Source organism: Paraeggerthella sp., from assembly GCF_048427265.1.
GTDB classification, from domain to species: Bacteria; Actinomycetota; Coriobacteriia; order Coriobacteriales; family Eggerthellaceae; genus Paraeggerthella; species Paraeggerthella hominis.
In genome coordinates this window covers 1-49,949 of sequence record NZ_DBFOSR010000051.1, presented here as the reverse complement: position 1 = coordinate 49,949, position 49,949 = coordinate 1, and the positions used below count along the sequence as shown (strand labels likewise).

At 61.3% G+C, this 49,949-nt stretch carries 37 protein-coding genes; 10 read left to right on the top strand and 27 right to left on the bottom strand.

Features of this window, described 5'->3' with window-relative positions; translation table 11 throughout:
- The 9 genes from ACMNI9_RS05035 to ACMNI9_RS04995 form a co-directional block, all read right to left on the bottom strand.
- On the bottom strand, positions 1 to 581 hold a 581-nt coding region (locus tag ACMNI9_RS05035), incomplete at its 3' end, for a hypothetical protein (protein WP_418831098.1).
- Between the two features lie 309 nt (positions 582 to 890).
- A complete protein-coding gene (locus ACMNI9_RS05030) occupies positions 891 to 2,153 on the bottom strand; it encodes a 4Fe-4S binding protein (RefSeq protein WP_216528740.1) in 1,263 nt (420 codons plus the stop codon).
- Between the two features lie 4 nt (positions 2,154 to 2,157).
- Positions 2,158 to 3,201: a 4Fe-4S binding protein gene (locus ACMNI9_RS05025; protein WP_418831096.1), complete on the bottom strand. Its 1,044-nt coding sequence runs from the start codon at positions 3,199 to 3,201 to the stop codon at positions 2,158 to 2,160.
- Between the two features lie 4 nt (positions 3,202 to 3,205).
- Positions 3,206 to 3,847, bottom strand: a complete 642-nt coding sequence (locus ACMNI9_RS05020; protein ID WP_418831095.1) for a 4Fe-4S dicluster domain-containing protein — start codon at positions 3,845 to 3,847, stop codon at positions 3,206 to 3,208.
- Positions 3,847 to 4,557: a TorD/DmsD family molecular chaperone gene (locus tag ACMNI9_RS05015; RefSeq protein WP_114566206.1), complete on the bottom strand. Its 711-nt coding sequence runs from the start codon at positions 4,555 to 4,557 to the stop codon at positions 3,847 to 3,849. The genes ACMNI9_RS05020 and ACMNI9_RS05015 overlap by 1 nt, the downstream gene beginning before the upstream one ends.
- 14 nt (positions 4,558 to 4,571) lie before the next feature.
- Positions 4,572 to 5,333: a hypothetical protein gene (locus ACMNI9_RS05010; RefSeq protein ID WP_418831093.1), complete on the bottom strand. Its 762-nt coding sequence runs from the start codon at positions 5,331 to 5,333 to the stop codon at positions 4,572 to 4,574.
- A 42-nt stretch (positions 5,334 to 5,375) separates the two neighbouring features.
- Positions 5,376 to 7,163 (bottom strand): hypothetical protein, encoded by a 1,788-nt coding sequence (locus ACMNI9_RS05005; RefSeq protein WP_418831091.1) that lies wholly within the window; start codon positions 7,161 to 7,163, stop codon positions 5,376 to 5,378.
- A 122-nt stretch (positions 7,164 to 7,285) separates the two neighbouring features.
- Positions 7,286 to 7,819, bottom strand: a complete 534-nt coding sequence (locus ACMNI9_RS05000; RefSeq protein ID WP_114566203.1) for a LysR family transcriptional regulator — start codon at positions 7,817 to 7,819, stop codon at positions 7,286 to 7,288.
- 6 nt (positions 7,820 to 7,825) lie between these two features.
- Positions 7,826 to 9,289: a response regulator transcription factor gene (locus ACMNI9_RS04995; protein WP_418831089.1), complete on the bottom strand. Its 1,464-nt coding sequence runs from the start codon at positions 9,287 to 9,289 to the stop codon at positions 7,826 to 7,828.
- Between the two features lie 376 nt (positions 9,290 to 9,665).
- On the opposite strand from ACMNI9_RS04995, the gene ACMNI9_RS04990 reads away from it, so the two are divergent.
- The 4 genes from ACMNI9_RS04990 (at position 9,666) to ACMNI9_RS04975 (ending at position 18,111) form a co-directional block, all read left to right on the top strand.
- Positions 9,666 to 12,719 carry a molybdopterin-containing oxidoreductase family protein gene (locus ACMNI9_RS04990; RefSeq protein ID WP_114566201.1) on the top strand — a complete coding sequence of 1,018 codons (3,054 nt, stop codon included), beginning with the start codon at positions 9,666 to 9,668 and terminating at the stop codon, positions 12,717 to 12,719.
- Positions 12,720 to 12,722: 3 nt separating this feature from the next.
- Positions 12,723 to 13,355 (top strand): 4Fe-4S dicluster domain-containing protein, encoded by a 633-nt coding sequence (locus ACMNI9_RS04985; RefSeq protein ID WP_216528734.1) that lies wholly within the window; start codon positions 12,723 to 12,725, stop codon positions 13,353 to 13,355.
- The gene (locus ACMNI9_RS04980; protein WP_114566199.1) at positions 13,355 to 14,224 is read left to right on the top strand and encodes a dimethyl sulfoxide reductase anchor subunit family protein; all 870 of its coding nucleotides are present in this window, start codon (positions 13,355 to 13,357) and stop codon (positions 14,222 to 14,224) included. The genes ACMNI9_RS04985 and ACMNI9_RS04980 overlap by 1 nt, the downstream gene beginning before the upstream one ends.
- Before the next feature lie 401 nt (positions 14,225 to 14,625).
- Positions 14,626 to 18,111 (top strand): EAL domain-containing protein, encoded by a 3,486-nt coding sequence (locus tag ACMNI9_RS04975; protein ID WP_418831086.1) that lies wholly within the window; start codon positions 14,626 to 14,628, stop codon positions 18,109 to 18,111.
- Here ACMNI9_RS04975 and ACMNI9_RS04970 read toward each other — a convergent pair.
- The 5 genes from ACMNI9_RS04970 to ACMNI9_RS04950 all read right to left on the bottom strand — a co-directional run bounded on the left by ACMNI9_RS04970 (position 18,108) and on the right by ACMNI9_RS04950 (position 23,563).
- Entirely contained in the window at positions 18,108 to 18,977 is an 870-nt protein-coding gene (locus tag ACMNI9_RS04970) for a dimethyl sulfoxide reductase anchor subunit family protein (RefSeq protein ID WP_418831084.1), read from the bottom strand. The genes ACMNI9_RS04975 and ACMNI9_RS04970 overlap by 4 nt on opposite strands.
- A gap of 15 nt (positions 18,978 to 18,992) precedes the next feature.
- On the bottom strand, positions 18,993 to 19,637 hold the full coding sequence (dmsD, locus tag ACMNI9_RS04965; protein WP_114566196.1) for a Tat proofreading chaperone DmsD: 645 nt from the start codon (positions 19,635 to 19,637) through the stop codon (positions 18,993 to 18,995).
- Between the two features lie 45 nt (positions 19,638 to 19,682).
- A complete protein-coding gene (locus tag ACMNI9_RS04960; RefSeq protein ID WP_216528731.1) occupies positions 19,683 to 20,300 on the bottom strand; it encodes a 4Fe-4S dicluster domain-containing protein in 618 nt (205 codons plus the stop codon).
- A 171-nt stretch (positions 20,301 to 20,471) separates the two neighbouring features.
- Positions 20,472 to 21,086, bottom strand: a complete 615-nt coding sequence (locus ACMNI9_RS04955; protein ID WP_114566194.1) for a 4Fe-4S dicluster domain-containing protein — start codon at positions 21,084 to 21,086, stop codon at positions 20,472 to 20,474.
- A gap of 29 nt (positions 21,087 to 21,115) precedes the next feature.
- On the bottom strand, positions 21,116 to 23,563 hold the full coding sequence (locus tag ACMNI9_RS04950) for a DMSO/selenate family reductase complex A subunit (RefSeq protein WP_114566193.1): 2,448 nt from the start codon (positions 23,561 to 23,563) through the stop codon (positions 21,116 to 21,118).
- A gap of 1,041 nt (positions 23,564 to 24,604) precedes the next feature.
- Between ACMNI9_RS04950 and ACMNI9_RS04945 the strand changes: the two genes are divergently transcribed.
- The gene (locus tag ACMNI9_RS04945; RefSeq protein ID WP_418831104.1) at positions 24,605 to 26,128 is read left to right on the top strand and encodes a helix-turn-helix transcriptional regulator; all 1,524 of its coding nucleotides are present in this window, start codon (positions 24,605 to 24,607) and stop codon (positions 26,126 to 26,128) included.
- Between the two features lie 176 nt (positions 26,129 to 26,304).
- Here the strand turns inward: ACMNI9_RS04945 and nrfD (ACMNI9_RS04940) are convergent, their stop codons facing one another.
- From nrfD (ACMNI9_RS04940) to ACMNI9_RS04925, 4 genes are all read right to left on the bottom strand, one after another.
- Positions 26,305 to 27,171, bottom strand: coding sequence for an NrfD/PsrC family molybdoenzyme membrane anchor subunit (gene nrfD / locus ACMNI9_RS04940; RefSeq protein ID WP_418831081.1), 867 nt, complete (start codon positions 27,169 to 27,171; stop codon positions 26,305 to 26,307).
- A 7-nt stretch (positions 27,172 to 27,178) separates the two neighbouring features.
- Positions 27,179 to 27,715: a 4Fe-4S dicluster domain-containing protein gene (locus tag ACMNI9_RS04935; protein WP_123191033.1), complete on the bottom strand. Its 537-nt coding sequence runs from the start codon at positions 27,713 to 27,715 to the stop codon at positions 27,179 to 27,181.
- Position 27,716: 1 nt separating this feature from the next.
- Positions 27,717 to 29,912, bottom strand: a complete 2,196-nt coding sequence (locus ACMNI9_RS04930; RefSeq protein ID WP_418831079.1) for a molybdopterin-containing oxidoreductase family protein — start codon at positions 29,910 to 29,912, stop codon at positions 27,717 to 27,719.
- Positions 29,913 to 30,060: 148 nt separating this feature from the next.
- Positions 30,061 to 30,759 (bottom strand): molecular chaperone TorD family protein, encoded by a 699-nt coding sequence (locus tag ACMNI9_RS04925; protein WP_418831077.1) that lies wholly within the window; start codon positions 30,757 to 30,759, stop codon positions 30,061 to 30,063.
- Between the two features lie 203 nt (positions 30,760 to 30,962).
- Between ACMNI9_RS04925 and ACMNI9_RS04920 the strand changes: the two genes are divergently transcribed.
- Entirely contained in the window at positions 30,963 to 32,480 is a 1,518-nt protein-coding gene (locus ACMNI9_RS04920; protein ID WP_418831102.1) for a LuxR C-terminal-related transcriptional regulator, read from the top strand.
- Between the two features lie 151 nt (positions 32,481 to 32,631).
- Here ACMNI9_RS04920 and nrfD (ACMNI9_RS04915) read toward each other — a convergent pair whose 3' ends face one another.
- The 4 genes from nrfD (ACMNI9_RS04915) to ACMNI9_RS04900 form a co-directional block, all read right to left on the bottom strand.
- Positions 32,632 to 33,498: an NrfD/PsrC family molybdoenzyme membrane anchor subunit gene (gene nrfD, locus ACMNI9_RS04915; protein WP_418831076.1), complete on the bottom strand. Its 867-nt coding sequence runs from the start codon at positions 33,496 to 33,498 to the stop codon at positions 32,632 to 32,634.
- 6 nt (positions 33,499 to 33,504) lie between these two features.
- Positions 33,505 to 34,038, bottom strand: a complete 534-nt coding sequence (locus ACMNI9_RS04910) for a 4Fe-4S dicluster domain-containing protein (RefSeq protein WP_216528723.1) — start codon at positions 34,036 to 34,038, stop codon at positions 33,505 to 33,507.
- Position 34,039: 1 nt separating this feature from the next.
- Entirely contained in the window at positions 34,040 to 36,229 is a 2,190-nt protein-coding gene (locus ACMNI9_RS04905; protein ID WP_418831074.1) for a molybdopterin-containing oxidoreductase family protein, read from the bottom strand.
- Positions 36,230 to 36,304: 75 nt separating this feature from the next.
- A complete protein-coding gene (locus ACMNI9_RS04900; protein ID WP_231088230.1) occupies positions 36,305 to 36,934 on the bottom strand; it encodes a molecular chaperone TorD family protein in 630 nt (209 codons plus the stop codon).
- Between the two features lie 220 nt (positions 36,935 to 37,154).
- On the opposite strand from ACMNI9_RS04900, the gene ACMNI9_RS04895 reads away from it, so the two are divergent.
- Positions 37,155 to 38,786 (top strand): helix-turn-helix domain-containing protein, encoded by a 1,632-nt coding sequence (locus ACMNI9_RS04895; protein ID WP_216528721.1) that lies wholly within the window; start codon positions 37,155 to 37,157, stop codon positions 38,784 to 38,786.
- Positions 38,787 to 38,815: 29 nt separating this feature from the next.
- The gene (locus ACMNI9_RS04890) at positions 38,816 to 39,508 is read left to right on the top strand and encodes an aspartate/glutamate racemase family protein (RefSeq protein ID WP_216528720.1); all 693 of its coding nucleotides are present in this window, start codon (positions 38,816 to 38,818) and stop codon (positions 39,506 to 39,508) included.
- A 32-nt stretch (positions 39,509 to 39,540) separates the two neighbouring features.
- Here the strand turns inward: ACMNI9_RS04890 and ACMNI9_RS04885 are convergent, their stop codons facing one another.
- From ACMNI9_RS04885 to ACMNI9_RS04875, 3 genes are all read right to left on the bottom strand, one after another.
- Positions 39,541 to 40,191 carry a SanA/YdcF family protein gene (locus ACMNI9_RS04885; RefSeq protein WP_114566183.1) on the bottom strand — a complete coding sequence of 217 codons (651 nt, stop codon included), beginning with the start codon at positions 40,189 to 40,191 and terminating at the stop codon, positions 39,541 to 39,543.
- 160 nt (positions 40,192 to 40,351) lie between these two features.
- Positions 40,352 to 41,407, bottom strand: a complete 1,056-nt coding sequence (locus ACMNI9_RS04880) for an NADH:flavin oxidoreductase (protein ID WP_418831073.1) — start codon at positions 41,405 to 41,407, stop codon at positions 40,352 to 40,354.
- Between the two features lie 35 nt (positions 41,408 to 41,442).
- Positions 41,443 to 42,846 (bottom strand): response regulator transcription factor, encoded by a 1,404-nt coding sequence (locus ACMNI9_RS04875; RefSeq protein ID WP_114566181.1) that lies wholly within the window; start codon positions 42,844 to 42,846, stop codon positions 41,443 to 41,445.
- Positions 42,847 to 43,084: 238 nt separating this feature from the next.
- Between ACMNI9_RS04875 and ACMNI9_RS04870 the strand changes: the two genes are divergently transcribed.
- Entirely contained in the window at positions 43,085 to 44,899 is a 1,815-nt protein-coding gene (locus ACMNI9_RS04870) for a flavocytochrome c (protein WP_114566291.1), read from the top strand.
- A gap of 79 nt (positions 44,900 to 44,978) precedes the next feature.
- Here ACMNI9_RS04870 and leuS read toward each other — a convergent pair whose 3' ends face one another.
- The gene (gene leuS / locus ACMNI9_RS04865) at positions 44,979 to 47,552 is read right to left on the bottom strand and encodes a leucine--tRNA ligase (RefSeq protein WP_418831100.1); all 2,574 of its coding nucleotides are present in this window, start codon (positions 47,550 to 47,552) and stop codon (positions 44,979 to 44,981) included.
- 434 nt (positions 47,553 to 47,986) lie between these two features.
- Between leuS and ACMNI9_RS04860 the strand changes: the two genes are divergently transcribed.
- Positions 47,987 to 49,240, top strand: coding sequence for a Fic family protein (locus tag ACMNI9_RS04860; protein ID WP_418831071.1), 1,254 nt, complete (start codon positions 47,987 to 47,989; stop codon positions 49,238 to 49,240).
- A 140-nt stretch (positions 49,241 to 49,380) separates the two neighbouring features.
- Here the strand turns inward: ACMNI9_RS04860 and ACMNI9_RS04855 are convergent.
- On the bottom strand, positions 49,381 to 49,949 hold a 569-nt coding region (locus ACMNI9_RS04855; RefSeq protein ID WP_418831070.1), incomplete at its 5' end, for a YaaA family protein.

Below are 49,949 nucleotides of genomic sequence, written 5' to 3'. Positions count from 1 at the left end.
TGCTCCTGACGATGCGGGCAGTTGCGCTGGCAAAACTCGTTGACCATCACCTCCACCCGGGCGGCATCCTCGATAGCCGCAAGAAAAGCCGCGTCTTTGTGGCGATTGTAGTTGAGCACCACGTAGTCGTAACGATCGAGCATGCGGTTCACCGCACTCGCATCCTCGATCGCGCGCGTGGTGGACAGCACCAGCTTCATTCCGAAGTTCGCGCGAATGTAATCGCCCACGACATCCGCGTACACGATAGCCTCGGCTCCATGCCGCGCGCCGACCTCAAGAATCTCGTTGAAGTACGCATCGCCCAAGTGCTCGCTGCCGGCAAGCATGTTTGTGAACGTGATCCGCGGCTTCACGCCGCGCTCCTCCAACAGAGAGAACGCCTCGTCCATCTGTGCCTTCGACGCACGTTCGCGCACGTAAGCGCGACCGCCGTTCATGATGCAGTTGGGAAAGCATCCGTACACGCTGTCGATGGCAACGCCGTCCTGGAACCAATCGGGGCGCTGCTCAAGCAACCTGATGAAGAACAGGTTAAGCCCCAGCCCCACCGTGAAATCAGGCAGCGTGTACTTGATCATGTCGAATCCTCAATCTCTTCCAGAAAACGTGTCGAATCACCCACCCCACAGCGACAACCCGGCTCCCACGAGCAGACACCAGAACCAGGTAGGCGCAGCAAGTCAGCGAGGGGGTTCCATCAGCCATCGGACCAGCAAAACAGGTTGGCCCAGTAAGTCAGCGAGGGCCGTTGGGACGCCCAAGGTTGCGCCGTTTCGCGGCCGAGCGTGCTTTTGCACGTGAGGGTAAGCGAAAAAGGGGCAAGATTGGGTATCCCAACGTCCCGCAGCGTCGAGCAGTTCCGACGGCCGCCAGACCGCCGGAACCTCTTAGAACATGCACATCTCCAAATCCTCGCCGATCATGAAGTGCACCTTATCGTACATCGACGCGGGTCGGTTCGGCGTCCACGAAGGACGCTTCATCGCGTAGCACACGGCCTCTTTGCCCATGAACTGCCTGATGGGAACAAGGCCGCTCACCTTGATGGCCTGCTCGGGGCAGATACGCTCGCACAGGCGGCACTGCATGCAGGCGCTCGGACGATGGATGATGCCGAACGCGTCGCCTTCGTCCATCTTCACGATGGCCCCGGTCGGGCAGAACACGGCGCACATGCGGCATGCGCTGCACGCCTCCTCGTCGATCGAAACGGCCCCGATCACGCGCGTCTCCACCTGGTCGGCCACCGGTTCGCCGATGTGCTTCAGGTAGTTGTACAGGCGCAAGCGCCTTGTGGGAACGAAATGAGACAGCGTGCCGTCCTTGTTCACCTTTCGGTAGGCAACGGGCACCGGTTTCGCATCCTCCCCCAAAACCGCAGCAACCTCCTGCTGCACGGCTGCGCCCGCCGCTCGTGCCGACCCGTCCTTCGCCGTGCGCAGGAAATCGCGCCGCGACACGCCTCCCGTATCGCGAGACACGCCCCCCTGGACGCAGCACACGCGCTCCGGCACCTGATCAACCAGGTCAACAGGCATGTTCGACCCAAACGCCTCCAGCATGTTGCACGCGCTATCAACCACCTGGCGAACCAGCGCGCCGCCGGGCGCATGCGCGCACGACGCGCAATCACCGCACACGAGCGTGGCGTCGAGCGCCTTGTAAGCAGCTATCCCCACCAGCGCCGACTCATCCACGCGGCCCAAGCACGGCAACGCCACCACGCACGCCGCGTCGTACGCCGGCTCTTCGTGACCGCGCGCGCCGAACGGCTTGCGCGTCTTCTGCGCAGCCGCCGCAACTTGAGCCTCGAAAGCGGCCAGCGCGGTTTCGCACGCGATGACCGGATGCCCCTTCGTAGCCACGATCGACCCTTTGATCAAGGAGGTCAATTCGTCATCGGTGGGGTTGCGAATCTCGATGGCGCAGGTCGGGCACGCAGTAGCGCACGTCCCGCAGCCTATGCACCGATCGGGTTCCACCTTCAGTTGGTTGTCGCGATACGCTATCGCGCCCGACGTGCAAGCCTCCACGCACCGCAGGCACGACGCGTTTCTGTTGCGCACCGAAATGCACCGCTCTTCGTGCACGGCCAGCGCATCGCTTTCGATAGCGCCCAGCATCGCCAGCAAACCGTCGATCAAGGACATGGCGCTACCTCCCTTCCGCCTCGGACGAGGCCGCCTTGTCAGCAGGCCCATCCGCCTGAACAGGCTCGGCTTCCCCAGCGATCATCGACGCCTTCGCCGCCTTCTTCGAAAATAGGGGAAACGTGATGGCATGCTCGGGGCAAACGTCGGCGCACGCCCGACACTTGCTGCAATCGTTGAGCGTCGTCTCCCCCGCCGCAACGTCGTGCAGGTTAATGCCCTCGGGGCATGCTTTCTTGCACAGGTTGCACGCCTTCCCCTGCGACTCGCGCAGACACGTTTCCGCGTTCACCTGGGGCCGAAACGTTCGATTCAACCCGCTGAACAGGGAAAGCAGCGCTCCTAGGGGGCAGAAGCGCTGGCACCATTTCGGCAGCAGCAGTATCTCGATGAGGATGATGGCGGGAAACGCGAGCACCGTCCACGTGACGTCGCCAAACGCGAACAGGCGCATGACCAGCAGCACCGTCGCAAACGTCAGGCCGATGGGGCAGATCAGGCAGAACACGGGGAACCCGAAGATCAGCGTCGACCCCAGCGCGGCCGCCAGAATGCCGTGACGGCTATCGATCTTGATGCCCTTGCTCTTGCCGCACGGAGACGCGCAGGTTGCGCATCCGCCCAAAGCCTTGCGCTCGGACGCCGTCAAGGGGGCGGGCTCGGCAGAGGCCCTCGCCTCTCCGGCATCCGACGCCTCTGCGTCCAGGTGGGCCGCACCTTCGGCCGCGCGCCTGCCGGAAGCCTTCTTGCCCTTCTTTCGGCGCAAGCCGGACATGAAGTGGACCGGGCACACCCACGAGCAGAACACCTTTCCCAGAACAACGCAGACCACAAGCACGGCCGCCACGCTCACAACGGCCATCGGGATGGCCGTCCGCTCCGCGATCATAGCCAAAAGCGCGCCCAGCGGGCACAAAAGCGTAATGGACTCGAACCCGATGCCGCACAGGTTGCCGATGCTGCCCGCCGTGAAATACCCCACGGCAACAACGGCGACCATGGCCAACATGATCAGGAAGCGAAGCCGGTACGTGTTGAACTTCTTCATAGCCCTACGCCTCCACTTCATCGACCGGCTTGATGACGATGGCGCGATCGGTCGCGCCCACGCCGATGGAGCCCGCGCTCAACGAAATGCACGCCAGCTCGCACGCGCCGCATCCGCTGCAGGCGTCCATATCCACCACGGGAACGCCGTCGTAGCCCAGCTCGATCGCCTCGTACTGGCACACGTCCACGCATTCGTGGCACCCCATTCCGCGCTGTGCCAAGCACCAATCGCGCACGAGCACCGCTTTGCCGATGATGGCCTTCGACGGGTCGGGGCTCGAAAGCGCATGGGTGGGGCACACGGCCACGCACTTCGGACCGCCCGGCTCGTTTTCGCAGAAGTCGCACCAACCCGCTTTGAAATCCATGCGCGGCGTACGGGCGTTCAAGATGCCGTCTTCCAGATGAGCAGGGGCTATGGCATGCTTCGGGCATATCTCGCGGCACCGCTCGCAATGCAAGCAGCCTCGAACAAGCTGCTCCTCGTCCTGGCCCCCCGGAGGGCGCAGCAGCGTCTTGCTGGGAAGGTACTTCACTCCGCCCAAGCCGATGACAGCGCATGCCCCCACCGCTCCCAAAGCGAACGTGCGGCGCGACACTGCAGGACCGGCGCCGGATTCAACCTCTTCGTCATGAGCGGCCATTACGCAACCTCGCCCTCGACAGCAGCGACCGCTTCCTCCCTCTCGGCCAGAACAGCGTCAAGGAACTCCAGGTCGTTCTGCAAGAAGCCCAGCGTCAGCTTGCCCAACCCGCGATAGAAGTCGGTCTTGGGGAATTTCTCCATGTCCTTCGCCATCATGGGGTACCACGCCAGCAGGTGATCTTCCAGGAAGTTGCGCTGCGACAAAAGCAGCTTGAAGCACGCGTCCTCGTCGTCGGCCTCGCATGCCGCAACGGCGCGCTCTATAAGAATCTGCTCGAATTCCAGCTCCAGCGCAATGTGGTCCTCGCCCTCTTTCCAGCTTTCCTGCTTGTCCAGGCCGGCGGCATGGTACAGCACCAGCACCTCGTCGCGCGCATCCTGCATCATGAGGCGCTTCGGGCTGGTGTACACCGACTCGAACGGATACGCAGCGGAGAACCCGTCGTTGCCCGACCCGATGAACGCATGCACGTAGTCGACGGCCAGCTCGGTGAGAACCGGGCCGTCGGCGCGGCTCAAGTATCCGCATATCAGACGGTACCCCTCGTCTACCAGGTCGTTTCCGGTATTTGCCGGAAAGCGCATCGCCAGCAGCGTATCGTAGAGCTCCTGGTCGACCTCAACGCGAAACAAACGCGAGAGAAACTGGTACGTTGCCATGCGGCCGCGCAGAACGTCGACGAAACTGATTTCCTGATCCTGAGACATGATGCTCCCCCGTTCTAGTTTGCGAAGATATCGGATGCGAACACGCGCGCGCCCAAGTCGGTAACCACCCAGGCATCGCGCCAGACCAAAGCGCCAGCGGTTTCGAGCTTGCCCAAAAAGTACGTGCAGAAACGGCGCGGCTCCTCGCACAGCGGGTTCACGTCGACGACCGCGTTCAGCTCCTTGGTGCTACCACCGCCCTCGACCGAACACATCTCAAGAATGGTGCGGTACAGCGGCAGATACTGCGGCTCCTCGTTCAACATGTCCACGACCACGCGCTCTCCCACATGGTCGGCAACCGCCTGCAGCCCCGCCTCCGTCGCAACGAAGCGAGCCAAGGGAGCAGGCGTCACCACCAGGTAGTCCGCCTCCGGATCCTGCTCAACCGGCGGCTCATCGGTCGACGCCTCGTCCTCAAGCCGCTCCAGCGCGCCGTCGCGCTCCAGCAGCCGCACCACCTGCGCGGCGTCGTACACGCTCGCGCGCTGCGGATGCTCGACGTCGAGCACTTCCACCACCTCGTCGAGCGTCTTCGGCTCGACGCACAGCTCCACCGCGCGCAGCAGGCGGAACTGCTGCCCCGGAATGCCCGCCAGCAGCTTCTCGATGCGCTCCTGGGGCGTCAAGGGAACCACCTCGGGCATCACGCTTTTGTCGGCATCGGGGATGGGGGGCATGTAGTCGGTTTCCTGGCCCTCGCCCTCCTCCACCAGCTCGAGATCGGCTAGGGGATCGAAATCGTCGTCGATGACGAACACGTCCATATCGCTCATATCATGTTCCTTTCAATTGAATGGTGCGAAGAAGTCGTCCTGCTAAGATGCCAGGCCGGAAACGAACTCGGAGGGAACCAGCGTCGCGTAGCGCACGTCGTCCTTCACGAACACGCGCCCGGTTTGCATGTTCAACGACGCAGTGTTCTCCAAGAGGTCGCGCTTGAACCATGTGCATACAGTCTGGTCCTGAGCCGTAGCGGCAACGTCCTCGAACAGCGCGCGCTCGCGCTCCAGGGCAGCACGGCGATGGTCGATGGTGAATTTGTCGTCCACCGCGTCAAGCGCCGGAAGGAACCCGCCCACCAAGCCGGTCACGAACGTCGCGCGCGAGAAGCGCCCATGGCAGCGTCGGTACGGCGCAACCACCACGCCGGCCCCGTCGCCCGATCGCACCGGGCCGCCGAACGCGCTCGCGGCAAGTCCGTCAATGTCAGCATGGTTGGGGTCGTCGCCCAACAGCGCCTGCTGCGCAGGCGTAAGCAACATGCCAGCGCTCTCGAACAGCGTGACGGCCTGGTCGCGCGTCAAACCGGATCGACAAGCATCCTGCAGGGCGGCAAGCTCGTCCAACGGAGCGTCCAGCTTCCCGAACACCTCGGAAGCGCGCTCGGCATCGGGCACGCGACGCAAATCCGCAATAGCCTGCGGCACCGTCGTCTCATGGTTGCGCGCATACGCCATAAGCTCCAAAAACGCATCGGAACGAAGCAGCCAGTCGCCGAATCCCAGCCATGACCGCAACGCCGGCAGGTCGTTCGGATTGGCGTGCAAGCGCAGGAAGGCGGCAAGCTTCATGTGAGAAAACGCGCCCGGCGTGCGAGGGTCCCCTTTGATCTTCGCAGGTCCTGCGTCCACGCAGACGGCCACGCCGCGCCGCTCGAGCGCCGATGCAATCTGGGACGCCCACGTTTTGTTGGGAACGGCCACCAGCACGTCGCTCGGGTCCATGCCCTCTTCCAAACGCTGCGCAACGGCATCGGTCACGAACGCGAATTCGTCCACCGGACTGTCCAGCACCGCGCACGTGCGCACCGGCTGGGCGGCTTCGCCCACGCGCACGCATACGGCATCGCGGCGTTCGGCGAACGTTCGGAACCCCTCCCCATGCGGATACGCTTCGTCGGCGTTGCATACGGGCGCGGTCGTTCCGGCAACCACCATCCCATCGGTGGCAAGGTGCTCGATCAGCCGCTGGGACGCTTTGCTCAGCGTGCCGTAGTCGTCCACGAGCACCATCAGGCTTTCGCGCTCGACGCCCGCCTCCACCATGCCGCGGTACGCCAAGGCCGACGCCTCGAACGGCAACATGGCGCGACGCACTTCCATGTTCTCAGACAGCATGGCGAACAAATGCTGCTCTTCGTAGTTGATCAGCCAATCGTCCTGCTCGTTGGCGTACTCGCTCAAGCCTTTGTAGAAGAACTTGAGCATTTCGCGCAGGCGACGAGGCTTGAGGCCGCTCACCTTCATGTCCTCCATGAGCACGTCAAGTTCGTTGGCGTCCAAAATGCGCGGATCGCGATTCGTTGCCGCGCGCACCCCGTCTAACGCCGCCACGCGAAGCGCAACGCGTTCCATCGTGGAAACGGCGGCGGCGTCCAAAGCCGGGTACGCGGGCAAGCGATCAAGGTAGCGGCGCTCGGCCACGGTATCTGCGCACACGACGAGCACGCGCGCGCCGGCGGCAGCCCGCTGGTTCGCTTTCGCCAAAAGCGCATCGGTAAGATCGACGGATGAAGGACGCTCGATGCGCGCGCAGGCGCCGTCGTCCAAATCCAAAAGAAATCGCATCACGTCTTCGACTGATGCAACAGTATCAGCACTCATTGTCAGGCCTCCATCTTCTTGCAGTTCCAAAGATGAAGCCCTCTGCCTTGAAGCCCCCCAGCTTCGTATCAAGTGCTCAGCTACCGTCCCAGTATGCCCAACCGCTTCGGTCGGGTCTACGATCATTCCGAAATGGAATGGATAAGATCAAGGGCTTCCTGCTTGCCCTCCGCGCCGAGCTTCCGGTACGCGCCGCCCAGAACCTCGGCCACGTCGTCGCGCCCGATGCCCAGCTCCTCCTGGATGCCGTCGAACCCGCGTTCCTCCAGGTAAAGAACGAGCGCCCCCGCTTCCCGATCGGTCAAGCCGAACTTCTCGGCCGCTCGACGGCACTTGCAACGCAGCTCGGTGTTGCGTCGAACGTCCCAAACCACGCCCATATTGGAAACGACTCCCGAAGGCACGGCCTGCAAAAGCGCTCGGGTTTGCGCAAGCACGCGTTCTAGCTTCACGGCCTGGGCGTACAGAACCCTTCCCGCCTCGGTCAACCGTACGCCGCTGCGTTCGCGCACGAACAAATCAACCCCATACTCGCGCTCGAGCACGGCGATGTGCTTGCTCAACGTCGACTGGGTAAGGTGCAACTCGCCCGCAGCAGCCGTGAAACTGCCCAGCCGCGCAACGCATACGTATTCGTGAAGGTAAGTCGTTTCCATCGCGCGCTAAACCGCCCCGTCCTCAAGCGAGCCGTGCGCCAAATCGATCAGCTCTTGGCGGTTGTTCACGCCGGTCTTCTGATAGATGTGCCTGATGTGCGTGCTGACCGTTCCCGCCGATATGAACAGCGTCTCCTGAATGCGCGATATGGTTCGCCCTTCCAGCAAAAGCGGCAAGACGTCGGTTTCGCGCGGCGAAAGCCTGAAGCGATCGGCGATAACGTCGCAAGGATCAACCTGGCTTTCCCGGCTTTCCTCGGCGTCCTCCGAAACAGGCGCGACCATGCTGACCTCGCCAATGCCTATTTTGATCAGGTCGGTTTCCGTGAACAGGAACAGATGCGCAATGAACAGGATCGACACGGCCACCAACGTCACCACGGTAAGATCGAACAGGGGGATGCCGGTAGCCTCCAGGGAATGAGCGAGCAAGGATCCCATGGTTTCGCCGCCGTACAGGGCAACGAATCCCAGCCCGATCGCTCGTGCGGCCCCAATCTTGAAACTGGTTGCCACGTCGATGCATACCACGCACAGCACCATGACGTAGCAATGGTATCCGCCGAATATGAGCGCGCTCGAATACGTGTTGTTGTCCGCCAGAAACGGCGTGGACAAGCAGCCCAGGCACAGCATGAGCATGGAAAGCCGGTACGAGAAGAAGATGCTGTCGCGGTGCAGAAACACCGCGATCAGGCACACCGCCAGTGCGCCGATGAACCCGGCAAGAAACAGGTACGCTCCGAAAATATCCTGCACTTCATAGGTTTTGCACCCCGAGACCACGTCGAAAAAACCCGCCAGCGCACCGATAAGGGCCGCCCCCGCAAGCGACTTCACGAACAGCGCAATCGTATTCCGAGACAAAGGCTCTTCGGTTTCCTTAACAAGCTGGACGTCGCTTTGCGAACACGATCGAAGCAGCCACGCCGATCCAATGGGAACCGCCGCCACGGCCACGATGGCGGGAAGCGGCGGAGTGGTAATAAGAATGAAGCCCGCAATGAACGCCATGCACAGCGACATGGCAAGTTCTACCAGGGCAAGACGTCCGCCCAAGCTGGACAGATGCTCAATCCAGCACAGGAACAAAACGGCGGACCCCGTGCCGGTCATGATGGCGCTGATGCCCAGAACAAGCATACCCGTCGGCGTGTTCGGATCGGAGAACGGCGTGAGCGCGCTGCCCAAGCACATCATCACGGCCGACCCCGCCACAACGGACCGGTTCTGGCATATCCGCTCGCGCCGCACGATCACGACCACGAACAGCATGGTGACCACCATGGTCACCAGCGATACAAGCAAACTCGCATACAAGGAACCACGCACGTCCGACGAAAACCCGTACGGCACAATGCTGTAGAACATCATGATCATCCAAAGCCACAGCAAGGCCAGGCCCGCTACGCGTTTCAGGGAAAGATGCTTTCCCAACGTGGAATCCCATGCAGTACGAAGCTGTTCCATGCTCCCCCCACCCCTCGAGCCAATGAGAAACGCCTCTTGCGCCAGCCCCTCTGCCGGCGCGTTCGATTATACGAAAAAGCGGCGGGCGCGTTCGTGGGCGCATTTATCCTAGTTTCGAGATATTTTAGAGACCAAGCAGTAAAACACCAGGTCAAATGCACCTGTTCTTTTTCATGATTGCAAAATCATAAGAATTTATGATGCGCTGATCCCGCCCTCGCAAGCTTTAAGCGATGCTCGCAACCCCCTCGCATCCGTAAGGTCATGACCGCGGAAACGAGGGACTCTGCACCGTCGGGCCACGGTCCACGGCAGCCCCCTTCCCTCTCATCCGCAGACGAGGAGAAGACGAGAAGCAAGGAGAAGGAGGAGGAGTATGGATACACTGACCATGTCTCGACGCACGTTCGTCAAGACCGCAGCCATCACGGGCGCAACCGTCGCCGCGTTCGGCGCGTCGACGCGTACGGCGTTGGCAGACCAGACGTACAGCGAAGTTTCCGGCAACGACACCGTCGCCGTGAAGACGTGCTGCCGCGGCTGCGGCAAAATGGAATGCGGCGTTAAGGTCATCGTCCAGAACGGCCGCGCCATCCGCATCGAGGGCGACGAGGGCGCGTATCAATCGATGGGCAACTGCTGCACGAAATCGCAGTCGTCCATCCAGGCCGCGTACCACCCCGACCGTCTGCACTACCCCATGAAGCGCACCAACCCCAAGGGCGAAGAGCCCGGCTGGCAGCGCATCACATGGGACGAGGCGATGGAAACCATCATCAGCAACTTCATGGAGATCAAGGGCAAGTACGGCGGAGAGTCGATCGCCTGCCAGGTAGGCACCTCGCGCATCTGGTGCATGCACTCGGAGTCCATTCTGAAGAACATGCTGGAAACGCCGAACAACATCGAGGCGTGGCAGATCTGCAAGGGCCCGCGCCACTTCGCCACCACCATGGTGTCGCAGTTCGCCATGTCCTGGATGGAAACCATCACCCGACCGAAGGTATACGTACAGTGGGGCGGCGCTTCGGAGCTGTCCAACTACGACGACTCCTGCCGCACCACGGTCGACGTCGCGTCGCGCGCCGATATCCACATCAGCTGCGACCCCCGCATGGCCAACATGGGCAAGGAAGCCGACTATTGGCAGCACCTGCGTCCCGGCACCGACGGCGCACTGGCGCTGGCCTGGACCAACGTCATTATCGAGAAGAAGCTCTACGACGATCTGTACGTCAAGAAGTGGACGAACGCGCCGTTCCTCGTATGCGAGGACATCGAGCCGTCCGGCTTCCCCACCGTCCGCACCGACGGTTCGTACTGGGACGTGAAGACGCACCTGCTCAAGGAAAGCGACGTCAAAGAGGGCGGCAGCCCCTATAAGTTCCTCGTGTACGACAACAACTGGGAGAAGCTTGCCGCCGAGGGCGTCAAGCACGAGTACGGCCCCTTCACCTGGTTCAACGCCGACCAGGAAGGCGTCATCGACGAGACGGGCGGCTTCTGGGAAGGCGAGAACTACGACTCCGAGAAGGCGCGCCAGGGCCGCGAGGCCGCGCAGGACAACCTGCTGCCCGGCCAGACCCAGGGCTGGCTGCCCGACCCCATGCCGTTCGACCCCGCCATCGACCCCGCTCTTGAGGGCGAGTTCGAAATCGAGCTCAAAGACGGCAAGAAGCACAAGGTCAAGCCGGTTTGGGAGCACTACAAGGCTCGCGCCGCCGAGTTCAAGCCCGAGGTTGCCGCGGAAATCACCGGCATCCCCGCTTCCGAGATCGAAGCCGCCGCTACGGCGTACGGCACGCGCCTCGACCCGTCCACCGGCTACGGCAACGGCGGCATCCAGTACATGCTGGCCGTCGAGCACGGTTGCAACGCCATCCAGAACTGCCGCGCCTTCGACAACCTGGTGGGTATCACCGGCAACATGGACACCCCGGGCGGCAACCGCGGCCCGACAATCGTCCCCATCGACGGCGACCTGCAGGGCTTCAGCGCCTGGGCTCCGGGCGCATCCACCCCGCCGGCGGAAGTCAACCAGAAGCAGATCGGCATCGAGAAGTTCCCGCTGATCAGCTGGTGGCAGTACTGGTGCGACAGCCACTCGCTGTGGACCGCCGTGCTCACGGGCGATCCGTACCCGGTGCGCGCGCTGTGGAACGAGTCCGGCAACTTCATGAGCCAATCCAACAGCACCACCGCTTGGGAAGCTCTGCTGTCCTTGGACTTCTTCGTGGACCTCAACCTGTGGCATACGCCGCAAAACGACACCGCCGACATCATCTTGCCGGTTGCGCACTGGATCGAGCTCAACTCGCCCCGCGCAAGCCAGGGTTCCGCCGGCGCCATGGGCGCTACCGTCAAGTGCGTGCAGCCGCCCGCGGAAGCCAAGTACGACCCCGAGATCGTCATGGATCTGGCGCGCCGCATGAAGTGGAAGTGGACCGACGAGCCGGGCAACGAGTGGCCCGACATCCAGTGGCAGCTCGACGACTCCATCAAGCTCCTGACCGACGACGAGCTGACCTACACCACGTGGCATGTTGAAAACGGCGTTCCCACCTACGAGCGCCACGGCGTTCCGATGGCGGAAGTCAAGCCCAAGTACAAGACGTGGGACGAGTACGTGGCGGCCTTCCAGGAGCACGGCTGGTGGCAGGCCAAGGACATCGAGCCGCGCAACTGGGGCACGTACCGCCGCTACCAGACCGGCGCGATGCGCGCACGCGACCGCGTGTGGGCCCGCCTGGACTACACGGCCGGCAAGGGCATCGGCGACTGGAAGCCCGGCTGGTTCACCCCCACGATGAAGCAGGAGATCTGGTCCACCGTCATGGAATCCCACCATCCCGATCGCAAGGACTGGTGGCTGCCCAGCTGGGTCGAGCCGCCCCATGGCCCGAAGGACGGCGACCGCATCAAGGAGTACCCGCTGACCGCTACCACCGGTCGCCGCATTCCGGTGTACTTCCACTCCGAGCATCGCCAGCTTCCCTGGTGCCGCGAGCTGTGGCCGGTCCCCCGCGTGGAGATCAATCCCAAGACGGCTGCGGAATACGGCATCGAGCAGGGCGACTGGGTGTGGATCGAAACCGAGTGGGGCAAGATACGCGAAGTGGCCGACCTGTACTACGGTGTGGACGAGGACGTTATCAACCTCGAGCACACCTGGTGGTACCCCGAGGTGCAAGACGCTGGCCACGGATTCCAGTTCTCGCAGGTCAACCAGCTGATCGACCACGACGCCCAGGACCCGCACTCCGGTACGTCCAACCTGCGCGCCTACCAGGTGAAGATCTACAAGGCAACGCCTGAGAACTCGCCGTTCAACAACCCGGTGCCGTGCGACAGCAACGGCACGCCCATCATCCATACCTCCGACGACCCCCGTCTGAAGGAATGGCTGCCCGTCTACGAAGGGAGGGAGTAAGACATGACGAAGGCTATCATCACCGACCTCAACCGTTGCGTGGGCTGCCTGGCCTGCTCGGTTGCATGCAAGGCCGTGAACAACGTGCCCATCGGCAACTACTGGAACAAAGTCGTCCGCGTGGGGCCGAACCCCATCCCGGGCGGATCGGGCCAGTTCCCCGATGTGTACATGTACTTCCTGCCCATCGGCTGCCAGCACTGCCAGAACCCCGAGTGCGTGAAGGTGTGCCCGACCGAAGCCTCGCATGTGGCCGAGGACGGCTCCATCCAGATCGATAAGGAAAAGTGCATCGGCTGCCAGTTCTGCGTCATGGCCTGCCCGTACGGCGTTCGCTACCTCAACGAAGAGGAAAAGGTCGTCGAGAAGTGCACGCTGTGCGAGCAGAAGCTTCTGCAGGGCGAGCTGCCCCAGTGCGTCAGCCAGTGCGGCGGCAACGCTCGCTGGGTGGGCGACACGGAAGAGGGCCTGGATTCCTACATGGGATCGTTCGACTCGGCCGACAAGCAGCGCAAGATGACCGAATTCCTGGAGCCGTTCGAGGAGTCCGATATCTACCACCTGCCCAACGTGGGCAACGACCCGGCGTTCTCGTTCATCTTGCGCGACCATCATTGGGAAGGAGGTGATGAGTAATGGAAACTCAGTGGCCTTTGGTTATCTTCACGCTGTTCGTTTGCCTGACGTGCGGCCTTCTGGCCAGCATGTCCATCCTGGCCATCAAGGGCCAGGGTCGCAACCTGCAGATGCCGGCGCTCGTCACGTCGTTCGCATCCCTGGTGATCGGCGGCATCGGCGCCTTCCTACACCTGGAGCATTGGGAGCGCATCTTCAACGGCTTCGGCCACATCACGTCCGGCATCACCCAGGAGCTTATCGGGTGCGTGGCGCTGGGCATCGTGATCGTGATCTGGTTCGCGATGCTGCGCGGTGACAAGGCTCTGCCCAAGTGGCTGGCCATCGTCACGCTGGTCGTGGCCGTCGGCATGGTGTTCGCAACCGCCCACTCCTACCTGATGCCGGCTCGTCCCGCATGGGGCATGGCGCTCATCGCCTTCTACCTGGGCAACGCCTGCCTGCTCGGCCCGGTGGCCCTGTGGTTCATCTCCGTTCTGAAAAAGGACGAAGCCGTCGAGAAAACGGCCATCCAGCTGACGTTCTTCGGCGCCATCGCCCAGCTGGTGGGCGACCTGATCTACGTGGCCGCCTGCGCCACGGCGACCATCGCCTCCTACGGCCACTACGCCGACCCGACGCAGATGACCACCGCGCCGGTGCATGTGGACAGCCTGCTGGCGGTCATGACCACCGGCGACGGAGCGATGATGTTCTGGCTGGCCCTCGTATGCGCCGTGCTTGCCCTTGCGTGCGCCCTCGTTGCCAAGAAGAAGGTCGGCGCGTCCAAGACGCTCATGATCGTGGCAGCCATCGTAGCCGTGGCAACGTCGCTCCTGTTCAGGGTTTTGATCTACCAGTTGGGATACTCGGTGTTCCTGCTGTACTAGCGCTTCATCCCGGCGCCTTCGGGCGCCGGACGCCCGATCTTCCCGGCATCAAGCTGCAAGCACCGGGAAGATCGGCGGAAGCGGGGCCCCTCCCTCCCCCAACGCCCCGTTTCCGCCGATCTATCGTCGCGTTGACAAGGCTCTCCTCCCTCCCTTCCGAATCAACGCGACAGATCAACAGCCGGCCCCTGGTTTTGCGTTTCCCCCTTTCTCCCTCCGCGTTGGAAAGCCAAGGGCCGGCATCTTCAACGAACGAGCCTCGAAAGGAAGCGAACGACGCCGACCGCTTCCCGCTTATTCGGATCTCTCCCTTGAGAATGCCCGTTTTTTGTCGCTGCTGGCCTTGACCATTACGCAAAGGCTCTACAATGGAGCAACCAGCAGAATCAAAGGGAGACCACATGCCGCGCACTCGCCTCCACAACAACGCGTCGACCGGACATGTATACGTCATAGACCACGAATACCGTATCGTGCACCTCGACCAAGCAGCCCGAAGGGTGTTTCCCAACGGGCGCATCGGCGCGCGATGCTACGAAAGCTTCCGAAGCCAATCGGAACCGTGCAAGGACTGCCCCTGGCAGCCAGGCGCGAACGAGCGCGTTACGCAAGCCGCCGTGTTCAGCGATCGACTGCAGCAGTGGTACGAAACCACCTGCCTGGAACTGGATTGGTTCAAGCACGGCCCCTGCGTCTTGTTCTCCAGCCGCCCGATTAGCACCGGAGGAGAAAACCTGTTCACGGCACTCAAAGAGCCCCTTTCCTACGACGAGCTGTTCGAGATCAACCTCACCGAGCAAACGTACAAAACGCTTTGCAACGAACCCGGCAAATTCAAAACGCTGCCGCCTGAAGGCTCGTTCGGCGGCACTCCGAAAAAAACGTTCGAAGGATTCGTGCACCCCGACGACATGCAGCGGTTTTTGGAATTCTGGAACCTCGAAACAATGCCCGAGCGCCTGGACAAGGCCGGCGGAACGCTGCAAGGGGAGTTCCGCAAAAGCTTGCAATCAGGCGACTGGGCCTGGACCTCGCAAAGCGTCGTTCCCGTAAAGCGAGGCCCCGACAGCGAAATCGTGGTCATGTGCTTCGTCTGCGACATCGACGCAAACGTGAAGCTGCGGGAAGACAGCCTGGAGAATGCCCATCTCGTCACCTTGAGGGAGCGAGATCAGCTAACCGGCCTGTACAACGCGGGCACGCTGTACAGAAAGGCCGAAGAGCTGCTGGAAAGCACGCCTGGCATCGTGTATGAAGCCGTCTACGTGGACATCGAGCACTTCAAGCTGTACAACGAATGGCATGGACACGAAGCCGGCAACGACATGCTGCGCGCCATAGCCGACCACGTATCGGATATCGCGGGCGCCAAGGGCGGAATCGCCGGGCATCTTGGCGGGGACGACTTCGTCCTGATCCTTCCACGCGGCCTGGTCACGCAGGAAAGCGTTGAGAAGCGGCTGAGAATGCCCCCGTTCGACTCCGAAGACGCCATCGGCTTCCAACCTGCCCTGGGCATCTGCGAGATCGATTATCCACGAACGCCCGTCATCACCGCCTGCGACCACGCCATGACGGCGATGAACAACGCCAAAGGATCGTACACCAAACGCGTATCGCGCTATCGGCCGTTCATGACCGAAGCGCTGGAGAGCGAAACGAAAATCCTGCTGGAAGTCAAGCGGGCTCTGGAAAACTGCGAGTTCGTTCCCTATTGGCAGCCGCAATGCAGCACCCGCACGGGGCGCATCGTTGGGCTGGAGGCGCTCGCGCGGTGGAAGCACCCCGAACGAGGGATCGTCGCGCCCGGCGAATTCGTCCCGGTGCTCGAACGAAACGGGTTCGTGACGTCGCTCGACCTGTACGTATGGGAAGCCGTGTGCCGCCAGCTGCGCGACTGGATCAACCGCGGCATAGACCCGCTGCCCGTCAGCGTGAACGTATCGCGCGTAGACATCCACACCATCGACGTGCCGGAAGCCATCGAAGACCTGACCAGGCGCTACGGGATTGACAGATCGCTTCTGGGAATCGAGATAACCGAAGGCGCGTACGCTGAAGACGAAAAGATAACCGACATGGTCAATCGGTTGAGGAACTTAGGATACGTCATCTTCATGGACGACTTCGGCAGCGGGTACTCGTCGCTCAACATGCTCAAGGACATCAACGTCGACGTGCTGAAAATCGACATGGGGTTCCTCTCCCAAGAAAGAAACGCTCGTCGGGGCGAAAGCATCTTGGAAGCCATCGTATCCATGGCCCGGCTTGTTGACCTTCGCGTTGTCGCCGAAGGAGCCGAAACGGAGCAGCAGGTCGATTTTCTGCAGGACATCGGCTGCGAATACGCCCAGGGCTACCATTTCCACAAGCCCATGTGCACAACGGATCTCGAAGCGCTTTTGAGCGACGAAGACGCCATCGATCGCCACGGCATTCTCGATGCCGCAATGCCCGCCATAGATATGCAGGCCCTCATGCGAGACAACGGCATCAGCCGCACCATGCTGAACAACCTCATTGGAGGCATGGCCGTGTACGCCGTGTACGACGACCACTACGAGCTGCTGCAAGTGAACAACGCCTACTATCATGTAACCGGATGCAACCCGGCCGCCCTCAAGGAGCGCCAGACTGTCATCTGGAAGCAGATTCACCCTGATGACCTGGGCATGGTGATGAGCGTCTTCGACGAGGCGGAACGCCACCCCGTCACCGGGGCGCAAGGCGTAGCCCGCCGCTACCGCATCAACGGCGATCTCATGTGGATGAAGGCACGCGTGTTTTTCCTGAGCCATCAAGAGGAGCGCCGCCTGTTCTACGCTTCGGTGGAAGACGTGACCAAGCAGCGCATGCACGCCATGGCCTCGCTCGGATCCGTAACGCAGCTTGGCCACGCATTCGAGCTGCTGGGCGCTCCGGCGATGAACCATTGGTACATCAACCTTTCGCGCAAGGCGTTCCTGAACGAGCAGGACCGAGCGCTCCTGAACGAAAAACTTGGCGTGCGCTTCGAAGACTGGAGCATGTACGACGTGGATGACGTTTTGAAAAGCGCCATCCGAACGAACCACGACAAAGAAGCAGTGCGCACGTTCCTGGACCAAAGCCGCATGCTCGACGATTTCTCGCAAGGCATAAGCTCGCGCAAGCTGGAATACCGTCAAGCGAAGCTCGAGTTCTCGCCGTTTTACGAAGACGGGGAAAGCGCCGACGAAGACCTGATCGACGACACCGCGTTTTGGGCCGAGCTCAATTACCACCTGATCCGCTTCGACGAAACCGGCGACGTGTACGTCTACCTGTACGCAATCGACGTGGACCAGCGCAAACGCCGCGAACTGAAACTTGAAAGCCAGGTTGATCACGACGCTCTTACCGGCCTGCCCAACCGCCAAACGGGCATGACGCGCATCCATAACCTGATTGAAAAAACGGTTGAGAAAAAAGCCGTGGGAGCCTTCGCCATCATCGATCTGGACAACTTCAAGTCGATCAACAACCGTTACGGATACCTATGCGGAGACACCGCGCTCTCGCACATGAGCCGCCACCTCCGCACGGCCCTTTGCAAGGAATCCCTTATCTGTCGCTGGGATGGAGACGAGTTCGTGGCGTACTGCGAGGGCATTTCAAAGGAAGAGGCTTCCGAGCGCATGCGGGCGTTGTGCGAAAGAACCTGGGAAACGGAAGCCGAACCCGGCCAGGTCATTGGCCTTTCGGTGTGCGCAGGCGTCTCCCTTGTTCCCGATCACGCAACCAGCTTCGAGCAGGCCTACGAAAAAGCCGATGTGGCGCTACGGCGGGCAAAGGAAGCGGGGAAGGGCCGCTTCTTCGTGCACGATCCCAACCAGCAGCAAGCGCACGGCCACGACCACCTTCCCTAGATGCCCATTCCCACGGTCATGTGCATCATGTAGAACGCAAAGCGCATGACGAAAATGCCAACCAGGGCAGACCCCGCCGCGGCAAGCGCGCCGGGCATGCTCAAGCGCGAACAGCCCCACAGGGCGAACGCGTCCAAGCCTACAGCCAGCGCGCCCGCAGCGGCGAACACGCCGACCATCGCCCCGAACCCCGGAACCAGGTCGGCCGCCGTGGTAAACGAGTTGCCGATAAGGGGAAGCTCGGCCCCCTGCAAAACAAAGCCTCCCACATTGAGCGCAAGAGCGGCTGCGGCTGCGGCAACCAAAACTCGGCCCCAACGACCGCGCACGCCCCCATATCCCGCCGCGCACAGGCCCGCAATCGCAAGAACAGGGCCTCCGACCAGGGAATTCAATATCAAGTTAAGCGGAACGTAAACCGTGTGCCACGACGCGATGGTTTCGGCCGCGTACGCAAAAGCAACCGCAATCACAAATCCAACGCCAGCGATCATCGCCGCCATCAGCCACAGACGCTGCAACAAGGGACGCGGATGCTCGGCAAAGCAATACAGCCAGTACAAACCGGCAAGCGCCAAGAACAGCACCGCGCAGAACACCTCAGTGGAAAGCGGACTGCGCCCGACGCCTAAAAACACGTAGAGCGCGTTCGCAGGATTTCCCAGATGCGTGGCCGAAGCCACCAAGCCCACCATGGATACGACCAACGGAGCAGCAAGAAACACGTTGAGGCGCTGGCGCATGGCCGCATCGGTTCCGCGCGCCAGCACGGGTACGGCCATGCAGAGGTACGCGACAACGCCCGATGGCGCAAGCGTCGTGAACAGCACCAGCGTGATCTCGCTGAAAGCGGTGTCGAATCCCATGATCACAAGCGTCCTCTAGCGGTAGAACCGCGGATAGACAACCTCGAGCCCCAGCTCGTCTTGAATCCCCTCAAGCGACGCCTTCGTCAGGCGGGCAAGGCCCTCGTAAAACGGCTGCTCGGCTGCTTCGGCCAGCTGACCGAGAAAATGAGAAGACCAGGTAAGCAGGTGCAAGCGCATAAAATCGTCGAGCGCTTCCGGCTTCTCGCGGGCAATCCAGGCCATAAGCGCAAGCATCAGGCCGATATGATCCTCGGGCGTTTTATCGTCCACCAGGCGCTCGATACCCTGCTCGCGCATCCAGGCGCGCAGCTCAAGCGTGCTCTTGCCGAACACCACGCACTCGCGATCCGTGTACACCGAGCCCCACGGGGGAGCCGGCTTCACGGCGGGGCCGATGAACAGGCGACGATACTCCCAGACCAAAGCCTCATCGTCGATGCCATTCGCAAGCCCTTGCGCAATCAAGCCCAGGTCGCGACGCGCCTCTTCCTCATCCGCAAAGGGCCATTCGGCAGCGGCAGCGGCGGCATCGAGCGCAGCCATCGCGGCGAACGCCTCCTTCGCATCGCCCGTTTTCGGGTCCTGCAAGAAAAACGGCGCGAGCGTTTCGCCCGTAAAGGCAACGGCTTCGAGCACCAGATCCTTGTGTTCCTCCATGAGCAGTCCTCTCTCCCTCATGCTTGTCTTCTATCGGCTTGCTTGCTACAGCACTTCAAGCGGATTCACGATGCGCCCGTCCTTCGACTCCGATGGCCGTGCGTCCGAGCACGGCCGCACGAACAGGTTCGGAGCCGTTGCCGAAGCCTTGGGAAGCGGGGCGATGTCCGCGCGACGCCCAAGTTTCTCCATGGCTTCGAACGGGCCGAAATCCAAAGCGCGCGCCGGGCAAGCCTCAACGCACACCGGCTTCTTCCCCTCGTCAATGCGATCCCGGCAACCGTGGCATTTCACGGAATGCCCCTTTTCGCGATCGACCTTCGGGGCGTTGTACGGACACGACAGGTGACAGTACCCACAGCCAATGCAGCGACGCACGTCCACCAGCACCAGGCCCGATTCGGCCTCTTTATGCATGGCTTCGGTCGGGCACACCCGCACGCATGCCGGGTTCTCGCAATGGCAGCACGACACCGACACGCTGTACGCGAAGCACGTCGTGGCGAAACCGTCGCCCCGGCGAACCGTTTCGCCTCCGGTGTATTCGTACACTTTGCGATACGCCGTGCCCACGTCAAGATCGTATGCGTCCTTGCAGGCAAACTCGCAGGTTTTGCACCCGGTGCAGCGCGACGCGTCAAAAAAGAATGCCCGCTGAGACATGCAACGATCCCCCTTTCGTCAACATCCGAGCACGCACGCCCCTTACCGAAAAGGCGGGGCACGCCTATTTTAGCGTACCCCGCCTTTGTCCTACGGAACGTCGAGCGGATTCACGAACCCTCGGCAAGAGAGCCGCACGCCCGTCGACCGTCCGCATTCAGGCGATAGAGCCTACGCAACCTCAAGCGGGTTGACCACCTCGGCGCCGCCCACCGGCTGCGCGTCGGCAGAAGCCTTGACGAAGAAGTTCGGAGTGGTTTCCGATACGTCGGGCAAAGGCGCGATGTTGGCGCGCTCGCCCAGCTTCGCCATCTCCTCAGCCGTGCCGAAGTCAAGGGCGCGAGCCGGGCAGGCCTCCACGCACACCGGCTTCATGCCGGCGGCAACGCGATCGGCGCAACCGTGGCACTTGACCGACTTCTTGGCCTCTTCGTCGACCTTCGGAGCGCTGTAAGGGCACGTCAGAGCGCAGGTGCCGCAGCCGATGCACTTCTCGCGGTCAACCTCGACGAAGCCCGTTTCGGAATTCTTCGAGATAGCCGCCTGCGGGCACTTGGCCATGCAGACCGGGCTGTCGCAGTGGTTGCACGACATGGACACCGGGTAGCTGACGCACGTCGTGGTGATCGCGCCGTCGGCGTCGCGCGTGGTCTCGCCCAGCGTGGCCTCGAAGACCTTGCGGAACGTCAGGCCCACGCCCAGATCGTTGAAATCCTTGCACGACATCTCGCAGGTTTTGCAACCGGTGCAGCGCGTGCCGTCAAAGTAGAATGCCATTTGAGACATGATATATCATCCTTCCTGAAGCTCGCCGCTTACGCCTTCGCAACCTGGCAGATGTTCGTGTGCTGGGGGTTGCCCTTCGACAGAGGAGAGGGACGTTGGGTGGTCAGCGTGTTGATGCTGCCGCCCTTGTCCACGCCGCCCTTGCGGTCGCCGTCGTACCAAGCGCCCTGGGACACGGCCACCACGCCCGGAAGCGTACGCGGCGTGACCTTCGCCAGCAGCTCGATGGAGCCGAACTCGTTCTTGACCTGCACGGTATCGCCCTGCTTGATGTTGCGGGAAGCCGCGTCGGCCGGGTTGATCCATGCCTCCTGCGGGTTGACTTCCTTCAGCTCGGGCATGAAGCCCCACGAGGAGTGGATGCGGCCGCGATAGTGGAAGCCGTTGAGCACCAGCGGATACTCGTCGGTGGTCGTCTCCACGCCGTACCATTCGGGAACGTACACGGGAATCGGGGGCAGCGTCGCCATGCCGGACAGCGTATCGCCCTCGGTTAGTTCCCAACCCTCGGTGAACTGCAGCAGCTTCTCGGAGAAGATCTCGATCTTGCCCGACGGCGTCTCGAGCGCGTTGGCCACGGGATCGTCACGGAACTTCTTCATGGAGATGACCGGAGCGTAGTCGCGCGTGTACACGCCCATCTCCACGGCCTCGTCCCACGTGGGAAGCTTCTCGTCCTTCTCGCGCGAGGTCTCGTAGATGCTCTTGATCCAGTCGTCCTCGGTTTTGCCCTCGGTGAACTGGTCCTTGACGCCCAGCTTGTCGGCCATGAGCTCGGCCATTTCGTAGGCGGTCTTGCGCTCGAACTTCGGCGTGGTGCAGGCCGTGCCCGTGATCATGTAGCCCGTGTCGGAGCCGGTGGCGATCTGCGACGTCTGCTCGAAGCGGAACAGGTCGGGCAGGATGATGTCGGCGTACATGAGCGAATCGCACAGCACCGTGTCAACGCCCAGGATGAACTCGCACTTGGACTCGTCAGCCAAGACCTCGTGTGCCTTGTTGATGTCCGAATGCTGGTTCGTCAAGCAGTTGCCGGCGTAGTTGATCATGTACTTGATGCCGGTGGACAGCTGATCGACGCCCTTGACGCCTGCGTTCTTCGAGGTCATTTCCGGACCGTGATCGATAGCGTCGGTGAACAGGAAGCACGGGATGGAAGCCTTTACCGGGTTGTCGCCCTTGGGCAGCGAGCCGAGCGAAGGAGCGTTGCGCGCTTCACGCGTGCCGTTGCTGGTGCCCGGCAGGCCCACCTGGCCGACGAGGCACGGCAGGGTCATGATGGACCAGGCCGTCCATTCGCCGTTGCTGCGGCGCTGCGGCCCCCAGCCCTGGTTCACGTAGAGCGGCTTGGTGGTGCCGATTTCCTGAGCCAAGCTGCGAATGCGATCGGCGGGGATGCCGGTGATCTTCGCGGCCCACTCGGGGGTCTTCTCCACCATGTCGTAGCCCTCGCCCATGATGTAGGCGCGGTAGGACATGTTCTTGCCCTGGTACGCTTCGGGCATGGTCTCCTCGTCGTAGCCCACGCAGTACGTGTGCAGGAAGTCGAGGTCCACCATGTCGTTGGCGATCAGCTCATGGGCGATGCCGGCAACGAGCGCGGCGTCGGTGCCCGGGTTGATGGGCAGCCACTGGTCGGAGTGGCCCATGATGGAGTCGTTCATGCGGGGGTCGATCATGTAGATCTTCGCGCCGGTCTTCTCGCGCAGGCTCACCCAGTCGTAGTGCGTGGTCAGGCCGCCCTGACGCGTTTCCGTGGGGCTGGAGCCGAAGATCAGGATAAGGGCGGAGTCGCGCGCAGCGCTGAAGGAGCTGCCACCGTTGCCCTTGGCACCGTACATGTACGGCGTGATGCAGGAGATCTGCGCCGTGGAATAGCTGTTGTAGTAATTCAGGTAGCCGCCCACCAAGTTCAGCACGCGGTTGAACGGACGCGACGTGGTTGCGGACACGCCGGTAGCGTACGGGACGTACACGGCCTCGTTGCCGTACTTCTCGATAACTTCCTTGAGCTTCGTCATGGAAGTCTCGATGGCCTCTTCCCAGCTGATCTGCTCCCACTTGCCCTCGCCGCGCTTACCGACGCGCTTCATGGGGTAGTTGAGGCGGTCCGGGCTGTTCATCCAGCGACGATAGCTGCGGCCGCGCAGGCATGCGCGAGGCTGCGGATCGTCGAAACCGGCATCGGAGCTGGTGTAGGTATCAACCCACACAACCTCGTCGTCCTGCACGTGGAACTTCAAGCTGCAGCGACCCGGGCAGTTGATGGCGCAGTGGCCCCAGGTGATGGTCTCCTCGGCGCCCACGGTGTTCGCGCCCGTCACCTTTGCGTCGGCGGCCTCTTCCTTCGGCGCCTCCGCCTTAGGCGAGCAGCCGAACAGCGCGCCGCTGCCAAGCGCGGCAGCGCCCAGACCGGCGAGCGTCGAGCCCTTCACGAACGTGCGGCGCGACAGCGTGGAGTCATTAGAACCTAGCATGTTCCCTCCCTCTCCTCTATCTTCCTCGTCTTGCCAACCGGCTCGCCTCGTCCTGCGAACCGTAGCCTTCCGAGCGGGAAAGAGACGGAAGCCCGTGCACCAGGCAACGATGCGCTCAGCCCCTCCCCCTTGCTCAAAAGCTGTCGTCATTCTAGGAGAGGGCGCTTGCCGGCGTGTCACATAAAATATGCGAATTTGAAGTATACCCAGGTCAGAGACTGTCACATACGGTCGTCACCAAGCAACTGGCCCTGCAAGCACCAGCACGGCGCAACACGGCGCGCCAACGACGGCGCCGACGCAGGAGGCTTCTTCCGCGTGCCGCAGGGCACATCTCGCGTGCCCGATCCAACAGCGCGCCTGCGTGGAAACGCGATCCGCGATCAAGCCAGAGACAGCGCCAACCCGCAAACCAAACCGCCGTCAGCGAGAAATCGCCATGCCGCGCACGAAAAACCGGCTTTGCTGGCAGGTTTTGACGGTTTGAGGTCGTCTGACCCGACTGCGCGAGCGTCATCGAAAACGCAATGCGGAAGCGCGGCCTTCTGACCAGGCAAAACAAAAACCGAGCCGAACAACAACGAAGCCAAGGCCCGGCACAACGACCTCAAACCGTCAAAACCTACCACGAAACCCGATTTCGCGAGTGCGCGGGCCCTCGTCAGGTGGCGCCAACGCCGCGAGCAGCGCTCAATCGAACGCATCGAGGGTCGTGCGCGCTGCGTCCGCATCGCAGAGCGGCATCCACGCGGCAACCGCCGCCCGCGGCGCAGCCCGCATACCCGCACGCGGTCGCAAACCCCCTCGCCATGCGCGCGAGCGCCCCCTGCGCCAGCAAGCCGAGCCCGAGAATCGCTTGCCGCACCATCGAAGTCGGGTATACTGCACAGGCACAAACGCTCTTCAACCTTGCAGGGAGCAACCGTGTCCATTAAGAGCATCGCCCATATCCTCAAGCCGAACGTCACGTCGCTCGGCTATGGCTTGTTCATCGCCATCAACGCCGCCGGCGTTTGGGGCGGCGTGTTCCCCTTCCTGCCCATGGAGTTCCAAACGCCGCAGATCGTGTTCTGGTTCTTCCTGGCGCAATCGCTCGTGTTCTCGTTCAGCTACTTCGCCAGCGCGTTGGGCGTGTACTTCTTCCCCGGCCCTACGCGCACCTTCATCGTGCGCCTGGCCACCATGCCCTACCTGCTGGGATGGTGCTGCCTGATAGCCGCCATCTATCTTGACGGATACAAGCTTCCGCTCGTGGTTGCCGGCGGCGCGCTGCTGGGCCTGGGCTCCGCCGGGTTCTACATGCTGTGGCAGCGCGTGTTCGCAAGCCAAGACTCGGATTCGGGCAACCGCGACCTCATCTTGGGCACGGCATGGGGAGCCTTGCTGTATTTTTCGCTGTACCTTATTCCCCAGGCGGTGACGGCATTTCTCATCCCCCTGGTGTTCCTGCCGCTGTTCGGGCTGACCATCGCGCTGAAAAGCCGCCAGATCGACCGCGAGCAATCCATGTTCCAGGACATCCCCCGCGAGCATCCGCGCGTATACAAGCGCGTAATCGAAGACTATTGGCGCAGCGCCCTGTGCGTGGGCGCGCTGGGATTCTGCACGGGCATCATGCGGGCGCTGGCCATCGGGGAACCTTCGGTGGGATCGCTGGTGAACGTGCTGTCCATGGGCGGATCGCTTACCGCCGCGGTGGTGCTTCTGGTGTTGTGGCAGTTCAAGAACCTGCGCGTGAACGTCGTGGGGGCGTACCGCATATTCTTCCCCTTCGTTATCACGTCGTTTCTGCTGCTGCCGTTTTTCCCGGTCGAATATCAGCGTTGGCTGGCCGCCGTTCTGTATGCGGTGTACAGCGTGGCCATCATGCTCATGATGATCCAATGCGCGCAAGCGTCGCGCGACCGCGGCATCAACCCGGTGTTCATCTACGGCTTTTTCGCGGGCATCGTGTACGTGCTGCATGACGTGGGCTTTGCCGGAGGAACCTTCGCAGAGCAGATCATGGTTACGGGAATTACGCCGATCGCCGTGATTGCGCTGGTGGCCGTATACTTGCTGGGCCTCATGTACTTCGTGGGGCAGGGCGGTTTCAAGCGCATTCTGCGCCATGCGGGAGAAGGTGCACAGCACGAGGCGGCGGCAAGCATCGAGCTGGTCGCCCTGCGTCCGCGCGACGAGAAAATGCGACCCGTCGACGCGTCGCCCGCCTCCAACGAACCGGCAGACAGCTCCGCCGCAACGCCCGATCCGCCGAAAAAGCGCCGAGCGGCACGTGCGGAATCCCCTAAAACAAGCGCCGACGCCGCGCCCGTTTACCAGGACCGCATTTCCAAACAAGCAGCCCTTTTGCAGCAGCACTACCGCCTGAGCGCGCGGGAAGCCGAGGTCATGGAGCTGATCGCGCGAGGCAACACGGTCGCGCGCATCGCCGAAGAGCTGATCGTGTCGGAAAACACCATCCGCACCCACTCGAAGCGCATCTACGCCAAGCTGGCCATCCACAAAAAGCAAGAGCTCTTGGATCTGATTGAGTCTTTCGACCCGAACGACCTGCGAGAATAGCCGCGCATCTTGCGGCCAAAGCCGACGAGCGACGGCGAAGAATACGAGGGGGCGCCGCGAAGAGAAAGGGGAGAAAGTCGCGGCGCCCCAAGGAGGAAGATCGACGGCGCCGCAGGAGGGGGAAGCGCGGGCCGCCTTCGCATCCGCCGAGAAACCCGGCGGATGCACGAATATGCTTACAAGTACATAACCGGAAGCGCTGCCAGGATAACCAGCAGGCGCAGCAGGAAGCCGCCCACCAGCACGCCGGCCTCGCCCACCACGCTCACCGCAAGCGAGGTCGTGGACGTTTCCACGCGCTTCGCGATGAACACCGGGTAGCCCTCGATCAAAAGCGGCGCCACCAGGCCCAACAGCACGATGCCGCCCCAGAACGCCGGCGCGTACGGGCCAGCCACCAGCGACTGCACCGACGCGGCGCCTTCGTAGCTGCCAGCGCTCACGATGACCAGCATCGTCGCAAGAACCACGATCTCGACAACGGACAGAATCACATGCGACTTCTTAACGAGCCACATCTGCTCGAAGCGCTCGCGATCCACGATAAGCCCCACCAGCGACGTTGCCGCCAAACCAGCCGACAGCGCCGACACCACGAACAGGATGGGCAAAATGGCGTTGTTCCACAGCGGGAACGCCTTCACCACGCCCAGCAGGAAGCCCGTGTAAGCCGCCACGGCAAACGCGAGCACGACGCCGATCCACATGAGCCACTTCGGCACGCGGCGCTTCAGAAGCTCAAGCACCGCAGCCGCCAGAACAACGGGCATGTAGATGCAGATGAAGTACACGCCCAGTGTCATAACCGACCCGGGATTGGAAACAAGCAGGAAAAAGCGCAGCGGGTTGTGCAGCCCGGCTTCAGCGTCCAACATGAGCATAAGCAGGCCGATGCCCAGAAAGATGGGCGCGATGATGCGCCCGGCCACGCGCATCTTCACGCTTTCGGGGTACTTGGCCTCGACGAACGCGGCCGTTAGAAACGCGCCCGCCGACGCGCCGGCCAAAAACAGGTACCACGCGATCATAGGTCCCCAAACCATGGCTTCATCACCTCACGTAATAGATTTTCGAAACGGTCAGATTGTCAGCGAGCGGCTGCGCATGGTAGTGCGCGATAGCCTGGTTGATCTCGCTGTTGGGATCATCCAGGTCGCCGAAGATGCGCGCGCCCGAAATGCAGGTTCCCACGCACGCAGGCGGGTTGCCCGGATTCTGGCCGTCCCAGCAGAAGCGGCACTTCTCCACCACGCCAGTTGACTCCTGCACGATGCGCGCGCCGTAAGGGCACGCGGCCATGCAGTACTTGCAGCCGATGCACTTTTCCGCATCCACCAGCACCACGCCGGAATCAGTGATGTAGGTGGCATGCGTCGGGCAAACAGCCGCGCACGGCGCATCCTCGCAATGCATGCACTGGGTGGGCACAACCTCGTTGTACACGTTGGGGTACTCCCCCGTTTCGATCTCGTGATATTTGATGAACGACTCCGTCGGCTCCAGATGGTTCTTCATCTGGCACGCCACGCGGCACGCCGAGCATCCCACGCACTTCTTCGTGTTGATGAGCATTCCGTACCGTGTCATGTTACGCCCCCGCCTTCTTCACCGTAACGGCCACTTCCTGGCTCATCATCGAGCCCACGCCCGGTTCCGCATCAAGCGGAATGAAATCGGTCAGACTGATGCCGTACTGATACGCGCGCGTTTGAGCAGGGGAATCCCCACCGTAATGCGTGGGCAGGAACACCACGCCCGGCTTGAGGCGCTGCGTCACGCGAACTTCCACCTGGCCGGTGTGCTCGCTTGACGACACCTCGACCGTATCGCCGGTTTCAACGCCTATGTCCTGAGCGTCCTTGGCCGACATCCACAGCCGCTCCATGTGGTACTCGCGCGAAATGGCATGCAGCGCTTCGATGTTCTGCGTCATGGTGTGGGAGTGAATGCCCTGCTTGCCGCCGACGATGGCGAACTCCCCTTCCTTGAACGCCACCTTGCGCGGAATCCAGCCGATCACCGGGTTGAGCCCTGCTTCGGCGAACTTGTCCGTCTTGAACTCGAATTTGCCTGATGCCGTCTTGAACTTCGGAGGACCGTACTCGAAGGGGGCGGCGGGAAGCTCCATCACGCCCTCGCGCTTCAAATCCTCGATGTCGACGCCCACCGTCGCCAGCTGCGCAGCAGCCCAGTCTTCGGCCGTGAATTGGAAGAATTGCCCTACGCCGCATGCCTGCGCCAAGCCGTTGAATATCTCGTCGCACGTCTTCGTTTCCGGATGAATCCGGTCCAAGACCACCGTGCGCATGCCCACGAAGTGCTTCTTGCCGCCCACGAATTCGGGCAGCTCCAAACGCTCGAGATACGTCACCTCGGGCAGCACGTAATCGGACTGGAGCGCCGTTTCGGACATCTGCACGTCGATGGTCACCACAAGATCGGTCTTGCTCAGCGCCTCGGTCCACGCCTTCGGCTGCGCGTAGCCCTTCGCCGCGTTGGAGTTGTAGAAGAACAGGCCCTTCAGTCGTCCGTCAAGCGCTGCCTGCAATGCAGCCACGTTCGTTCCCGCACTTGAAAGCACCAGCGGATACTCCTTGTCGCCGATGCGCTTCGCCTCGGGCTTCGGCGGCTCGGCGAAACGAGCGTCAGCAAGGGCGCCAACCTTGGGCGAGGACGTGATCAGCGCGCCGCCCTTCGCGCCCCAGCTGCCCAGCAGGGCGTTGATCGCCGTGATGGCACGCGCCGTTTCGAGCGAGTTCTTGTACGAGCAGCCGATAACCGAGCGCCATCCAGACTCGATAGACGCAGCGGGCGCGGCGGCGGCCATAGCACGGGCCAGCTCCTTGATGCGCTCGGCCGACACGTCGGTTATTTCCTGCGCCCAGGCCGGCGTGTACTCTTTGGCCTGCGCGGCGAACTCGTCGAAGCCGTAGGTGTACTGCTCGACGAAGTCATGGTCGTACAGGTCTTCCTCGATAAGCACGTTCGCCATGGCCATGAGCAGCGCCAGATCGGTTCCGGGGTTGATGGGAACCCAGTCGCTCGCAAAAATGCCGGAGTTGTTCAGGCGCGGGTCCACCACGACCACGCGCGTTCCGTGCTCGGCGGCGTCGGCCAAGCTATGCACCGACGACGGGCGGATGCCGTCGCCGTAGCTGCGACCGATGAACATGACCATCTTCGCGTTGGCGAAATCGTTCGAGAAACCCGTAGCTCCGATGGTCAGCTGGTAGGCGCTTTCCTTCGACAGGTTGCATGACGAGGAATGCGCGTACACGTTCGGCGAGCCCAGCGCATGCATGAAGCGCTTGGAGTACTGCTTGCCCGACGGGCGCGGATCCTGGATGATGGCCAACGACTCCGGTCCGCTTTGAGCGATGACGTCCTTCACCTTCTGCCCAATCTCGGCAAACGCAGTGTCCCAGTCGATGGGCTCGAACGAGCCATCCTCCTTGCGGCGCAGCGGCTGGGTCACGCGCTCGTCGGAATACGCCAACTGAGCCAAGCCATGGGCGCGGGCGCAGATGCGGCCTTGGGCGTACGGGTGGATTTCGTTGCCGCGCAGCGTCCACAACCGCCCGTCAACCGTTGTGGCAACCAGCCCGCATTTGCTCGAGCACCCGTTACACAACGACGGAGCCTCCACCGCCCTGCCTGTTTGTCCGCCGGCTTCGGCAGCTTGAGCGCGCCAAGCGCCCACCGAAAGCGAACCCGCTGCTGCAAGGGCCGCCGTCGCCGCGGTTCCCTTCAGAAACGTTCGCCTTGAAACATCCGAAATGAACATTTCGCCTCTTCCTTTCCCTGTTGTCAAATCTCGTCTTCGCTCGTCTATCGGCGTCGAAACGCCTTGAACCCTTGAACACCGCTGCACGCAGCGGATGATCACTTGGAACGGTTCGACGCGCGCATGCGTCGAACTGCCGGAAGAGCCCTCACGCCAGCGCAGGCTGACCTGATCGCGCGACAACCTCGTTTGCCAAGCGCTGCGTCACGCCGAGCAGCGCTTGCACCTGCGCGATACCGCGCAGCACCGCGTCAAGCGCATCGGCATGAGCATGAGCATCGGAGCCGAACAGCAACGGCGCTTCTTCAGCCCGACGGGAAAGAGCCTTGTCGTAGCTCCCAAGCCAATCGAAGTGGTCGGCAACAAGATCGCGCGCAGCAACGCGGTTTTCGCACTGCACGTACAAAGCCAGCAGGTCCAGCAGCAGCGAAAGATGATCGGGAGCAGCCGCGAACCGCGCGGGAACGTCGATCTCGAGCGAGCGGTACACGGCCTGAATATGCTGGGCGGAATCCCCCAGGAACAAACCGCGCGATGCCCCATAGCCGTTGCCCGGCTCTTGGGACCACGGCTTGTACAAAGACTCCACGGGCAGCGCCGCAAGCGGCATCCCGGACGCAAGCACGTTACGCTGAAACGCGGCACGATAGGGCCAGTCGAACGGCGCCGACAGCGCTCGCTCCCACGAATCGGCCTCCTCGGCCGACCGAGCCAAGCTGCGCGCGGCGCTTCGCGCGCACTCCCCCGCACCGCTTTGCAGAACCTGTGCGTATTCCTCTTCACTTAAACATGTGAACAGAGGTGCAATAAGTGATAATGTACGTGCCAAAGCCAGTTCCGCCCGCATGATCTCGTCCTCTCTCGTCGGGACAATCGTAGGCATCTGGAAAACTCGGCAGGTAATCAGTTTTTGGTGATTTAGACATTTTGCCTGGTAGATAAGCCATTATTAGGAAATTACAATCAAGGGCGCACACTCGTCGAAGCGCGTCACTGCAAGGAGGTAAGCTTTTGAGCGATCCGCTGATCGCCACACGCGGGCGGCGCAGCATGCGCATGGTATGGAAAACGCTGAGGCTTCGCCATGTCGGGCTGGCGTTTTTCTGGGCATGCAGCATGCTCACGTTCCGCAGCTCCATTCTGCTTGCGGGCCCGGCGAACACGCCCGGGTACGAAACGTTTGTCGTGCTGGTTTCGTTCGTAGCGAACATGACCACGCTCTTCGCCATGGCCGCCTTCATGGAACGCAACCCCTCCGTTATCGACCGGCTTCCCGGGAAGCTGTTCTGCGCATGCATCATAGCGGGCATCGTCGCCCTTGCAAGCGCGGGGCGCACGGAAAACGAAGGAGCGATGATCGTGCTGCTCGCAGGCGGCGGCGCGCTGACCGGCATCGGCTACGGATACTACTGGGGAAGCTGGGCGGAATGCCTGGGACGCATGCACCCGTCACGAACCTCGTTTTACATCCCGGCGGCGTTTCTGGTGAGCGCAGCGCTGTTCCTGGCAATCTCGTTTGCCGCCGAACTTGCCGGCATGCCGCCTCTTGCGCTCATGGTCCCGCTGCCTGTTTTGTCGCTGGCGTGCCTGCACCGCTGCCGCGACGAAGCCCCTGACGGAGGCCATGCAAGCGCCACAACGTCCAAGCGGTACCTTTCCGCGCTCGGCTCGCTGGTAACGCTTATCGTGGCAAGCTTGGTATTGTCGCTGCTGTTCGGGTTCGTATGGGAAATGACCGTGCTGTCGGTCGGCTCGGTCAACGAAGCCCATCAGATCCCACTCGTCGCAGATCTTGCGGTGGCGGTCGGGCTCATCGGCTTGGTGCTCTACGCGAACAAGCGAATGGATCTGGCGCTGGCGTACCGTGTGATCGTTCCCATCATCGTAGTCCTGTTCGCCGTCATGCCGTTTTTCTGGGAGACGAACCCGGTAGTTCTTAACGTTGTGATGAGCGCAAGCTATGGCGTGTTCGACGTCATCATCTGGTACATGGTGGCTTCGACCGCCTACGATTACGCTGTGTCGGGATTCGTGGTGGGCGGCATCGTACGGGCGCTGTCCATCCTTGCGCGACTGGTGGGCATCGGCATCGGGTATCTGCTCATGCTCATTCCCGGCACTCCCTCCATGCTCATCGTCGGCGTGTCCACCGGAGGCGTATACGTGCTGGCTATGCTGGGCCTTTTCTACGTCGCGCGCAAAAAGTCCGAGGGTGCGACGACGGCGGGAAGCTCTGCAAAGCGCATCGAGTCCGCCGCCGACGCGTCGAAGCCGCAAACCGCGCCGCCGCACGCACGGCCCGAAACGCCAGGACTTCAAGCTTCTCCTGCGCCGAATTCGCCGAGTTCAGACCAGGCTATCTACGACATGATCGCCGAGGACTTCAGCTTGACCCGTCGCGAATCGGAAGTGCTTCCCTACTTGGCACGCGGACGATCGGCCAAGGTCATCGCCGAAGCGCTGTTCGTGTCGGAGAACACCATTCGCACCCATACGCGACGCATTCTGGAAAAGACCGAGCTGCACTCGAAGCAGCAGATCATCGACCTTATAGAAACGTACCGCTAACGCGCGAAACGAAGAATCCGAGACTCCGGAGCTTCGCCGCCGTGCCCCCAACCCGGCCTCGAAAAGTACGTCGCAATCGAAAAAGGACGCCGCCCGGAAAAGGCGACGTCCTTCAAGGAGGGGCTTGCAGCAGCGATCGCGCGGCGGTGCGCTACAGGTACGCCACCGGCAGCGCGGCCATCACGACCAAAAGGCGCAACAGGAAGCCGCCCACCAACACGCCCGCCTCGCCGATGACGCTCACCACCATAGAGGTCATCGAGGTTTCGACGCGCTTGGTGATGAACACCGGATAGCCTTCGATCGCGAAGGGCAGCACCAAGCCGAACAGGACGATGCCAATCCAGAACGGCACGGCATACTGCCCAGTCAGCAGCATCTGAACGGACGCCGCGCCCTCGTAGCTTCCGGCGGACACGATCACCAGCATGGTGAACAGCACCACCAGCTCGATAGCCGACAAGATGACGTGCGACTTCTTGACCAGCCACATCTGCTCGAAACGCTCGCGGTCAACGATCAGTCCCACGAAGCTGGTGGCAGCCAAACCGGCCGACAGCGCCGACACCACGAACAGGATGGGCAGCACGGCGTTGTTCCACAGCGGATACGCCTTCACCACGCCCAAGAGGAAGCCGGTATAGGCCGCCACGGCGAACGCCGCCACCACGCCGATCCAGGTGAGCCACTTCGGCACGGGCTTCTTGAGCACTTCCAGCAGCGCCGCCGCCAGGGCAACCGGCATGAACACGCAGATGAAGTACACGCCCAAAGTCATCACCGATCCGAGGTTCATGACCAAGTACACGAACCGCAACGGGTTGTGCAGCCCGGCCTCGGCATCGATCATGAGCATGATCAGGCCGATGCCCAGAAAGATAGGCGCGATGATACGTCCGGCGATGCGCATCTTCGTGCTGTCAGGATACTTCGCCTCCACGAAAGCAGCCGTTAGAAACGCGCCGGCCGACGCGCCCGCCAGGAACAGGTACCAAGCGATAAGGGGTCCCCATACCATTGTTCATCACCTCACGTAGAAGATCTTGGATTCGGTCAGGTCGCTCGCAAGAGGCTGAGCGTTGTAGCGCGCGATAGCCTGGTTGATCTCGCTGTTGGGATCGTCCAGGTCGCCGAAGATGCGAGCGTTCGTGATGCACGTGCCCACGCACGCCGGCGGGTTGCCCGGCTCGCCCTCGTACCAGCAGAAACGGCACTTCTCCACCACGCCCGAGTGCAGCTGCACGCGAACGCCGTAGGGGCACGCGGCCATGCAGTACTTGCAGCCGATGCATTTCCCCTCTTCAACCAGCACCACGCCCGAATCGGTAGTATACGTGGCGCCCGTCGGGCACACCGACTGGCACGGAGCGTCCTCGCAGTGCATGCACTGCACGGGCACATTTTCGGCGTACACGTTGGGATACGCCCCCGTTTCCAGCTCTTCGTAATGGATGAACGCCTTGTCAGGATCCAGGCCATTGATCATCTGGCACGCCACGCGGCACGCGTAGCATCCCACGCATTTCTTCGTGTTGATGAGCATTCCGTAACGAGCCATCTTACGCCTCCACCTTCTTCACCGTGACCGCCACTTCCTGGCTCATGGTCGAGCCGACGCCCGGCTCGCCGCCGTGGAACGGCACGAACTCCGTCATGCTGATGCCGTACTCGTACGCGCGCGTCTGGTACGGCGACGTTCCGCCGTAGTGCGTGGGCAGGTACAGCACGCCAGGCTTGAGGCGCTCCGTGACCTTCGCGCGCACCTGGCCGGTATGCTCGCTAGACGACACTTCCACCAAGTCGCCGTCAGCGATGCCGCGATCGGCCGCGTCCTTCGCGCTCATCCACACGCGCTCAAGGTTGTATTCGCGCGAAATGGCGTTCAGGGACTCCACGTTCTGCGTCATGGTGTGCGAGTGGATGGACTGCTTGCCGCCGATGAAGTGCAGCTGATCGCCCTGCGGCATGACCAGGCGCTCCACGTAGCCGATTACCGGGTTCAAGCCCGCGTTGCCCGCCTTCTCGCTGACGAACTGGTACTTTTCCGTCGGCGTCTTGAACTTCGGCACACCGTATTCGAACTTCTTGGACGTCACGTCCACGATGCCCTTTTCTTTAAGCTCGTCGAAGCTCACGCCCAGCGTGTCAAGCTCGGCCTTCGCCAGCTCCTCAACCGTGAAGTCGAAGTACTGACCCACGCCGCACGCCTGAGCCAGGCCGGCGAAAATCTCGTCGCAGGGCTTGGTTTCGGGATGCAGGCGATCGATCACCTGGGCGCGCAAAGCCACGAACTGCTTCTTGCCGCCAATGTAATCCGGCGCCTCCATGCGCTCCAGGTACGTGCACTCCGGCAGCACGTAATCGGCCTGCATAGCCGTCTCAGACATCTGCACGTCAATGGAAACCACCAGGTCAAGCTTATCGAACGCCTCGGACCACACCTTGGGCTGCGCATAGCCCTTCGCCGCGTTGGAGTTGTAGAAGAACATGCCCTTGACGCGGCCGTCCAGCGCAGCCTCAAGCGCGGCGATGTTCGAGCCGGAGCTGCTAACCGCACCGTACTCCTTGTCGCCGATGCGCTTCGCTTCGGGCTTCGGCGGCTCGGCGAAACGCTCGTCAGCTATCTTGCCGGCCTTCGGCGAGGAGGTGATGAGCGCACCGCCCTTCGCGCCCCAGCTGCCCAGAAGCGCGTTCACCGCAGTCACCGCGCGTGCCGTGTCGAAAGAGTTCTTGTACGCGCAACCGAACGCAGCGCGCCAGCTGGCCTCCACCGCGGCAGCCGGGGCCGCCTTCGCAAGAGCCTGCGCCAGTTCGCGAATGCGATCGGCGGGCACGTCGCAGATCTTCTCGGCCCATTCGGGCGTGTACTCCTTCGCCTGCGCGGCGAATTCCTCGAAGCCCACCGTATGCTGCTCGATGAAATCATGATCGTACAGGTCTTCCTCGATGAGCACGTTGCAGATGCCCATGAGCAGCGCCAGGTCGGTGCCGGGGTTGACGGGCACCCAGTCGCTGGCGAAGATGCCCGCGTTGTTCAGGCGCGGATCTACGATGACCACGCGCGTGCCGGCCTCGGCAGCATCCGCCAAGCTCATAGCATGGGACGGACGAATGCCGTCGCCGTAGCTGCGGCCGATGAACAGGACCATCTTGCACGATCCGAAGTCAACCGAATAGTTCGACGCGCCGATCGTTTCGGTCAAGCCGGCTTCTTTGGACAGGTTGCACGCCGCCGCATGCGTGTAGACGTTCGCCGATCCCAGAGCGTTCATGAAGCGCTTCGTGTAATACTTGCCCGACGGGCGCGGATCGTGAACGAGCGCAAGCGACTCGGGGCCGTTCGCAGCCACGATTGCCTTTACTTTTTCGCCGATCTCCCTGAACGCGGTGTCCCAATCGATGGGCTCGAATTCACCGCTTTCCGTACGCCGCAGCGGCTGCGTCACGCGTTCCTCGTTGTACGCCATCTGCGCGAAGCCATGTCCGCGAGCGCACAGCTTGCCCTTGGAATACGGATGCTGCTCGATGCCGCTCAGTGTGAACAGCGTCCCGCCCAGCGTAGTTGCCATCAGGCCGCACTTGCTCGAGCATCCGTTGCACAGCGAAGGCGCCGTGCCCCGCTCGCCCCCGGCCGCATTCGCGCGCTCGGCGCTCCAAGCGCCCAGCGAAAGAGACCCGACCGCTGCAACCGATGCGGCGGCGGCCGATCCCTTTAGAAACGTTCTGCGCGAAACCGTTGAATCGAACATTTCTCCTCCTACCATCTCGTCTTCGCCGCGAGCAAGCCCGCAGCCTCCTCCCTGTTGGCCCCAGAATCGAAGCGGCTACGCAAGCCGAGCATGCACCGCTTTATCGACCGCCGTCGTCAGCGTCCGCAGAAAGGCGATCCCCTCCGCAAGGGCGCGGCGCTTGGCTTCGTCGAAAGCGGGGGCGTCGGCGGCGCGCTCTGCACGGTCGCGCAAAGCGGCATCGTACTCGCCCAGCCAATCGAAGTGATCCCGGATCAGGTTGTCCGCAGCCTGATCGTTGCCAACCTCGAGAAAAAGCGCCAGCAGCTCCAAGAGCAACGACAGGTGGTCCGGCATCGCCGAGAACTCCTGCGGAATCTCCAAACCGCACGCATCGAACAACGCTTGCGCGTGACCCGCCGTTTCGCCGCCGTACAGTCCGCGCGACGCACGCACGGTTCCGTCGGGCGCCCGCCACGGCTTGTAAAGCGATTCCACCGGCATAGCGGCCAGGGGCAGCCCCGGCACAAGCAGCTCGCTTTCAACCGCATGGCGCGCATCGGCCGAAGGCGCTTCGATAACCACGCCCGCGCACGCCGCCATGCCCTCCCATGCACGTCGCTCGCTTGCAGCGGTGAACCCGTCTTCACCCATTCTCGTGAACAGCAAAGCGGCCGCGGCGCAAGCGTGCATGAGCGCCTTGTTGGATTGCTCTTGGGAATTCACTAGCGTCCTTTCTCGTCGCGAAAAAGGCTAAATCCAGCAGCTTGCTTACATATCATCAGTTTCTGATGATTCTGCGTTTTGGCTGGTAAACTATAGTGTGACAAGCAATAGAACACGTAGGCAATCACGGTGTACAGCTACAACCGCAACGAGGCGGAACGCTATCGGGGGGCATCGATTCATGGTTGGAAACTCGCGTATCAATGCAGATCGGCGAAGCATGCGCATGATCTGGAAAACGCTGCGGCCGCATCACGTGGGACTCGCATTCTTTTGGGCGTGCAGCATGCTGACGTTTCGCAGTTCTCTTCTTCTGGAGGGGCCTGCCGACAACACGTCGTGCCAAACGCTTATCGTCATCGTCTCGTTCGTAGCGAACATGACAACGCTGTTTCTGATCGCCTCGCGCATCGAACGAAACCCTGCGTTTTACGACCGCTTGAAGCCGGGGGCGTTCACCGCGCTCATCATTATCGGGCTTGTGCTGCTGTCGGGATCGGGTCCTCTAGCTAGCATGGGATTGCTACCGGAATCGGCTCTTGCCGTCCCTATCGTCACGGGCGCCGTGCTTGCGGGCGCCGGGTACGGCTACTACTGGGGAAGCTGGGCGGAGTACCTGGGACGCATGCACCCCTCGCGCACGTCGTTTTACATCCCCGTCGTGCTGCTGCTAACGGCTTCGCTGTTCGTCGTGATCTCGATCTGCTCGGATCACGGAGGCGTCCCCGCGCTCCTGCTTATAGCTCCCCTGCCCGTTCTTTCCCAGCTTTGCCTTGCGCGATGCAAGCAAGAGGTTCCCGAAGGGCGCTACGCCAGCAACGCCAATTCGGATCGGTACCGCACCGCGCTCGGATCGCTGGTGAGCCTGATCGTATCCAGCTTGGTTCTTTCGTGCCTGTTCGGCTTCGTCTGGCAGATGACGGTCGTTTCGGTTGGGTCGGCGGACGACGCGCACCGGCTGCCCTTGATCGCCAATATCATCGCAGCTGCAGGGCTGATTGCGCTCGTGCTGCTGGCGCGAAAGCGCATCGATCTTTCCTTCGCGTTTCGCGTGATCGTGCCCGGTATCGTCGTTTTGTTCGCCATCATGCCGCTGTTCTGGGAGTCGAACCCGGTCATGCTCAACGTTATCATGAGCACCGGCTACGGCATGTTCGACGTCATTATATGGTACATGGTGGTTTCGACCGCCTACGACTTCGCAGTGTCGGGTTTCGTGATCGGCGGCATCGTGCGAGCGCTGTCCATCATCGCACGACTTGTAGGCATTGGCATCGGGTACGTGATCATGCTCATCCCGGAAAGACCGTCCATGTTGATCGTGGGCATCTCCGTGGGCGCCGTGTACGTGCTCGCCATGCTCCTGGTGCTTCAAAGCACGCGCCATCGATTCTCGTTCTTCTTCCAGGAAGCAGACGCTCGACAGGAGAAGAGTACTTCCGCAAACATCGGCGACGCGTCCGCAACGCTCACGGGCCAGATTGCCGCCGCAATGCCAGCGCCGCAGGTCAACGCTGCGGAAGCGCCCGCCCGAAGCGCAAATCGCATGGCTGCGGAAGCGCCTGAACAGCCTGATACGAAGCCCGCCGCCACCGGAGCAGGATCCATGAGCGAGGCGGAGGCGGAGTCGGCCAGCGAGCGCGTCTACGACCAGATAGCCGAGTACTACGGCCTGACGCGCCGCGAAGCGGAAGTGCTTCCGTACCTGGCGCGCGGGCGATCGGCGAAGGTCATCGCGGATGCCTTGTTCGTATCCGAAAGCACCATCCGCACGCACACGCGGCGCATTCTGGAAAAAACTGCGCTACACTCCAAACAGGAGCTGATCGACTTGATCGATCGGTACGAATGACAACAGATCCCCGCAAGAAAGAGGTCGATATGAGTCCTGCGTACACCATGGGCATTATTCGCGTGATCACGCAGGAGCAAGCCCAGGTGGACGCGCACGGGCAACTGATCGAACAGTGGATCCCCGGCGTGAAAACGCTGTCGCGCTGCATCCCCGACCAGCCCGAAGGAGTGCACGACGCGCGCACCAAACGCGCAGCTGCGCCCAAAGTGGCGGCCCTGGCCCAGGAACTCGAGCAGGCGGGCGTCGCCGGGATTATCGTGAGCTGCGCGGACGATCCCGGGGTTCTCGAAGCGCGCGCAGCCGTGCGCATCCCGGTTGTCGGCGCAGGCGAGAGCACCGCTTCCGCCGCCGCGCGCTTCAACGGACCGGTCGGCGTTCTGGGCATCACGCCCGAAGCTCCGCCAGCGTTCGACCGCATCCTGGGACCGCAGCTGCTGGCAAACGTCGTACCCGCCGGAGTGAAGAGCACCCTTGACCTGCAAACTCCCGAAGGGCGAGCAAGCGCTCTGAAATCCGTCGAAAGCCTCTCCGCGCAAGGAGCTCAGGCGATCGCGTTGGCATGCACCGGGTTCGCTACCATAGGATTGGCACCGGAACTCGAACGCGCAGCAGGGATTCCCGTGCTCGATGCCGTGCAGTGCGAAGCTTGCGCCCTGCTGTTGGAGCTTTTAAGAACGCGAGCCACCGCATTCGGGGAACCGCTGCGTCGGCCCGAATAGCAGGATCGCCCTCTCCCGTTCGGAGAATCGACTCAGTAGCCTTCGGTCACGTCGCCCGATTGGTCCAAGCTGATAGGATCGCCCACGAACGTCGACGGGACCTCGAACAGCGTCTTGAAAAAATCCTTCGTGCGCGCAGGTATTTCACGCAGATCGTATTGGGTCTGCTTCGCGTACGTGCGATAGTCGCTCGGAACTCCAATAGCCTCAAGCCCCAGGCCATGTGCCGCATAGAGCGCTCGATACAGATGGTAGGTCTGCGTGGCCACCACGATGCGCTGCGCGCCGAACACGTGCTTGGCGCGGTACATGCTCTCGTACGTGGAGAACCCAGCGTGATCGCAGAACACGTCTTCGCTAGGAACCCCCTGGGAAACGGCATAGTCTTTCATGGCCTTGACTTCGTTGTACGCGATCGTGCTATTGTCCCCGCTCATGATCAGCTTCGGAGCAACGCCGGATCGGTACAAAGCGATACCGTCGTCAAGCCGGTCCTGCAAAATGCTCGACGGCGTTCCGTCCGCGAACACGGATGCGCCCAGCACCACTATGGCGTCGGCATCGTAGCCAATCGCCTCCTGCGAGTCTACGATGCTCCCTTTCGCCGTGACCACGGTCACGACGTTCGTTATCGCGAACACCGCCCCAACCGCAAGCACGCATCCGAGCACTGCACCCAGCATCGCCTTTACCCATCCATGTTTCTTCGCCTTTGCCATAGGCGTCGATGATAGCAAACGAGGGGTGCCCGTGCGCTGCAACATCGGCGTTGCCATCGAAACTCAAGGGGGAATCCACGCAAACTGCGAGCCAAAGCAGCCGGAAAGCGCCGATGCGAAACGCCTACGGCACTATGCAGCGATGGCCGGGCGAGGAACTGCATCCGTTGCACGATACGCAACGCGGCACGGCATTCGGGTCGGCGCTCCAGCGTCGCACAAGGTACGGCTCACAAATAAGCGGGCGACACAAGCCGAAGCCCGCGATGCCGCCTTCCATTGCAAGGCGACCCATCGCAGCAAAGCTGCGGTTGCCGCCCGTCAAGATCACAGGTATGTCGAGCTCACGTGCAAGACACTGCGCGTAGGAAGCGAAGAACGGCTCGCCCGCATAGTCTTTCACCCGGCAGGAGCGCCAATTTCCGCTTACGTCGATAGCCGACACGCCATGCGCCTCAAGCAGCTTCGCCACTTCTGCGCTTTCGCTTTCGGTCAAGCCGCCCTCCACGCCGTCGGAGCTGTTCAGCTTCACGATCAGCGGAAACGCCTTGCCCACTCGATCGCGGACGGCATCGACAACCTCTGTTAGGAAGCGGGCGCGATGCTCAAGGGAGCCACCGTACCCGTCTGTACGCTTGTTGAACAGCGGGCTTAGAAACTGGCTGAGCACGTAGCCGTGCGCCGCATGCAGCTCCACACCGTCGAACCCTGCGGCCTGGGCACGTTCAGCCGCGTCCGCGAACGCGCACGCAAGCGCTTGCAGATCGGCGTTCGTCGCCTCCACGGGAACGATGCCGGTCTTCGGATTGGCAACGGAAGACGGCCCGAGGATTCGCGTGCTGGGCGGATCGAGCCTGGTGGCCGAGCCGCCGTACACGATCTGCGAAACAACGCGCGCGCCGCGAGCGTGTAGGTCGTCAACGAACGCACGGTACGCGGGAACGAACGAGTCGTCATAGATGCCAAGCATGCGCGGGTTCGGCTGCTCGTCGCGCGTGACGTACGCGTAGCCCACGATGATCGTGCCCACCTCGCCGCTGGCAAGCTCCTCGTAAACAGCTCGGAGCTCTGGGGTCATGCGTCCATCGTCGGTAGCCAATCCTTCGTAAGTTGCCGCGCGCACGAACCTATTCCGCGCTTGCAACGCCCCTATCTCCAGCTTTTCGAACAACGTGCCCATCAAGCCGCCCCCCTTGCTATGCGTTTCCGTATTCGTCAATCCCCAATGCCCAGCAGCTCATAAAGCTCGTCCCGGCTGTGGACTCCGAGTTTGCGATAAATGCGACTCGTATGCGCTTTCACCGTACCGCGTGCTACGAACAAGTTTTCCTCGATCTGCGCTGAAGTTCCTTTGCGCGCGAGCAACTGCAACACCTCTTCCTCACGCGGGCTCAAATTATGCTCGCGCGACAAATCGGACACGCGCATAGCAAGCAATCCCGGCGAGAACACGTCATCGCCGTCGGAGGTTTGTTTCAAATTGATGCCCCACTTGGCAGATAGCCGTTTTTCCGTAAAAAACAGCACCGTGAACGCCAGCGCCACAACCGCTACGATTCCTAGATGGATTGCCGTTACAGTATCTTTTGACAAATAGAAAGAAGTGACCGCAAACAAACTCCAGCCCCCTGCTTCCACCAGATAGCGAATACCACGTTCAATACCATTCAACCAAGCAGCTGCAATATCGAATCGGTACGTGATGTTGCTCAAGACAATCATAATGAAAATGGACAGCATGGTATAACCTGCATCGTAGCAACCCGCTACTGTTTTCGAATCAAGCGAGAATTGCGGAGCAATGAGCAGAAGCCCCACGATCATGAGAGGAAACGCCAGTTGGTATATGATGTCGAAATTAAACCACCTCGACGATGAAAGGACGCCAAAAAACACAAACGCCGCAACCGACATCGTACCCACAGTATTTCCTGCCGCCAAGGGCTGATCAGGAAGAACCCCAAACCCTGTCGCAAACGTGCATATCCCCATGAGAGCAATCGGTTTCCAGGGAATTTCGGAAATCCCTGCTTTACCCATAGGTTTAGGCAGGTCGATTTCTGGTAAATGCTTCATAGAACGGCGCACCCAATCAAGGGAAACGAGCGGAAGAGTTAAAGAGAATACGACGATATATGCAGGTTCAAGTCCACTAAACAGCCACTTTAACACCTCTCCCAAAAAAATAGCCGCGGCATAATAGGCAGCAACACGCATAGGATTAAGTGATCCAAAAAACTCCGTCCACATGAGAATGAGCAGCCCAAGCCCCGCGCCCGCCAACATAAGCCCAAGATACTTGAGCGCCGCAATCTGCACCCAGAAGCATGCAATGGCGCACAGCGCCGACCCGCCCACCATGCCGAAGGCAACCAGGCCCACCGCCACCCGGTTCGACCAGAGAGGAGTAACGCGACGCGCAAGAAAAACAACTGCAAACGACGCAACGCCTATGGCTCCCTCGAACAACGCATAATCAAAAAAGTCGACGGTCGGAAATGCATCGTACCGAAAAAAAGTTGCAAGCCACGCACGGTACAATCCAATACCGAGAAACGCAACGGGCATAGTCCCGATGCGCGTAAACACATTCTTCCAACAACCGCACAACTCCTTCATGCAGAACCTCCCCTTCCTGCAATTTCGGGTTTTCATCTTACCCTGAAAAAGCATGATGCACCGAGCGTTTTGCCTAGGGTTACCTATTTAAACCAAGGCTGGGTTACACATTGAACCCCTTCGGCGTCCATCCGATGCGGTACTGCGGTGCTATGTTCTCGTCGTCCCGAACAGCGCGACCAAAAAAGGTGGCGCACCATGGGAGGCGGGACCGGATACAACAAGGAGGATGAACAAGATGGCAGGACTTTCACGTAGACAGTTTCTTACGGGTGCTGCGTTAGCGACGGCAGGAGGCGCGTTGACATTGGGCGGATGCACGTCATCAGGAAGCGCCGCGAAAGAGCGGTCCGCCGACGCAAGCATCGCAACCGTCGGCAGCGGCATGGGAAAGCACGGCGCCATACAGATCGAGGTTGTCTCGAAAGATGGCGCTATCGAACGTATTGATGTATTAGATTCTCGCGAGTCCGCAGGATTGGGCGATGTGTGCATGAAAAAGCTGGGCAAGCTCATCGTCGACAATCAAACGTTGAACGTTGACGTCGTGACGGGCGCCTCGCTATCCAGCATGGCGTACCTCACCGCCGTTGCTGAAGCACTTGACAAGGCAGGAGAGAAGTCATCCGAATGGAAGAAACGCGACAGAGCCGTGCAACAGCCAGAGAGCGATATACCCACAGCGTTTGATATTGTAGTCGTGGGTACAGGCGGCGCAGGATTTACTGCCGCCATTAGCGCGGCCAACAAGGGCCAGAAGGTACTGCTCATGGAGAAGCTAGGAGTATTCGGGGGCTCCACCGCATTGTCCGGAGGAGAGATGGCCGTGCCCGGCAATTGGATCCAGCAAAACTCAGGATTAAGCGACAGCTCCGAACAGCTGGCGAATGACATGCTAGAAGGCGGGGACCACCGCGGCGACCCTGCCCTAGTGAACGTCATCGCAAACGGCGTGTACGACGCAGCGCAATGGCTCACTTACGAAGGAGGAATATCTTGGGAGCACAACCTTCTGTTCTTCGGCGGCCACTCGGTCAAGCGCTCCATCATTCCTTCGGGACACATAGGCAACGCCATGACGACCAAGTTGACCGCCCGGGCCCAGTCAATCGATAACATCACGCTCATCGACAACACGAAAGCAACCGCGCTCGTGCAAGATGCGAATGGAGGCATTGGCGGCATCAAGGCAACGAATACCGTCACCGGTAACGAATACTCCTTCGAATGTAAAGCCGTCGTACTGGCATGCGGCGGGTTTGGCGCAAACGTCGAAATGCGCGAGCAGGCAAATCCTGAGTTTGGGAAGCAATTCAATTCAACCGATTCGGTAGGAGCGCAGGGAGACGGACTTACCATGGCATCCGCTATCGGTGCCGAGCTCGTAGATATGGAACTCATCCAAACCTATCCCATCTGCGATGTAAACACCGGAGCGCTGCTGTATTTGGACGACATGCGCCTGGACGAACGCACGGTCATGTTTAACAAGGAAGGAAAACGCTTCGTCGAAGAACTTGGCCGACGAGACGTTTTGTCCAAAGCCATTCTCAAACAGACCGACGAACGCGCTTACGAAATCTGGGATCAGGCGGCTGCAGACGAGACTAAAGTGGTCGACATCCATGCAGACGAATTTGAAAACCTCGTTTCACGGAATCTTTGTACGAAAGCAGATACGCTTGAAGAAGCCTGCGAACCTTTCGGCATCGATGCCGCCGCGCTCGCAAAGACAATCGAGCAATGGAACAGTTACGTAGACGCAGGATCCGATCCCGATTTCGCCTACCGCGGAACCATGCATAAGATCGATACGCCGCCCTACTACATCATGGCGTACAAGCCGGCCGTGCATTACACCATGGGAGGCCTGCACATCAACGCGAACGCCGAGGTGCTCGACGCGAACGGCAATCCCATTCCCGGACTCTTCGCTGCAGGCGAAGTGGCCGGCCACAAGATGGGGGCAAACCGCCTAGGATCCACATCCATGGCAGACATCTACACGTTTGGTCGTGTAGCGGGAAACAACGCCGCCGACTACGTGGGATAACGCCTCATCGACCCCCCCCCTCAACGAAAGCGGCTCGGATACCCGAGCCGCTTTCGCATTATCCATCTTGCCTGCCGCCCTACTTCGCTACGATGTTGACCAAGCGACCGGGAACCACAACAACCTTTTTGACGTCCTTGCCTGCCAAAGCAGCCTCGACGGCAGCCAAACCATCGGCCTTGATATCGTCTTCGGCGGCATCGGCAGCAACCGTGATCTTCGCCTTCACCTTGCCGTTCACCTGAACTGCAAGCTCCACTTCGTCAGCCTTCGCCTGCTCGGGATCAAACTCGGGCCACAGCTGCACATGCACCGAGCCTTCGTTGCCCAGTGCGTCATGCCACAGCTCTTCGGCCCAATGCGGGGCAAACGGAGCCATAAGCTTGACGATAACCTCGGCAACCTCGCGATCGAACGTCTGTGAGAACGCGCTTGCGGCGCGCTCGTCCGCGGAGCACTTGCGCAGGTAATCGCTCGCCGCATTCGTCAGCTCCATGATGGCGGCAAGCGCCGTGTTGAAGTTGTTGCGATCGAAGTCATCGGCCACCTTGCCCACCACGCGATGGCGCTCGCGTACCAGCTTCTCAAGAGCCTTCTTGCCCTCGTCCTCCGAAGATCCCGCTTGGAACAGCGTTTCTTCATCGGCGGTGCCCATCAGGTCGCACACGATGCGCCACGCGCGGTTCATGAACTTGTAGATGCCAGCCAAGCCGCCTTCGTCCCACAGCAGATCCTTGTCAGGCGGAGCCATGAACAGGATGTATGCGCGCACGGCATCGGTTCCGTATTCGGCGATCATGTCCTCAGGCGCAATCACGTTGCCTTTCGACTTCGACATGGTCTCACCGTGCTCGTCCTTTACCATGCCCTGGCACAGCAGGTTCGCGAACGGCTCGTCCACGTTCAGCAGTCCCAAATCGCGCAGCACCTTCGTGAAGAAGCGGCTGTACAGGAGGTGCAGGATGGCATGCTCGATGCCGCCGATGTACTGATCAACCTGCATCCAACGGTTCGCCTTCGCAGGATCGAACGGCAGCTCGTCATTATGAGGGTCGGTGTAGCGCAAATAGTACCAGCTCGAGCACGTGAACGTGTCCATGGTGTCGGTTTCGCGCTTAGCCGGGCCGCCGCACACGGGGCACGTCGTGTTCACGAAGCCCTCGTGGGTAGCCAGCGTCTCGCCAGCAGCCAAATCGATGTCCTCGGGCAGGCGCACCGGAAGATCCTCTTCGGGCACGGGCACCAAACCGCAGGTCGGGCAGTGAACGGCAGGAATGGGATTGCCCCAATAGCGCTGACGGCTGATAAGCCAATCGCGCAGGCGGAACTCGACCTTCGTGCGGCCCTTTCCGGCCGCTTCGAGGTCGGCGATGATCGCGTCAACCGCCGGGCTGTGCTTGCCGCCCACCATGCCCGTGTACTTGCCGGACTGCACCAGCACGCCTTCGGCATCGTAGGCATGGTCCCAATCGACCGAGGTGACGCGACGATCCTGCACCCCGTTCAGCTGATCGAACAGCGGGTCGTCCTCGCCCAAGATGATGGGAATGATGGGCAGGTCGTATTTGCGCGCGAACTCGAAGTCGCGCTGATCGCCGCACGGAACAGCCATGACCGCGCCGGTGCCGTAATCGCTCACGATGTAGTCGGCAACCCACACCGGCACCTTTTCGCCATTGATGGGGTTCACCATGTAACGGCCGGTGAACGCGCCGTGCTTCTCGCGATCGCCCTGCGCGCGCTCGACAGCGCTCACCTTGGACGCCTGTTCGACCACCTCGCGGACGGCAGGTTCGTATTCCGTGCCCTCGACCAAGCTCATCAGGCCCTTGTACTCGGGGGCCAGCAGGAAGAACGAGCAGCCGAACAACGTATCAGGACGCGTGGTGAAGACGGTGATCAGATCGTCATCGGTCGGGTTGGCCGGAACCTCGCCGCCGGCACCGCACAACGTGAACGTGACTTCCGCGCCCTCGGAGCGACCGATCCAGTTCGCCTGCATCTGCTTGACGCGATCGGGCCAACCGTCCAGCTGATCCAAGTCGTCGAGGAGCTCCTGCGCGTAGTCGGTAATCTTGAAGTACCACTGCGTCAGGTCGCGCTTCTCCACCGCGCCGTGGCAACGCCAGCACTCGCCCTCGGTCACCTGCTCGTTCGCCAGCACGGTTTCGCAGTTCGGGCACCAGTTCACCGGGCTGTTGCGGCGCTCGACCAGGCCCTTCTTCCACATTTGGAGGAAAATCCACTGGCCCCAGCGATAGTACTCAGGATCGCACGCCACCACGGTGCGGTCCCAGTCGTACGAGAAGCCCATGCGCTTGAAGCTGGCCTTCTGGGTTTCGATGTTGGCGTACGTCCACGTAGCCGGGTGGCTGTTGTGCTTGATGGCCGCGTTTTCCGCCGGCAGGCCGAACGCGTCCCAGCCCATGGGATGCAGCACGTCGAAGCCGCGCATCTTGGAGTAGCGGGCGATCACGTCGCCGATGGTGTAGTTGCGCACGTGACCCATGTGAATGTCGCCCGAAGGATAGGGGAACATCTCGAGCACGTACTTCTTAGGCTTCGAGGCATCCTCGGTCACCTTGTTGAGGTCAGTGTCGGCCCATACCTGCTGCCAACGGGGTTCGATCTCGTGCGGATTGTAAGGTTTCATGGTCATGTTGCTTTCCTCGTCAGGTCGGCACCGCCCGCGCGCGTCCGCGCAGAGGGTCGTTTATTCGCGAATGCTCCCATTATAGTGATTGCGGCGCGAAAGCGAAGCGTTATCGATCGACTTCACGACTTCGCAGGGGCAATCAAACTCTTGCGCGCAGACCTCGATCGTTTTAATCGCAAGCGGACGAACAAGGCCTCTCCTGCGTCAGCAGATCGAAGCCGCGCCCCCTTCGCAAGCTTCCTCGACGTCGTCGAGAGCCCCTTCGCGTTGGCCTGTGTTTTAAGTTGTTAGCCAACCGCTACCGGACAGGCGTATTCATCATAAAGTATTCTGCAATACTATCTAATAGTGAAATATTGAGATTTTTCACTATTAGATAGTATTAACATGCGTTAAAATCGTGAAAAGCATTCGAAAGAAGGTCTTACGGTATGGCATACAAAAGAATGGACAGGCTCTTTTACGAAGACGCTTCGAGCGATCGCAAGGGCGAAAACGAGTGTGAAGCCCGCAAGCGCCTCACGGCCGCTTCGTCATTCAGGACCGGGATCAACGTAGAGACAGGCGAGCTTTTTCTTGCCGTGCCGCGCGAGCTGTCTCTTGTCACGGAGCAGGTTCTTCGCGCCGAGCGCAAGGTGTCAAGATCATGGAGTGCCTTACCCGGCATTGCGCAGGGCGCTTACGTACGCAACCTCATCGTCGACGAAGTGGTATGCACGAACGAAATGGAAGGCGTTCGCAGCACGCGCAAGCAGATCAGGGAGGCTATCGACAGCATCGAGCAGCCTGTCGGGGAGAATCGGCGGACAAAGCAGTTCATGGAATTCGCTCACCTGTACCTTGGCCTGACGAGCGGCGATGTCGTGCCGCCCAAGACTCCTGAGGACATCCGTGCGCTGTACGACGCCGTCGTGGCGGGTACGCTCGACTCGGGCGACGCGCTTGACGGCCAGCTGTTCCGCGCCGATGGCGTGGACGTCAAGGCGTCCTCGCAACGGATCGTCCATCGTGGCGTGCAACCCGAATCCGCCATAATCTCGTATCTCAACGCTATGATCAGGCTGGTCAATTCCGAGGAAGTGCCGGAACTGTACAGTGCGCTGCTTTCGCATTACCTGTTCGAGTACATCCACCCCTTTTATGACGGAAACGGGAGAACGGGCCGATTCTTGCTGGCGCTGCACTTGAGCAGCCCGTTGTCCCTACCCACCACGCTATCGCTTTCGCGCGTTATCGCCGAGCATAAAGGAGTGTACTACCAGGCGTTTTCGGTAACTGAGCACCCCCTTAACCATGCCGAGGGCACGTTCTTCGTGCTGCAAATGATGAATTTGATCAGGACGGCTCAAGACGAACTGGTAGCCGAACTGCAGGCAAAGCGGGAAGCGCTGATGAAAGCCGAAGAAAAACTCGGCAGCGTGCGCGCTGAGTTTGACTTGTCGGAGCGGGCATGTAATTTGCTGTACCAAGTGGTGCAGGTGTCGCTTTTCGGCGCGAACGCGGACGTGACGCTGCAGGACGCCGCGACGCACCTTGAAGTCACAGCCCAAAGCGCTCGCAAGTACGCATCCGAGCTAGAGCAGGCCGATCTTGCTGAAACGACAAGCCGCCGACCGCTCAAGTTCAAACTGAGCCGCCAGGGTGAAGAGACGTTCGGCGTGGCGAACGCGGTCGAGATTCGCTAGCCGTACGCAAAACCGCAAAAGGAGTTAGCCGAGCCGAAAGAGGGCGCCCAAATCCGCGAGCCGTCAAGGACATCAGACGCTCGCCCGCCGGCCCGACGCTGATTCGCAAAGTGAGGATCGCCGCGAACGCTTTCTGCCTCCTACTGCACAAACACCAGACAGTCGTCAGTAGAACGCGCCTTGTCGAACGCATAGCCAGCTACGTCGAACGCGCGCAGATCAGCGACGGACTCGACGGCGCATTCGGCGCACCAGCGCACCATGGAACCGCGCGCCGCCTTGGCAGCCGTCGAACGCTGCACCAGGCGACCGCTCGCATCGATCATACCAAACAAACACGTGACAGCTTGCAAGCCAAGACGCTTCGCATGCGGAAGCACCGCTTTCGCATATTCGACCGAAGCCAAATTCACCACAACGTCAGCCTCCGAAGCCAATGCGCGCGCCAGCGAATCGCCCCAAAACTCGTATAAGGTGCGCGCCGGGCCCACCGCCAACTTGGCTTGCATCTCAAGGCGATACGGCGCCACGCCGTCGAACGGACGCAGCACGCCGTAAAGACCCGACAGGATGCGCACATGCTCCTGCACGTATTCCAGCTGAGCGGCGGTCATAACGTGCGGAGCAAGATGCTGGTACTGGATGCCTTCGTACGCAAGTACCGCCGGAACAAGCGAGCCCGCGCCACCGGACACGTCCATCGTGCGGA

What these genes read in the sequence shown, in the direction of transcription:
- ACMNI9_RS04945 (WP_418831104.1), top strand. Translation starts at nt 24,605, where the DNA reads ATGGAGTTCCAAACGCCGCAGATCGTGTTCTGGTTCTTCCTGGCGCAA.
- ACMNI9_RS04895 (WP_216528721.1), top strand. Translation starts at nt 37,155, where the DNA reads ATGCGCATGATCTGGAAAACGCTGCGGCCGCATCACGTGGGACTCGCA.
- ACMNI9_RS04960 (WP_216528731.1), bottom strand. Translation starts at nt 20,300, where the DNA reads ATGTCTCAGCGGGCATTCTTTTTTGACGCGTCGCGCTGCACCGGGTGC.
- nrfD (WP_418831076.1), bottom strand. Translation starts at nt 33,498, where the DNA reads ATGGTATGGGGACCCCTTATCGCTTGGTACCTGTTCCTGGCGGGCGCG.
- ACMNI9_RS04955 (WP_114566194.1), bottom strand. Translation starts at nt 21,086, where the DNA reads ATGTCTCAAATGGCATTCTACTTTGACGGCACGCGCTGCACCGGTTGC.
- ACMNI9_RS05020 (WP_418831095.1), bottom strand. Translation starts at nt 3,847, where the DNA reads ATGGCCGCTCATGACGAAGAGGTTGAATCCGGCGCCGGTCCTGCAGTG.
- ACMNI9_RS04925 (WP_418831077.1), bottom strand. Translation starts at nt 30,759, where the DNA reads ATGCGGGCGGAACTGGCTTTGGCACGTACATTATCACTTATTGCACCT.
- ACMNI9_RS04995 (WP_418831089.1), bottom strand. Translation starts at nt 9,289, where the DNA reads ATGGAACAGCTTCGTACTGCATGGGATTCCACGTTGGGAAAGCATCTT.
- ACMNI9_RS04970 (WP_418831084.1), bottom strand. Translation starts at nt 18,977, where the DNA reads ATGGGATTCGACACCGCTTTCAGCGAGATCACGCTGGTGCTGTTCACG.
- ACMNI9_RS05015 (WP_114566206.1), bottom strand. Translation starts at nt 4,557, where the DNA reads ATGTCTCAGGATCAGGAAATCAGTTTCGTCGACGTTCTGCGCGGCCGC.
- ACMNI9_RS04980 (WP_114566199.1), top strand. Translation starts at nt 13,355, where the DNA reads ATGGAAACTCAGTGGCCTTTGGTTATCTTCACGCTGTTCGTTTGCCTG.
- leuS (WP_418831100.1), bottom strand. Translation starts at nt 47,552, where the DNA reads ATGAAACCTTACAATCCGCACGAGATCGAACCCCGTTGGCAGCAGGTA.
- ACMNI9_RS05025 (WP_418831096.1), bottom strand. Translation starts at nt 3,201, where the DNA reads ATGAAGAAGTTCAACACGTACCGGCTTCGCTTCCTGATCATGTTGGCC.
- ACMNI9_RS04975 (WP_418831086.1), top strand. Translation starts at nt 14,626, where the DNA reads ATGCCGCGCACTCGCCTCCACAACAACGCGTCGACCGGACATGTATAC.
- ACMNI9_RS04990 (WP_114566201.1), top strand. Translation starts at nt 9,666, where the DNA reads ATGGATACACTGACCATGTCTCGACGCACGTTCGTCAAGACCGCAGCC.
- ACMNI9_RS04890 (WP_216528720.1), top strand. Translation starts at nt 38,816, where the DNA reads ATGAGTCCTGCGTACACCATGGGCATTATTCGCGTGATCACGCAGGAG.
- ACMNI9_RS04935 (WP_123191033.1), bottom strand. Translation starts at nt 27,715, where the DNA reads ATGACACGGTACGGAATGCTCATCAACACGAAGAAGTGCGTGGGATGC.
- ACMNI9_RS04930 (WP_418831079.1), bottom strand. Translation starts at nt 29,912, where the DNA reads ATGTTCATTTCGGATGTTTCAAGGCGAACGTTTCTGAAGGGAACCGCG.
- dmsD (WP_114566196.1), bottom strand. Translation starts at nt 19,637, where the DNA reads ATGGAGGAACACAAGGATCTGGTGCTCGAAGCCGTTGCCTTTACGGGC.
- ACMNI9_RS04880 (WP_418831073.1), bottom strand. Translation starts at nt 41,407, where the DNA reads ATGGGCACGTTGTTCGAAAAGCTGGAGATAGGGGCGTTGCAAGCGCGG.
- ACMNI9_RS04860 (WP_418831071.1), top strand. Translation starts at nt 47,987, where the DNA reads ATGGCATACAAAAGAATGGACAGGCTCTTTTACGAAGACGCTTCGAGC.
- ACMNI9_RS04910 (WP_216528723.1), bottom strand. Translation starts at nt 34,038, where the DNA reads ATGGCTCGTTACGGAATGCTCATCAACACGAAGAAATGCGTGGGATGC.
- ACMNI9_RS04905 (WP_418831074.1), bottom strand. Translation starts at nt 36,229, where the DNA reads ATGTTCGATTCAACGGTTTCGCGCAGAACGTTTCTAAAGGGATCGGCC.
- ACMNI9_RS05005 (WP_418831091.1), bottom strand. Translation starts at nt 7,163, where the DNA reads ATGAGTGCTGATACTGTTGCATCAGTCGAAGACGTGATGCGATTTCTT.
- nrfD (WP_418831081.1), bottom strand. Translation starts at nt 27,171, where the DNA reads ATGGTTTGGGGACCTATGATCGCGTGGTACCTGTTTTTGGCCGGCGCG.
- ACMNI9_RS04885 (WP_114566183.1), bottom strand. Translation starts at nt 40,191, where the DNA reads ATGCTGGGTGCAGTGCTCGGATGCGTGCTTGCGGTTGGGGCGGTGTTC.
- ACMNI9_RS05000 (WP_114566203.1), bottom strand. Translation starts at nt 7,819, where the DNA reads ATGGAAACGACTTACCTTCACGAATACGTATGCGTTGCGCGGCTGGGC.
- ACMNI9_RS04870 (WP_114566291.1), top strand. Translation starts at nt 43,085, where the DNA reads ATGGCAGGACTTTCACGTAGACAGTTTCTTACGGGTGCTGCGTTAGCG.
- ACMNI9_RS05010 (WP_418831093.1), bottom strand. Translation starts at nt 5,333, where the DNA reads ATGAGCGATATGGACGTGTTCGTCATCGACGACGATTTCGATCCCCTA.
- ACMNI9_RS04920 (WP_418831102.1), top strand. Translation starts at nt 30,963, where the DNA reads ATGCGCATGGTATGGAAAACGCTGAGGCTTCGCCATGTCGGGCTGGCG.
- ACMNI9_RS05030 (WP_216528740.1), bottom strand. Translation starts at nt 2,153, where the DNA reads ATGTCCTTGATCGACGGTTTGCTGGCGATGCTGGGCGCTATCGAAAGC.
- ACMNI9_RS04950 (WP_114566193.1), bottom strand. Translation starts at nt 23,563, where the DNA reads ATGCTAGGTTCTAATGACTCCACGCTGTCGCGCCGCACGTTCGTGAAG.
- ACMNI9_RS04985 (WP_216528734.1), top strand. Translation starts at nt 12,723, where the DNA reads ATGACGAAGGCTATCATCACCGACCTCAACCGTTGCGTGGGCTGCCTG.
- ACMNI9_RS04875 (WP_114566181.1), bottom strand. Translation starts at nt 42,846, where the DNA reads ATGAAGGAGTTGTGCGGTTGTTGGAAGAATGTGTTTACGCGCATCGGG.